Origin of the sequence: Pseudomonas sp. MF6755 (assembly GCF_016405635.1) — a bacterium.
Taxonomy (GTDB): domain Bacteria; phylum Pseudomonadota; class Gammaproteobacteria; order Pseudomonadales; family Pseudomonadaceae; genus Aquipseudomonas; species Aquipseudomonas haemolytica.
In genome coordinates this window covers 52,254-106,959 of the sequence record NZ_JAEKDA010000016.1, presented here as the reverse complement: position 1 = coordinate 106,959, position 54,706 = coordinate 52,254, and the positions used below count along the sequence as shown (strand labels likewise).

The 54,706-nt window shown below is 58.7% G+C and carries 62 protein-coding genes and 2 pseudogenes (2 of these 64 only partly in view); 16 read left to right on the top strand and 48 right to left on the bottom strand.

What is annotated here, in order from left to right; translation table 11 throughout:
* On the top strand, positions 1-279 hold the 3' portion of the coding sequence (locus JFT66_RS21580; protein ID WP_000043569.1) for a hypothetical protein. Its footprint begins 252 nt before the window's first position; the window shows 279 of its 531 coding nt (coding positions 253-531); its start codon lies off the left edge, out of view; the stop codon is at positions 277-279.
* Positions 280-380: 101 nt separating this feature from the next.
* Positions 381-560: pseudogene (locus JFT66_RS21575) on the top strand (integrase core domain-containing protein); the annotation flags it as partial.
* 228 nt (positions 561-788) lie between these two features.
* On the opposite strand, the gene JFT66_RS21570 reads toward JFT66_RS21575, so the two are convergent.
* The 4 genes from JFT66_RS21570 to JFT66_RS21555 form a co-directional block, all read right to left on the bottom strand.
* Entirely contained in the window at positions 789-1,106 is a 318-nt protein-coding gene (locus tag JFT66_RS21570) for a DMT family transporter (protein ID WP_000539741.1), read from the bottom strand.
* Positions 1,107-1,164: 58 nt separating this feature from the next.
* On the bottom strand, positions 1,165-1,428 hold the full coding sequence (locus tag JFT66_RS21565; protein WP_000717310.1) for an EexN family lipoprotein: 264 nt from the start codon (positions 1,426-1,428) through the stop codon (positions 1,165-1,167).
* A gap of 32 nt (positions 1,429-1,460) precedes the next feature.
* On the bottom strand, positions 1,461-2,366 hold the full coding sequence (locus JFT66_RS21560; RefSeq protein WP_000405670.1) for a LysR family transcriptional regulator: 906 nt from the start codon (positions 2,364-2,366) through the stop codon (positions 1,461-1,463).
* A 93-nt stretch (positions 2,367-2,459) separates the two neighbouring features.
* Positions 2,460-3,863 carry an efflux transporter outer membrane subunit gene (locus JFT66_RS21555; RefSeq protein ID WP_000078291.1) on the bottom strand — a complete coding sequence of 468 codons (1,404 nt, stop codon included), beginning with the start codon at positions 3,861-3,863 and terminating at the stop codon, positions 2,460-2,462.
* A 100-nt stretch (positions 3,864-3,963) separates the two neighbouring features.
* Here JFT66_RS21555 and JFT66_RS21550 point away from each other — a divergent pair, with 100 nt between their 5' ends.
* The 9 genes from JFT66_RS21550 to JFT66_RS21510 all read left to right on the top strand — a co-directional run bounded on the left by JFT66_RS21550 (position 3,964) and on the right by JFT66_RS21510 (position 13,646).
* A complete protein-coding gene (locus tag JFT66_RS21550; protein ID WP_023093369.1) occupies positions 3,964-4,605 on the top strand; it encodes a TetR/AcrR family transcriptional regulator in 642 nt (213 codons plus the stop codon).
* A gap of 131 nt (positions 4,606-4,736) precedes the next feature.
* On the top strand, positions 4,737-5,768 hold the full coding sequence (locus JFT66_RS21545) for an efflux RND transporter periplasmic adaptor subunit (protein ID WP_225984323.1): 1,032 nt from the start codon (positions 4,737-4,739) through the stop codon (positions 5,766-5,768).
* Positions 5,769-5,792: 24 nt separating this feature from the next.
* Positions 5,793-8,897 (top strand): efflux RND transporter permease subunit, encoded by a 3,105-nt coding sequence (locus JFT66_RS21540; protein WP_003092293.1) that lies wholly within the window; start codon positions 5,793-5,795, stop codon positions 8,895-8,897.
* The gene (locus JFT66_RS21535) at positions 8,894-9,325 is read left to right on the top strand and encodes a DMT family transporter (RefSeq protein ID WP_000055206.1); all 432 of its coding nucleotides are present in this window, start codon (positions 8,894-8,896) and stop codon (positions 9,323-9,325) included. The genes JFT66_RS21540 and JFT66_RS21535 overlap by 4 nt, the downstream gene beginning before the upstream one ends.
* Before the next feature lie 15 nt (positions 9,326-9,340).
* On the top strand, positions 9,341-9,961 hold the full coding sequence (locus tag JFT66_RS21530; protein ID WP_000837791.1) for a DUF3313 family protein: 621 nt from the start codon (positions 9,341-9,343) through the stop codon (positions 9,959-9,961).
* Positions 9,958-11,115: an MlaE family ABC transporter permease gene (locus tag JFT66_RS21525; protein ID WP_000063629.1), complete on the top strand. Its 1,158-nt coding sequence runs from the start codon at positions 9,958-9,960 to the stop codon at positions 11,113-11,115. Before JFT66_RS21530 ends, JFT66_RS21525 begins: the two co-directional genes overlap by 4 nt.
* Positions 11,116-11,120: 5 nt before the next feature.
* Positions 11,121-11,933: an ABC transporter ATP-binding protein gene (locus tag JFT66_RS21520; RefSeq protein ID WP_024944155.1), complete on the top strand. Its 813-nt coding sequence runs from the start codon at positions 11,121-11,123 to the stop codon at positions 11,931-11,933.
* Positions 11,934-12,024: 91 nt separating this feature from the next.
* Complete coding sequence (locus JFT66_RS21515; RefSeq protein WP_000433686.1) at positions 12,025-12,954, top strand: MlaD family protein; 930 nt, start codon at positions 12,025-12,027, stop codon at positions 12,952-12,954.
* A gap of 92 nt (positions 12,955-13,046) precedes the next feature.
* On the top strand, positions 13,047-13,646 hold the full coding sequence (locus JFT66_RS21510) for an ABC-type transport auxiliary lipoprotein family protein (RefSeq protein ID WP_003124411.1): 600 nt from the start codon (positions 13,047-13,049) through the stop codon (positions 13,644-13,646).
* A 66-nt stretch (positions 13,647-13,712) separates the two neighbouring features.
* Here JFT66_RS21510 and JFT66_RS21505 read toward each other — a convergent pair whose 3' ends face one another.
* From JFT66_RS21505 to JFT66_RS21465, 9 genes are all read right to left on the bottom strand, one after another.
* Positions 13,713-15,716 carry a relaxase/mobilization nuclease domain-containing protein gene (locus JFT66_RS21505; RefSeq protein WP_000132148.1) on the bottom strand — a complete coding sequence of 668 codons (2,004 nt, stop codon included), beginning with the start codon at positions 15,714-15,716 and terminating at the stop codon, positions 13,713-13,715.
* 448 nt (positions 15,717-16,164) lie between these two features.
* Positions 16,165-16,752 (bottom strand): S26 family signal peptidase, encoded by a 588-nt coding sequence (locus tag JFT66_RS21500; protein ID WP_003092304.1) that lies wholly within the window; start codon positions 16,750-16,752, stop codon positions 16,165-16,167.
* Positions 16,749-17,306, bottom strand: a complete 558-nt coding sequence (locus tag JFT66_RS21495; RefSeq protein WP_023093372.1) for a DUF2840 domain-containing protein — start codon at positions 17,304-17,306, stop codon at positions 16,749-16,751. Before JFT66_RS21495 ends, JFT66_RS21500 begins: the two co-directional genes overlap by 4 nt.
* Positions 17,303-17,566 (bottom strand): hypothetical protein, encoded by a 264-nt coding sequence (locus JFT66_RS21490; protein ID WP_000147048.1) that lies wholly within the window; start codon positions 17,564-17,566, stop codon positions 17,303-17,305. Before JFT66_RS21490 ends, JFT66_RS21495 begins: the two co-directional genes overlap by 4 nt.
* Entirely contained in the window at positions 17,563-18,201 is a 639-nt protein-coding gene (gene parA / locus JFT66_RS21485) for a ParA family partition ATPase (protein WP_003092312.1), read from the bottom strand. The genes JFT66_RS21490 and parA overlap by 4 nt, the downstream gene beginning before the upstream one ends.
* A 241-nt stretch (positions 18,202-18,442) precedes the next feature.
* Positions 18,443-19,288, bottom strand: coding sequence for a replication initiator protein A (locus tag JFT66_RS21480; protein WP_022652188.1), 846 nt, complete (start codon positions 19,286-19,288; stop codon positions 18,443-18,445).
* 26 nt (positions 19,289-19,314) lie between these two features.
* Positions 19,315-19,599 carry a helix-turn-helix transcriptional regulator gene (locus tag JFT66_RS21475; protein WP_001247107.1) on the bottom strand — a complete coding sequence of 95 codons (285 nt, stop codon included), beginning with the start codon at positions 19,597-19,599 and terminating at the stop codon, positions 19,315-19,317.
* Positions 19,600-19,710: 111 nt separating this feature from the next.
* Entirely contained in the window at positions 19,711-20,481 is a 771-nt protein-coding gene (locus tag JFT66_RS21470) for a DUF2285 domain-containing protein (protein WP_003092318.1), read from the bottom strand.
* 342 nt (positions 20,482-20,823) lie between these two features.
* The gene (locus tag JFT66_RS21465; protein ID WP_016487838.1) at positions 20,824-21,171 is read right to left on the bottom strand and encodes a DUF2958 domain-containing protein; all 348 of its coding nucleotides are present in this window, start codon (positions 21,169-21,171) and stop codon (positions 20,824-20,826) included.
* A 287-nt stretch (positions 21,172-21,458) separates the two neighbouring features.
* Here JFT66_RS21465 and JFT66_RS21460 point away from each other — a divergent pair, with 287 nt between their 5' ends.
* A complete protein-coding gene (locus JFT66_RS21460) occupies positions 21,459-21,752 on the top strand; it encodes a helix-turn-helix domain-containing protein (protein ID WP_006379425.1) in 294 nt (97 codons plus the stop codon).
* Positions 21,753-22,082: 330 nt separating this feature from the next.
* Here the strand turns inward: JFT66_RS21460 and JFT66_RS21455 are convergent, their stop codons facing one another.
* From JFT66_RS21455 to JFT66_RS21440, 4 genes are all read right to left on the bottom strand, one after another.
* Positions 22,083-22,397 carry a DUF736 domain-containing protein gene (locus JFT66_RS21455; protein WP_001273857.1) on the bottom strand — a complete coding sequence of 105 codons (315 nt, stop codon included), beginning with the start codon at positions 22,395-22,397 and terminating at the stop codon, positions 22,083-22,085.
* 775 nt (positions 22,398-23,172) lie between these two features.
* Positions 23,173-23,382, bottom strand: a complete 210-nt coding sequence (locus tag JFT66_RS21450) for a hypothetical protein (RefSeq protein ID WP_022580212.1) — start codon at positions 23,380-23,382, stop codon at positions 23,173-23,175.
* Positions 23,383-23,443: 61 nt separating this feature from the next.
* Positions 23,444-25,513, bottom strand: coding sequence for a ParB/RepB/Spo0J family partition protein (locus JFT66_RS21445; RefSeq protein WP_000994919.1), 2,070 nt, complete (start codon positions 25,511-25,513; stop codon positions 23,444-23,446).
* Positions 25,514-25,593: 80 nt separating this feature from the next.
* Positions 25,594-26,421 carry a DUF932 domain-containing protein gene (locus JFT66_RS21440; RefSeq protein ID WP_003092327.1) on the bottom strand — a complete coding sequence of 276 codons (828 nt, stop codon included), beginning with the start codon at positions 26,419-26,421 and terminating at the stop codon, positions 25,594-25,596.
* Between the two features lie 392 nt (positions 26,422-26,813).
* Between JFT66_RS21440 and JFT66_RS21435 the strand changes: the two genes are divergently transcribed.
* Positions 26,814-29,270, top strand: coding sequence for an ATP-binding protein (locus JFT66_RS21435; RefSeq protein WP_001223964.1), 2,457 nt, complete (start codon positions 26,814-26,816; stop codon positions 29,268-29,270).
* Between the two features lie 66 nt (positions 29,271-29,336).
* On the opposite strand, the gene radC is transcribed toward JFT66_RS21435, so the two are convergent.
* The 18 genes and pseudogenes from radC to JFT66_RS21345 form a co-directional block, all read right to left on the bottom strand.
* Positions 29,337-29,846, bottom strand: coding sequence for a RadC family protein (radC, locus tag JFT66_RS21430; RefSeq protein WP_003092330.1), 510 nt, complete (start codon positions 29,844-29,846; stop codon positions 29,337-29,339).
* A gap of 351 nt (positions 29,847-30,197) precedes the next feature.
* Complete coding sequence (locus JFT66_RS21425; protein WP_003092331.1) at positions 30,198-31,262, bottom strand: PDDEXK nuclease domain-containing protein; 1,065 nt, start codon at positions 31,260-31,262, stop codon at positions 30,198-30,200.
* Positions 31,259-32,458, bottom strand: a complete 1,200-nt coding sequence (locus tag JFT66_RS21420) for a tyrosine-type recombinase/integrase (RefSeq protein ID WP_001062689.1) — start codon at positions 32,456-32,458, stop codon at positions 31,259-31,261. Before JFT66_RS21420 ends, JFT66_RS21425 begins: the two co-directional genes overlap by 4 nt.
* 218 nt (positions 32,459-32,676) lie before the next feature.
* On the bottom strand, positions 32,677-32,841 hold the full coding sequence (locus JFT66_RS21415) for a hypothetical protein (RefSeq protein WP_198860110.1): 165 nt from the start codon (positions 32,839-32,841) through the stop codon (positions 32,677-32,679).
* A gap of 166 nt (positions 32,842-33,007) precedes the next feature.
* On the bottom strand, positions 33,008-34,486 hold the full coding sequence (locus tag JFT66_RS21410; protein ID WP_198860109.1) for a DNA cytosine methyltransferase: 1,479 nt from the start codon (positions 34,484-34,486) through the stop codon (positions 33,008-33,010).
* A gap of 160 nt (positions 34,487-34,646) precedes the next feature.
* Positions 34,647-35,213 carry a hypothetical protein gene (locus tag JFT66_RS21405; protein ID WP_198860108.1) on the bottom strand — a complete coding sequence of 189 codons (567 nt, stop codon included), beginning with the start codon at positions 35,211-35,213 and terminating at the stop codon, positions 34,647-34,649.
* Between the two features lie 153 nt (positions 35,214-35,366).
* A complete protein-coding gene (rdgC, locus tag JFT66_RS21400) occupies positions 35,367-36,290 on the bottom strand; it encodes a recombination-associated protein RdgC (RefSeq protein ID WP_198860107.1) in 924 nt (307 codons plus the stop codon).
* Between the two features lie 117 nt (positions 36,291-36,407).
* A complete protein-coding gene (locus JFT66_RS21395; protein WP_198860106.1) occupies positions 36,408-37,490 on the bottom strand; it encodes a hypothetical protein in 1,083 nt (360 codons plus the stop codon).
* Between the two features lie 212 nt (positions 37,491-37,702).
* Positions 37,703-37,849: pseudogene (locus JFT66_RS29870) on the bottom strand (Arc family DNA-binding protein); the annotation flags it as partial.
* Between the two features lie 49 nt (positions 37,850-37,898).
* Complete coding sequence (locus JFT66_RS21385; RefSeq protein WP_198860104.1) at positions 37,899-38,303, bottom strand: TraR/DksA family transcriptional regulator; 405 nt, start codon at positions 38,301-38,303, stop codon at positions 37,899-37,901.
* Positions 38,304-38,536: 233 nt separating this feature from the next.
* A complete protein-coding gene (locus JFT66_RS21380) occupies positions 38,537-39,058 on the bottom strand; it encodes a hypothetical protein (RefSeq protein ID WP_198860103.1) in 522 nt (173 codons plus the stop codon).
* A 68-nt stretch (positions 39,059-39,126) separates the two neighbouring features.
* On the bottom strand, positions 39,127-39,996 hold the full coding sequence (locus JFT66_RS21375; RefSeq protein ID WP_198860102.1) for a SprT family zinc-dependent metalloprotease: 870 nt from the start codon (positions 39,994-39,996) through the stop codon (positions 39,127-39,129).
* 2 nt (positions 39,997-39,998) lie between these two features.
* Positions 39,999-41,009 carry a nucleoid-associated protein YejK gene (yejK, locus tag JFT66_RS21370; RefSeq protein ID WP_198860101.1) on the bottom strand — a complete coding sequence of 337 codons (1,011 nt, stop codon included), beginning with the start codon at positions 41,007-41,009 and terminating at the stop codon, positions 39,999-40,001.
* Between the two features lie 515 nt (positions 41,010-41,524).
* Entirely contained in the window at positions 41,525-41,722 is a 198-nt protein-coding gene (locus tag JFT66_RS21365) for a hypothetical protein (RefSeq protein ID WP_198860100.1), read from the bottom strand.
* 404 nt (positions 41,723-42,126) lie between these two features.
* Positions 42,127-42,312, bottom strand: a complete 186-nt coding sequence (locus JFT66_RS21360) for a hypothetical protein (protein ID WP_198860099.1) — start codon at positions 42,310-42,312, stop codon at positions 42,127-42,129.
* Positions 42,313-42,425: 113 nt separating this feature from the next.
* A complete protein-coding gene (locus tag JFT66_RS21355) occupies positions 42,426-42,698 on the bottom strand; it encodes a hypothetical protein (RefSeq protein WP_198860098.1) in 273 nt (90 codons plus the stop codon).
* A 107-nt stretch (positions 42,699-42,805) separates the two neighbouring features.
* A complete protein-coding gene (locus JFT66_RS21350) occupies positions 42,806-43,117 on the bottom strand; it encodes a hypothetical protein (RefSeq protein ID WP_198860097.1) in 312 nt (103 codons plus the stop codon).
* Positions 43,118-43,142: 25 nt separating this feature from the next.
* On the bottom strand, positions 43,143-43,583 hold the full coding sequence (locus JFT66_RS21345; RefSeq protein ID WP_198860096.1) for a hypothetical protein: 441 nt from the start codon (positions 43,581-43,583) through the stop codon (positions 43,143-43,145).
* Positions 43,584-43,743: 160 nt separating this feature from the next.
* Here JFT66_RS21345 and JFT66_RS21340 point away from each other — a divergent pair, with 160 nt between their 5' ends.
* Entirely contained in the window at positions 43,744-44,091 is a 348-nt protein-coding gene (locus JFT66_RS21340) for a hypothetical protein (protein ID WP_198860095.1), read from the top strand.
* A 136-nt stretch (positions 44,092-44,227) separates the two neighbouring features.
* Here the strand turns inward: JFT66_RS21340 and JFT66_RS21335 are convergent, their stop codons facing one another.
* From JFT66_RS21335 to JFT66_RS21320, 4 genes are all read right to left on the bottom strand, one after another.
* Complete coding sequence (locus tag JFT66_RS21335) at positions 44,228-44,575, bottom strand: hypothetical protein (RefSeq protein ID WP_198860094.1); 348 nt, start codon at positions 44,573-44,575, stop codon at positions 44,228-44,230.
* A 17-nt stretch (positions 44,576-44,592) separates the two neighbouring features.
* Positions 44,593-45,192, bottom strand: a complete 600-nt coding sequence (locus tag JFT66_RS21330) for a hypothetical protein (protein WP_198860093.1) — start codon at positions 45,190-45,192, stop codon at positions 44,593-44,595.
* A gap of 62 nt (positions 45,193-45,254) precedes the next feature.
* Positions 45,255-46,343: a hypothetical protein gene (locus tag JFT66_RS21325; protein WP_198860092.1), complete on the bottom strand. Its 1,089-nt coding sequence runs from the start codon at positions 46,341-46,343 to the stop codon at positions 45,255-45,257.
* 61 nt (positions 46,344-46,404) lie between these two features.
* Complete coding sequence (locus JFT66_RS21320; RefSeq protein WP_233097165.1) at positions 46,405-47,184, bottom strand: hypothetical protein; 780 nt, start codon at positions 47,182-47,184, stop codon at positions 46,405-46,407.
* Between the two features lie 193 nt (positions 47,185-47,377).
* On the opposite strand from JFT66_RS21320, the gene JFT66_RS21315 reads away from it, so the two are divergent.
* The gene (locus JFT66_RS21315; RefSeq protein ID WP_198860091.1) at positions 47,378-48,316 is read left to right on the top strand and encodes a UPF0489 family protein; all 939 of its coding nucleotides are present in this window, start codon (positions 47,378-47,380) and stop codon (positions 48,314-48,316) included.
* Between the two features lie 638 nt (positions 48,317-48,954).
* Here JFT66_RS21315 and JFT66_RS21310 read toward each other — a convergent pair.
* From JFT66_RS21310 to JFT66_RS21280, 7 genes are all read right to left on the bottom strand, one after another.
* Positions 48,955-49,191 carry a hypothetical protein gene (locus JFT66_RS21310; RefSeq protein WP_198860157.1) on the bottom strand — a complete coding sequence of 79 codons (237 nt, stop codon included), beginning with the start codon at positions 49,189-49,191 and terminating at the stop codon, positions 48,955-48,957.
* A 96-nt stretch (positions 49,192-49,287) separates the two neighbouring features.
* On the bottom strand, positions 49,288-49,473 hold the full coding sequence (locus JFT66_RS21305) for a hypothetical protein (RefSeq protein WP_198860090.1): 186 nt from the start codon (positions 49,471-49,473) through the stop codon (positions 49,288-49,290).
* A 42-nt stretch (positions 49,474-49,515) separates the two neighbouring features.
* A complete protein-coding gene (locus JFT66_RS21300; RefSeq protein ID WP_198860089.1) occupies positions 49,516-49,953 on the bottom strand; it encodes a hypothetical protein in 438 nt (145 codons plus the stop codon).
* Positions 49,954-50,153: 200 nt separating this feature from the next.
* Positions 50,154-50,618, bottom strand: a complete 465-nt coding sequence (locus JFT66_RS21295; protein WP_198860088.1) for a hypothetical protein — start codon at positions 50,616-50,618, stop codon at positions 50,154-50,156.
* 14 nt (positions 50,619-50,632) lie between these two features.
* On the bottom strand, positions 50,633-50,845 hold the full coding sequence (locus JFT66_RS21290; RefSeq protein WP_198860087.1) for a hypothetical protein: 213 nt from the start codon (positions 50,843-50,845) through the stop codon (positions 50,633-50,635).
* A gap of 227 nt (positions 50,846-51,072) precedes the next feature.
* On the bottom strand, positions 51,073-52,353 hold the full coding sequence (locus JFT66_RS21285) for a Y-family DNA polymerase (RefSeq protein WP_198860086.1): 1,281 nt from the start codon (positions 52,351-52,353) through the stop codon (positions 51,073-51,075).
* Positions 52,343-52,771, bottom strand: coding sequence for a LexA family protein (locus tag JFT66_RS21280; RefSeq protein ID WP_198860085.1), 429 nt, complete (start codon positions 52,769-52,771; stop codon positions 52,343-52,345). The genes JFT66_RS21285 and JFT66_RS21280 overlap by 11 nt, the downstream gene beginning before the upstream one ends.
* 137 nt (positions 52,772-52,908) lie before the next feature.
* Here JFT66_RS21280 and ligD point away from each other — a divergent pair, with 137 nt between their 5' ends.
* Entirely contained in the window at positions 52,909-53,862 is a 954-nt protein-coding gene (gene ligD / locus JFT66_RS21275; protein WP_198860084.1) for a non-homologous end-joining DNA ligase, read from the top strand.
* On the opposite strand, the gene JFT66_RS21270 is transcribed toward ligD, so the two are convergent.
* Both JFT66_RS21270 and dnaB read right to left on the bottom strand, forming a co-directional pair.
* Positions 53,854-54,390 (bottom strand): hypothetical protein, encoded by a 537-nt coding sequence (locus JFT66_RS21270; RefSeq protein WP_198860083.1) that lies wholly within the window; start codon positions 54,388-54,390, stop codon positions 53,854-53,856. The two genes, ligD and JFT66_RS21270, sit on opposite strands and share 9 nt — an antisense overlap.
* Positions 54,391-54,436: 46 nt before the next feature.
* Positions 54,437-54,706, bottom strand: partial view of a replicative DNA helicase gene (gene dnaB, locus JFT66_RS21265; protein WP_198860082.1) — the final stretch only. The gene runs 1,128 nt beyond the window's last position; the window shows 270 of its 1,398 coding nt (coding positions 1,129-1,398); the start codon falls outside the window, past its right edge; the stop codon is at positions 54,437-54,439.

The following is a 54,706-nucleotide window of genomic DNA, read 5'->3' as shown; positions in this document are numbered from 1 at the left end:
CAGTGCAACGAATACGTGCCACCTGCGGATGGGCAACCCGGCCGCGTGGCCTGGCACGGCTGGTCCGGCGAGGAAGGCACAGATACGCGCCTGGATGTGCATCACGCCTGGCTGGTTGAGAACCTGGACGGCAGGCGCGTGCGCATCCTCACGCAGGAAACTCAGAAGGGCAAACCGGCCGAGGAGCTGCACAACGCCAAACCCAACCCGATGATCAACGGCCATCAGGACTGGCTCGACAGCTTGGTCGAGGCAGCGCGCAAAGCCAAGCAGGCGTAGTGGTCTCCGGCCGCTTGATCCCAAGCGTCTGAACGGAGAAAACCATGATGAGAACTCCCCTCAGGATTCTGCTGGTCCTGACTTCGCAGGCAACGATGGGCGACGAACTGCTCAACCGCGAATGGTTCCGCAGTCGGACCGAAGCGAAGGTGCTGATCGAACGTTGGCGACAGTTCTACAACGAGCAGCGGCCGCATAGCGCGCATGCTTACAAACCGCCGGCGACGATCCGGCGCAACTGGATCCAATCCGATAGCATCCCCTCCGAACTCACTGCCTGACTGGCTACAAAGTTCGTACTCAGGTCACCTTGGCGCAGGCACTGAAGGTGGAGCCACCCGGAATGGGTGCTCCCACCGCCTTACGCGCACTGGCTCGAACTCTCCCGAGGCGCCGGCAAGCTCGTCACATAGCGACTAGAGAGAGGAGGTGACCGTACGAGTTCCCAGCGCCCGATCCACTCTGGGAGCTGGGTCGCCTAGCGACTACGCTACCAATGGAGCTAGCGATCAACTCGATAACTTGAGCGTGATAACGCCCAGGATGATCAACGCCACGCCAAGGTATCGCATCAGGGAGGTTGGGTCGCCATAGAAATGAATTCCGACTAAGAAAGTTCCCGCCGCTCCGATACCCGTCCACACCGCATAAGCAGTCCCAATCGGTATCTGACGCTGAGCAAGCCATAGGAAGGCGCCGCTAATTGTCATGAAAGAGACGGCTACTGCGACCCCACTCCAACGCGATGTTGGCTCTTGCGCCATTTTCAGCCCGACCGGCCATCCGATTTCAAACAATCCAGCCAAAACAAGATAGATCCAACCCATTGCGATTCTCCTTCAAATTTTTCATATCCGGCATACATACTCCGGCATGACCACCAGCTTAGAACTTCGGCGGCTCTTTAGGCGTGGTGTGGGGCACATCGCCATCTTCGTAAAAGCGCTTTCGCGTAGCCTCGGCAACCCGGTTACATAGTTGGTCGCCCAGCATTGGTCGATCCAACTTGCATTGCTTGCGCAACTCTTTCAGACGCTCAGGATTGAGCGCTAATTCATCGACTGTCGGAAGGTTGGCTTTATCTGGTTTCCCAGATGGGCTGCAGGCTGCCAATGTCGAGGAAAGCAATATGAGAGCAATCTTCTTCATGGTTAATTTTCTTTGGGAGATTGTGTGATGGTTTACCGCCGACCTTTGGCATCTGGAGATTTGATCGAATGAACGCGTTCCATGAAGCGAGTCAGCATTTCTGACGGCTCGCTGGCCGGCCGTAGTAGATAGGTCGTGAGCATTGGCGAACGTCCAGTCAGCGGCCGTGCGACCACCCCCTGTTCCCTGCTGGCTGTGATATGCGCGCCTCCTGTGAGGCCTAGTGCAAGTCCCGCCGAAACCAGGACCATCATTAGATCGCTGGAAGTCACGCGTTCGGCAATCAGTGGCTCTATGTCCACGCGACGTAGCACCCGTTCAACTTGCCGAGCATGGCCCTCACACGCCACCGCGTCGCAGAGCACCAGCGGATACCGCAACAGCTCTTCTAGGGGAATCTGTTTGTGGGATAGCAAGGGGTGCCGTGCGGGCACAGCTACCATCAGAGGGTCACTCCACACCGGCACGGCGATGATGCCTTCGCCGACTTCATCCGATTGAGCGAAGCCGAGATCGTACAGTTCGCCACACAATCCCTTGATTTGCTGTGCCAAAGGCACCTCGAAGAAGCGAACTTCCACTTCCGGCTCTTCCTGCCGGCAGAGCGCCAACAACGCAGGCAGGCGCGATGGCGTGATTCCATCAGACAATGCAATACGGAGCTGGCAATGAAAGCCATTGGCTGCGGCGTTCACACTGTCGCGCGCCTGCTGCAAAGCTGCGAAGACACGCGGCACGCTCTCAAAGAAGAGCCTGCCCGCACGAGTCAAGCGGGTGCTCCGAGTGGTTCTCGCAAATAGCGCTACGCCCAACTCTTCCTCAAGTTCCTTGATGGCGCGCGACAGCGGCGATGTCTCTATGTGGAGGCGCTCTGCGGCTCGGGCAAAGTGCAGCTCCTCTGCCACCGCCAGAAAGTAGCGCAGGTGTCGAATTTCCATGTTCGCATTCCTCATCACTCAGGCCTCACCACCTTCGCCTTGCGTCACGCTATTTAGCTAGCCTTCGCAAGCTGCTCCAGCATGTTTCTGCGATCAAACAGGAGAGCCGGATAATGCTTTTGCCAGGACGCCCCATTGCATGGCTGTCTCGGCCCGCGTGCGGATCAGCGAAGCCTGCGCTGACAGCACCCCGGCCTCAGCCTCGGCCACCACCGTGGCGTCCACTTGTCCCGCCTCGAACAGACGTCGGCTGCGATCGAGCTGACGCTCCGCGACTGCGACACCCTCGGCCTGATGCTCCAGTGCTGCGTGCTGCGTATGCCAACCGAGATATGCGTTCTCTACGTCCTGCAAAGCACTCAACAAAGTGCGCTCGAACTCCGCACGGGCAGCTCGGCTGCGCGCCTCTCCGGTCTCGATGCCGGCACGGATCGCGCCACCATCGAAGATCGGCAACGACACCCCGGCCCCAAGTGAAAAAATGTTTCCAGTGATGCGGGTTCCCACACTCTCTACGCGCTGCCGTCCGCCGCTCAGGTCCAACACCAGCCTGGGGAAGCGTTCGCCTTCGGCTGCGTTCCAGCGCGCGGTTTCGGCGGCGAACTTCGCTTCGGCGGCGCGCACGTCGGGCCGCTCACTCAGCAGGTCCGCAGGTATGCGTGTCGGTGTCCAGTCCGGGACGGCGAGCGACGCAAGAGTTGGGGAAGCTGCAGGCGCTCCGGGCGTTTGTCCCACTAGTACATCGAGTGCATGCGTCGCCTCGCCGCGCGCACGCCGCAGTTGCTCTTGCTCCACGCGCAGTGCGACGACGCCGGCGCGGGTACGCTCGATGTCGAAGCCGGTAGCTTGTCCGGCCTCGAACTTCCGTTGCATCAGCAAGACGAGTCGTTCTGCGGATGCCAGCCGCGCCGCGGCTAGCGCTTCGAGCTCACTGGCTTGGCGCTGCTGCACAGCCGCCGACACTGTTTCAAACGCGACCTGCCACCGCGTGGCAACCCACGCTTGTTCGGCTGCCACCGCATCCAGGCGCGCACCTTCTGCTGCCTGCGAAAGCCGTCCCGACAGGTCTGCCTCCCACGATGCGGACAACGTGGCGCGGCCATCATTGCCGATTGCAACGTTCTCTGAATAGTCGCGTCCTCGAGTTGCCTGCGTGCCCGCGGACAACGAGGGGAGCAGGGAGGCCCGTGCTCGCCGCGTGGCGGCCGATGCCTCGTCCACGCGCGCTCGCGCAATCGTCAGTTCGGTATTGCGCTCCAGCGCCGCCCGGACCAAGGCATTGAGGTGCGGATCGCCGTAGGCCGTCCACCAATCGACGGGAAGAGTACGGCGGGACGATTTGTCCAAGATGCCTTCACCTCCCTCTTCATTTGAGAAATGGGCCGGTACATCCAGGCGAGGTGGATCGGCAGAGTGCGGGGCATGGCTGCAGGCCGCAAGAAGCAGTAGCGGAGAAATCATGGCAATGAGGCGATAGCGTTCAAGAATTTGAGACATGGCAGCTCCTTGCGCTCCGAAAAAGTCTTGACGGACTGTTGTATGGCTTCTACTATACCGTCTGGACTGTATATGACTCAAGCTTTTTTGGAGCACGACCATGCCGCCCCGCGCGAAAACAAAGTTGCCCCCCCCGTCCACTGCCCATAGCAGCGCCGATGCGCAGCCCGGCCTCCAGCAAGGAGCCCAGCGAACTCGCGACCGCATCCTGCAGGCCGCCCGCGAACTGGTGCTGGAGGAAGGTGCCAGTCGCTTGACACTGGACGCCGTCGTTGTGCGGGCCGGGTTGAGCAAAGGGGCGTTTCTCTATCACTTCAAGACCAAACGCGATTTGTTCGTGACACTGATCGACGAGATGATCCGGGCGTTCGACGCGGTACAAGCCAATCACGAGCGCAGGTTTGCCGGAGATCCGGACCCCTGGCTGTCGAGCCAGGTGGAAGCGATGCCCGACGACGAGATGCAGAAGATGGGCGCAGCGCTGCTCGCGGCAGCTGCGGAAGATCCAACACTTCTCGACCCACTGCGCGAGTGGTACCGCGTGCAGTACGAACGCGTGCGTCGATCCCCGCGTGGCACCGAGACCGCGGCACTCATCATGCTGGCATTGGATGGCGCCCTGTTCGCCGATCTTCTGGGTTTGCCAATACTCGCACCCGCAGAGCGGCGGCATTTCTTTCGGGCGCTCCAGGATCTCGCCTCGGGCCATCTCGAACTTGTCCCGGCAAAAGGACGCACATGAGTCGCGTCCGTAGCGGTGTCATGACCGCGTGCGCACCGCGCTCCTTGGCGGTTGCTTGCACACTATCCATTTCGACTCTGCTCTCAGGGTGCGGAAACTCGCAATCCACCGTATCCGAGCCTCCGCGCGCAGTGAAGCTCGCCGCCGCGCAGTCGGATCTCCCGCATAGCTCTCGCATCGAATTGACTGGCTCGGCGCGAGCAACCGAGCGCAGCATCCTAGGATTTGAAACAGGAGGACGGATCGCCAAGTTGAACGTCGACGTGGGTGAACGGTTCTCCCGCGGCCAAGTCCTGGCAGAACTTGATGCGCAACCTGACCGGCTTCGCGTGACACAAGCGCAAGCATCCCTGGCGGCCGCCGAAGCCGGCCTGATGGATCGACGTGTACAGACAGATCAACAGCGCCGGTTGCTCGAAAGCGAAGTCATCTCCCCTGCTGCGTTCGAGAGCGCGAAGGCGCAGCTAGCGGTCGCAGAGGGTCAAGCGCGCACTGCCAAGGCGGCGCTTGGCCTGGCCGAACGAGCACAACGTGGCACGATGATCGTCGCTCCTTTCGATGGTGTCGTGGCGGAAAAGCTGGCTTTGGCGTTCACCGACATTGCTGCTGGTGCGCCGGTATTTCAGGTCGACGGCGTGCGCAGTGGCACTGAGATCATCGCGAACGCGTCTACTACACAGGCACCTCACATAGATGTCGGCCAACGCGCAGAACTGAGCTGGAGCGGAGCCGAACAACCAATCCGAGCGGTGGTACGTCGTGTCGGTCTGCGCGCCGAAAATGGCTCGCTCCTACCCGTGGTGCTAGTGCCTGAAGATAACGCGCAAGCGCGCGCACTTCGGCCAGGTATTCCCGTACAGGTCGTGCTCGACGCACCTGCGGCAACCTCCAAGACCTCTCGGCCCGAGACTGTATCCATACCTTATGCCTCGCTGGTGCTCGGCACGAAGCCGGGCGAGGCTTCCGTCTTCGTCTACACCCCTGAAGATAAGAAGGTGCACCGTCGCGCGGTGCGCTTCACGCCGGTACAGGAAGGAGACAGCGCGCGCGTCCTCGCTGGACTCAAGCCCGGCGAGACGGTGGTTGCCGCCGGAGGAGGATGGCTCACCGATGGACAGCCAGTGACACCACTGGAAGCCACCACTCAATTGACCAAGCGCTAACGCGATCCACCAGGTTACTTCATCATGAAGATCACCGAGATGGCGCTGCGCGCCAGTCGACTTACCTACTTTGTAGCGCTCATCATTTTCGTCGCCGGCATCGCGACCTTCCTGAATTTTCCTTCTCAGGAGGAGCCGACTGTCACGGTCCGCGATGCGATGGTCACGGCGTTGAACCCGGGGCTGCCCGCCGAACGCGTTGAGCAACTCATTGCCCGGCCGATCGAGGAGCGCTTGCGCGAACTGGCAGAGGTCAAGCGCGTGACGAGCACCGTGCGCGCAGGCAGCGCCATGATCCAGGTCACGATCTGGGACCGCTACACCGACTTGGCACCGATCTGGCAGCGCGTCCGGGCCAAGGTCGCCGATTCGAAGGATGCCTTACCACAGAGCACGATGGGGCCTTTCGTCGACGAAGACTTCGGCCGCGTCGCGGTTGCCTCGATTGCGGTCACTGCACCAGGTTACTCCATGAGCGAGATGCGCGTCGCGCTCAAGCAGATGCGCGACCGCCTGTACACCGTGCCTGGTATTGAGCGCATCACTTTCTACGGCCTGCAGGAAGAGCGCGTCTATCTCGAATTCGATCGGCCTAGGCTCGCGCGATTGGAGCTGACACCACAGGGGGTGATCGACCAACTCGTCAAACAGAACGTCGTCGCTTCGGGTGGACAAATTGTTGTCGGCGGCATCAATGCAACCTTGGCGGTCAGTGGCGAAGTGCGTGACGCTCCCTCCCTGCGAGCAATGCCGATCGCGCTGCCACGACCGCAAAGTAGTACGGCGCCCGTGCCGACGATCGCATTGGGTGAACTGGCGCAGGTGAGTGTGCGGCCAGCCGATCCGCCGGAATCTGCTGCCATCTACAAAGGCCAGCCCGCTGTCGTCATGGCGGTTTCGATGGCCTCCGGTCAGAACGTGGAGCAGTTCGGAAAAGCGCTCAAAGCACGGGTTGCAGACCAGGAGAAGCTGCTGCCGGCGGGTTTCGATCTGTCATACGTCACTTTCCAGGCCGATGTCGTCAAGCACGAGATGGGCAAAATGAACCACGTCATGATGGAGACGATCATCGTCGTCCTCGGTGTCGTCGTGCTATTTCTCGGTTGGCGCACCGGGATCATCGTGGGCATGATCGTGCCGTTGACGATCCTCAGTGCACTCATCGTCATGCGCGCGATGAACATCGAGCTTCAGAACGTCTCGATGGGCGCCATCATCATTGCGCTCGGCTTGTTGGTGGACAACGGCATTGTGATTGCCGAAGACATCGAACGCCGCCTGGCCGGTGGCGAAGATCGTAAGCATGCCTGCCTCGAGGCGGGCCGCACGCTCGCCATTCCGCTGCTCACGTCCTCGCTCGTGATCGTGATCGTGTTCTCGCCGTTCTTTTTTGGCCAGAACGCCACGAGCGAGTATCTGCACAATCTCGTGGTCGTGCTGGCACTGACGTTGTTCGCTTCGTGGCTGCTGTGCCTGACTGTCACGCCCCTATTGTGCTACCACTTCGCCAAACCCCATCACAAGCAGGAGCAGGGCGACGCCTATGACACCCGCTTCTACCGTGGCTACCGGCGCGTACTGGAGTGGGTGCTCCACCATAAGGCGGTCTATGTAGCGTCGATGATCGCGGCGCTTGCCATTGCGCTGTATGGCTTCACCACCCTGCCGTACGATTTCATGCCCAAGTCCGACCGGCTTCAGTTCCAGATTCCGGTGCAGCTCGCCCCCGGTACCGACTCGCGCGAAACGCTCGCCCGCGTGAAGCAGATCAGTGGTTGGCTGGGCGACACGAACATCAATCCAGAAGTCTCCGATCACATCGGCTACGTCGCCGATGGTGGCCCGCGCTTCATCCTTAGCCTGAATCCACCACTGCCGGCATCGAACATCGCGTACTTCGTTGTCACATTGAAGCCGAAGAGCGACATCGACGCCGTCCTCGCCCGCACCCGCAGCTACTTTGCGCAAGCACATGGCGACGTGCGCGCCGAGCCCAAGCGTTTCTCGCTCGGTGCGACCGAGTCAGGGACTGCCATTTATCGCGTCAGCGGTCCGGATGAGGAGGTATTGTTGGGGGCCGCGTCCAAAATCGAAGCAGCGCTGCGCAAGCTGCCCGGCACCATCAACGTCAAGAACGATTGGGATACGCGCGTTGGCCGCATCGACGTACGGGTCGACCAGGACCGCGCGCGTCGGGCGGGCGTGACGACTGAAGACATCGCTGGCGGGCTGGATGTCCGCTACAGCGGCAGATCGATCTCGGTTATTCGCGACGGTGACACCTCCGTCCCGATCGTCCTGCGCAGTATCGTAAGCGAGCGTCGCAGCACGGCAGACGTAGGCGCGACGCTCATCTATCCCACCAACGGCGGTCCAGCGGTGACGCTGGCTCAGGTCGCAGACGTATCGCTCGCGAGCGAGCCCTCGGTCATCCAACGGCGCAATCTCATCCGCACGATCACCGTGCAAGGACAGAACACCTCTTACACCGCCCAGGAGATCATCAACCGCCTGGCGCCTAGCGTCGCTGCCCTGGACCTGCCCGCGGGCTACTCGGTTGAACTTGGCGGCGAGATCGAGGAAGCCGCCGAATCGAACGCCGCGCTGTCGACCTACATGCCCCTCGCATTTCTGGCGATGCTGATGCTGTTCGTATGGCAGTTCAATTCTTTCCGCAAGCTCGGTGTGATCCTCGCGACGATCCCTTTCACGCTTATCGGCGTGGTATTGGCTCTGAAGCTGACCGGCACACCTTTCAGCTTCATGGCGACCTTCGGCGTACTGGCCCTGTTCGGGATCATTGTCAACAACGCCGTGCTCTTGCTGGAACGCATCGACCAGGGGCTAGCGGAAGGCCTGCCACGCCATGAAGCCTTGGTTGGGGCCGCGATACAACGGCTTCGTCCAATCGTGATGACCAAGGTCACCTGCATTTCGGGACTGGTGCCACTCATGCTCTTCTCCGGACCATTATGGAAAGGGATGGCGATCGCGATGATCGGTGGGCTGGCACTCGGAACGCTGGTGACGTTGGGCTTGATTCCGCTGCTTTACGAAGTCCTGTTTGGAATCAAGCGAATTGGGCCGTGGAACCTGAGTGTCGCCACCGCGCATGGAGATCGCTCATGAGTCTCTTGCGAGCCGCCGCGTGCTGCGCATTCTCAGAATTCGTATGCACCCACGCTTCATGCGTATGTCTCGCTAGGCTTATGCGATTCAGCACCCATCCGCTGATCTGGAAATCCTGGTCGATTGTCATTGCCGCAGGGGTTCTAGGAGCGGGCTATCCACTGGGCCTGCGGGCCATCACGGCGGGCGGTCCGATGCGCTGGGTCGGCCTCTGTGTGGCAGTGACGTGCATGGCGGCCAGCGGCGCACTTTTGTGGTTCGCGCTCAAGCGGATTCCGATCAGCGCGGCCTCTGCAGCCTGGGCAGGAATCGGGCTACTTGGAAACTTGGGCGTCGGCGCCCTCCTACTAGGCGATGTCGCATCGGTAACGCGCTGGTCTGGCACCGCCCTCATCGCAGCAGGCATTGCCTGTCTTAGTTTCGTTTGATCAAGGAGACCCATTATGAAGAGCAAAACTGCATTGATCCGCGGCGGCATCTTTTTTTGCGTAGCAGGCGCGCTCTCTGGATGCGCGACCAACAGCATGACGCGCTCCGGATTTCTCGGCGACTACGAGAAGTTATCGCCGACACGATACGAGAACGTACTGATGTACCGCGCAGCGGGATTCGAGCCCAAGCGTTATGCCGCTGTCGTGGTGGAAGAAGCGCAGATCAAGACCGCCTCGGGTCGCATCGATGGGCTCGATGACGCGCAGCAGCGCGAAGTGCTAGACCATGTGACGAGCGAACTGAAACGCCAGGAAGGCAAAAGTCCCGCCCCCCCAGGTGGCGCGGGACAGGTTCGGGTGCGTGTAGCGGTCACCGAACTGCAGACACCGAATCGGGCAGTCAATGCAATGACGACCCTGCTGGTTGGACCCGTGACGACGGGTGGTGCCAGCCTAGAGTTCGAAGCAGTCGATTTAAGGACGGGACGCCGGGTTGCTGCCGCCAGTTGCTTCGAGCGCGGCAACGTCATTAAAGAGTTCGCCGGTTCGTACACATTGCTGGGTCATGCCAAAGCGGCGATCACGAACTGCATCGAGCGCATCGACAGCGCTTGGCGGGACACGCAGCCATGAGCAACGCTTCACAGGCTTGGCTCCGGCAGGATGCCATGGTCGGCGGTGATCACAAATGGCTGGCGGGTGGCGACTGGACGATAGAGCACTACGCCAGTCTGGCAAAATCCGTGTCCGCCGCCCGCATCAGTCATGCCGAGGGGTACGCCACTCCCTTACTCGACTGGACGCAAGTCCAGAGACTGGACACCGCCGGCGCGGCTCTGCTGGTGGAAATTCTCGGGCCAGACTCGATACTCGACCGGCCGGAGGCAGCTCCAAATCTGTCCTCGGATCGCCTCGCCCTAATGAGAGCGCTGGCCGCCGCTGCTACCGATCAGCAGAAGACGGAGAAAGCAGCGGTGAGCGGGAATCCTCTGCTCCGCGGTCTGGGACGCATAGGCCTGACCTTGGAACAGGGCTGTCGTGCGTGTCTTGGTCTGGCCGGGTTCGTGGGCCAGATCATCGAAACATGGAGCCGTACCGTTCGTCACCCGCGTCGCTGGCGCGCGACCTCGGTGATCGCTCAAATCCAGCGATCAGCGGTGGACGCCATTCCCATCGTGGCGCTACTGAGCTTCATGGTAGGAATGGTGGTGGCGTTCCTGGGAGCAACGGTGCTGGCCAACTTCGGTGCGAGCATCTTCTCGGTGCATCTGGTCGCCTTCTCGTTCATGCGCGAGTTCGGAGTGCTGCTCCCGGCCATATTGATTGCAGGCCGTACCGCAAGCGCGTACACCGCCCAAATCGGTTCGATGAAGGCAAATGAAGAGATCGATGCGCTTCGCTCCAACGCGCTCGACCCCATCGAGTTACTGGTGCTGCCACGCGTGCTGGCGCTTCTTGTGTCCTTGCCACTGCTCACCTTAGTAGGCATCTTGGCTGGCATTGCGGGCGGCGCCACCGTATGCGCACTGAGCTTGGAAATTCCTCCCGCACAGTTCCTTGCCATCGTGCAGGAAAAAATCGAGGTGCGCCATTTTCTTGTCGGAATGAGCAAGTCCCCGCTCTTCGCGGTGATGATCGCCGCTATCGGCTGCCATGAAGGGTTCAAGGTCGCCGGTAGCGCTGAGTCGGTAGGCGACCACACGACGTCTAGTGTCGTGCAATCAATCTTCATGGTGATCCTGATAGACGCCATCGCTGCACTGTTCTTCATGGAGATGGGCTGGTGAGCGCGGTGAAGCAAGACACCGACAACGGTGTGCGACACGCTATTGAAGTGCGCGGCCTGGACAACAGGTTTGGAACCCAGCAGGTCCATCAGGACCTAGACCTGGACGTGCGGCGCGGGGAAATCCTTGGCGTGGTGGGAGGGTCAGGCACCGGGAAATCCGTGCTCTTGCGTAGCGTCGTCGGGCTGCAGAAGCCGCATTCGGGCGTGGTCCGTATCGGGGGGCGCGACCTACTGCGAGCCCAATGGCTTGCGCGCGCGCGTATGGAGCGAAGGTTCGGCATTCTGTTCCAGAAGGGCGCGTTGTATTCATCGCTGACCGTCTTGGAGAACGTCGCTCTTCCTTTGATCGAGCATGTCGGTCTGGCGCGGCCTCTTGCCGAGCGTTTGGCAAGAAGCAAGCTGGGCTTGGTGGGGTTGCCTGCCGGAGCGGGAGACAAGTATCCGGCCTCGTTGTCCGGAGGCATGGTGAAACGAGCAGCACTGGCGAGAGCCTTGGCGCTTGATGCGAACATCCTGTTTCTTGACGAACCCACCGCAGGACTGGATCCAATCGGGGCTGCATCTTTCGACCAATTGATTCTGACCCTGCGCAATGCACTGGGCCTCACGGTGTTTCTGGTAACCCACGACCTCGATACGCTGTACACCATATGCGACCGTGTCGCGGTCCTGGCGAACCAGAAGGTACTCATCAACGACGGCATCGAGGCAGTCGAGCGCTTCAAGCACCCGTGGATACAGGAATACTTTCACGGCCCCCGTGGCCGTGCGGCCGCACAGGCCACTGGTGCTTCCAGCCAAGAGACGCAGCCATGAAACCCCTCCGCATCTGCATCATTCTTCCGTCGCGCACGCATTGGGCTGGGCGCACGCAATATTTAAACTCTGAGAACGAGGTGGTCTGATCATGGAACCACGTGCCCATCATGTATTCATTGGTCTGTTCGTCGTGCTGCTCGGTGCGATTGGTATTGGCTTCGCGCTTTGGCTCAGCGACACACGTTCCGACCACGATTACCAGTATTACCGGATTATGTTCGATGAGCCAGTGACCGGGCTTACGCCCGGCAGCCAGGTTCAGTACAGCGGAATCACGATTGGCGAAGTCGTTGCACTTTCTCTTTCACCGCGAGACCCAAGGCGGGCGATAGCGCGCGTACGCATCAATGCCACCATCCCGGTCCGGCAGGATACCCGCGCTGAATTGGTCATCACGGGAATTACCGGCAACGCGGTGATCGAGTTGAGCGACGGTGGGCCAAACGTGCCATTGCTGGATCGGAGAGAGGACGAGGAACCGTTGATCCTCGCACCACGTTCGGCGATGGCATCCCTGGTCTCCGGTGAGGGGAACAGCATGACGACACTCAACGGCATCTTGCTGCGCACGCAGGAGTTACTGTCGAAGGAGAATTTGGCTCTTGTGCACCGCAGTCTGGTGAATCTTGAACAGACCACGGGCGCGGTCGCTGACCAGAGGGCCGAGATCGCGACGTTAATCAGCAATCTGACCGAAGCAAGCAGAGAATCGACAGCTGCCGTGCGCCAAGCAAATAGCACTCTTCGCGATGCCAACCTGCTACTAAATAACGATGGTAAGCAAATCATGGTGAACACGCGTGATGCAACGGCATCCCTCGAACGCGCCGCTTTCAGGGTTGAGACGCTACTGCAAAACAATCAGGAATCGCTGAACCAGGGCTTGGCCGCCACAGGTCCTGCCATGCACGAACTCCAGCAGGCGCTGGCCAATCTAAACACCGTGCTGCGCCGACTGGATCGCAATCCGGCGCAATACCTGCTCGGTGGAGAGAACATTGAGGAAACCAAGCCGTGAACACTTCCGCCAGGATGATTCCCGTCGCTGCCGTGACTATGACGCTAGTACTCGGCTTGTCCGCGTGCAGTGTGCTTCCCAAAGCAGCTCCAATGGTCACCTACAAATTGCCCGACTATCACATCGCCCAGGCGGAGAGTACGCCGCGCGCCGTTCCGGGACCCGGGGCGCTGCGCGTCTACGCCCCTGAGAGTAGTCGCGTCCTGGATTCGGAGCGGCTGTTCATTGCGCAGCCCGATGGTCGCTTGTCGGCTTGGCAAGGAGTGCGTTGGGCCGACCCCGCACCGGTGCTGCTGCGTGACCGAATCGTCGAAGCCTTCATGCGCGATGGGCGGTCGACTTCCGTGATTACCGATAGCACCCCAATGAGCGCCGATATGGAGTTGCGCAGTACGCTGCGGGCGTTCCAGCTCGAATACCGCGGCACTGAAGCGATCGCCGCGGTTCGGCTCGATGTGCAACTGGTCGATCCGGCCAAACGGACTGCTATTGCCAGTAGACGCTTCGAAGCAATCCAAGCCACAGGCAGCAAGCGAGAGGCCGATGTGGTGAGCGCGTTCGGTGTCGCCACGGATATATTGGCCGGGCAGATCGTTGAATGGGCAGTTCAGGTCGGGGCAGCGCGTTTGCGAGTTGCACCGGAATTGGCAAGCAACCATGCACCCACAGCGTCGTCGATAAGCACAGACTAGTCGTCTTAACGGAGCACAGAAGCTAGGGCCAAAACGCTGCTCGACACCTTAACTCGGTACGACAGCCTACGGCCCCGATCCAATCCCAGGACCTCTTTGCCGTCCAACCTCCCATGACACACCGCCGCCGCGTACAGTCGCGGCGATCTGCTGCCCCAGTCGTGGCTCGATTATCGGCCGCCAAGGCACCAGACTGAATCCCATGCCGTCATCGAGCAGCGCATAGCGACCGCTGGCGAGCATGACCGAGCGCCGGTAGATGCCGGCTACGCGCTGCCCGTCTGTGACGTGCCGATGCTCCAATCCGCTATCGGCGGCAATGTGCTGGGCGGCCTGCGCCAGCTCCCGATTGCGCAGCGTTTCCAGCAGATTCCGGGAGAGAATCAGCCGCTGCCCGCGCCGCTGGGCCAGCCCCTGTTCTTCGAGGAAGTCGGCGCGCTGCTGCAAGGCTTGCCTAGCATCGCCGCCAAAGCCCAGGTCGCCCAGTCCCTTGCCGCCGCCGATCAACTGCTGATCCAGCCAGGTCGCGCCGATGACGCGGGCCTGCCGTTCAATCGGCAGATGCGATTTCAGTTCGACCGCCACGCCGCCCAGCCGCTGCGCGTCGTACTGGCGGCCACGCTCGGCCAAGTCGTCCGGCACCTTCCATAACCCCTCGGCCACGCGCTCCACGATGCCGGCCCGCCGTAGGGCTTCCAGCCGGCGGATATGGGCCGCCACAGCCTCTTGCGGGTCGCGGCCGGGCTTGGCTCGGCCTTGCTCGATCGCCAGGTGGTGATCGGTGCGGTACAGGCCATTGCTCGCCAGCGTGGCGATGTTCTTGTCGGCCGCCCGCACCTCGGCGGAACCGCGTACCTCCACCACCGCGCCGATGGGATAGTTCGCCAGCTCGTCGCGGGCGTCCAACGCGACGTAGTGGGCTTTGCCGTCCAACCCGTCGATGACCAGATAGCCGCGGTCGTGCAGCTCGTCGGCCAGACCCTTAGCAGCCACGCGACCGACGATAGTGCGGCCGTCGTCGCCCGGCTCGAACACCGCCAGCTCGCGAGGCTTGCCGCTCATGGCCCGCTGCATCGTTCGGATGATGTCGCCACGCTCGCCCAGGGCACGCAAGGTCTTCTCCGCGTCCGCATGGACGGCCCAGGTGCCGGGCTGCACCTCGTCGGCCAGGCCCAGGCGCTGCAAGTGTTGCAGGCGGCCGATCAGCAGCAGGCGCTGGCGTTGCAGCCGGGGTTCGTTGAAGCGTTCGATCTGCACCCGGCCATCCTCGCCGGCCTCGCGCTGCAACGTGCGGTCGAGGCTCGTCCACCGCTCTTGCTCCACCTCGCGCTGCAAGGTCTGCTGGATCTCCAGTTCGGTGCGCGGCCCCAGCCATTCCGTCGCCAGCTCGGCGGCGCGATGGCGGAAGCCGTGGGCGATGTAGTCGCCCGCGATGATGAGGTCTTTGCCGGTATCGTCGCGTCCGCGCACGATCAGGTGCGTGTGCGGGTTGTCGGTGTTCCAGTGATCGACCGCCACCCAATCCAGCCGCGTCCCCAGGTCGGCCTCCATCCGGTTCATCAGGTGCCGGGTGTAGGTGCGCAGGTCGTCCAGCTCCGCACTGTCTTCAGGTGAGACGATGAAGCGGAAATGATGTCGGTCGTCCTGGCAGCGTTCCTTGAAGGCATCGAGGTCGGCTTCGTCGGTCTGCGGCCCGTAGGCACGGCCCGGCTCGCCGTTCCGGCCGGCACCGTCGCGCTCGATGTAGCGCAGGTGCTTGGCGAGCGACTGCGGACTGGCGTTGCGCTGGTTGACCAGCAGCGTCTTGATGGTCACGCGCCGTGACATAGGGGTCAGCTTTGCGCCTGCGAAGCGCGCCGCCGTATGGCCGCGTCCAAGCCGTGAGCCGGGCCGCTGGCCGGCGTGCTGGCCGCTCCCGCCAGCGGTAGGACGGCGCACCGCCGACTTGCCGCCGCTGGCCTTGCCAGCCTGCTTGAGCACCTTGGAAACGAAGCTCTGGCCCTGGCCTTTGCCTCGGTTCTTCGGCGCGCCAGGGCGCACCCAGAAATCATGGTCGCCGCGGTCGGTCATGGCTGTGCTCCCTGCAAGCTCCGGCGTGTCCGAGCGTGCGAAGCACGCGGACATGCCTGCATCGGCGCGTGCCTCGCGCCCCACGCGGCACGGCGGCGAAGCCGCGCCGTGCCGCGCCACCCCCACGTGCAGACTGGCTTTGCGGGCGGCAGAGTGCCGAACCCTTTTGTCTTGCCTTCCGCCTTTGCCCCTCGCTCCCGCTCCGGGCATCGGCGGCCCGGCGGCGCTGCTGCACGAGCAGCCAGCCCGCCGGCGAACACGCCAATGGCCGCAGGCCAGGCGCGTTCGAGGCAAGACGCCTGCACGTTGGGCGGCTGCGCCGAAGGCAGCGCGAAGTGCGGTGCGAATGCACCCGCACTGCACGCGCGACGACACGGCGACGAACAGTAGAACGACATGCCCGATGGCACGATGAGAGGCGCGGCAAAGTGCAGCGAATCGGCGGCCATCATGGACGTGTCTCCAGCCAGATCGGATGCGCAACGCCGATCACGGCGAACGCGCTGACCGGCCCGAAATAGCGGCTGTCGAACGACGCCGGGTTGGTCGCGCTCAACAGGAACAGTTCGCCCGGTTGGAGACGGCGGCAAAGCTGCAAGGATGGCAGCGGCCGGCCCAGCCGGTCGGCAGGCAGGGCGGCGGCCACCGGCACGCCGTCGATGCGAACCTGGCCGGCGACGATGCAAACGTGTTGTGGCGCGACTGCGCCCACACGTTTGAGCAGCGGAACGCGGGTCGGCAGGTAGCCGCGCTGCGCAGCCAGCATGGCGGCCCTGTCGGGCAGCGGCATCAGCACGATGCTGTCCACGGACAGCGGACGTGGCCGCGAGGCGGTGCGCGGGTCGAACGGTTCGATGCGATACCAACCGACCGCCACGCTGTCGGACGGGTTGTAGGCCATTCGCGGCAGGGGCTGCACGAACGCCGCCCAGGCCAGCGCAGCGAGGCCGACGGTGGCGAAGCCTGCCAGCACGAGGCGAGCGCGCAGGCGCGAGCGAGGATGCGGCACGGGGCCGGTCGTGGAAATCGTGGTCATGGCAATGCCCTCCCGGCCAGCCAGGCGGCGTGCCGTTCTGCGGTGTATGTGGGTAGCGCCGAGCGCGCTGCGAGCCGGTTCGCGAGCGTGCGCCAGTACGCGGGCGATGTGTCTGCGGCTGCGATGCCCAGCGCCTCGATGCCGTCGATGCGTTCCAGCACGGCGCGCACGTTGGCATCGCCTTCGGCGTGCAGCAGCAGACGCGCGCCCGGCTGCACGCCGGGGATGCGCTGCACGGCGTCCAGCGGCGTGGCGGTCTGCATCACCATGAGCTGCCAGCGGATCGTGCCGTAGTCGTTGGCCTGCCAACGGATGCGGCACAGAACCGCGTTCGGCAGGAACACGGCGCAGCGCCGCCAGCGGTCGAGCTGGAGCGTGCGCGCCGGTTCGCCGAAGCGCAGGTAGAGCTTGAAGCGCGGTTCGATGTAGGCCAGCGCCACGCGCGTCAGCGGCACGTTGCCGGCCTGGCCGGCGAGTGTCGAAGGCGCCGGCGGCGGCGCAGCCGTGGGCGCACTTGCTTTGGGGGTGTGGGCGGTCGAAGCGGATGCGTTCACGGCGTGCCCTCCGGGGGAAACTCCCGCTCCAGCAGGTCGCGCAGCAGTTCGGCTACGGTCACGCCTCGCGTGAAGGCCGACACCTTGATGCGCGCCCGCATGGCGGGCGTGATGTCGAGCGTCAGTCGAGCGGTGTAGAGGTCGCCTTTCTGCACGGCATCTGCGTCGCCCTGGCGAATCCACGCTTCGGCGTGCGGATTCGCTGGGGGACGCGCACCGATGCCGACGCGCTTGCTGCGTGGTGGTGGCTTCCCAGTCATGTCGGCCACCGCAGCAGTTCGTCGGTGAGCGCGGCGATCTCGCGGGCAGCGGCGCTGTCGGGCGCGGTTTCGCGGGCGAGCCGGCCAGCGGCTACGCTGTCGGCAAAGACGATGCGCTGGTGGATCTCCGAGCGCAGCGCGGGCAGCGGCTGTTCGGCCAGCGATTGCCGTGCCTCCCTGCCGATGATGGTGGTGCTGACGCGCCGGTTGATGACGAAGGCCGCGCGCAGCGCTGGCCGGAACACCTGTGCTTCGCGGATCAGTGCGACCATCTCGGCAGAAGCCCATACGTCGTAGGGGCTGGGCTGCACGGGGATCAGCACGCGCTCGGCCGCCAGCAGCGCGGAACGCGCGAGGGCGGCGATGCGCGGCGGGCCGTCGATGATGATGTGATCGGCCCGCCTGGCGAGTTCTGGCGCTTCCTGATGCAGCGTTTCGCGGGCAAGGCCCACGGCGCTGAACAGACGGGGCAGGCCCTGCTGGCTACGCCGCTGCGTCCAGTCGAGCGATGACCCCTGCGGGTCGGCATCCAGCAGGATGACATGCAGGCCGCGCATCGCCAGTTCGCCGGCGATGTGCGTGGCGAGCGTGGTCTTGCCGACGCCGCCTTTCTGGTTGAGAAACGCGAAGATCATGGCGCGGCCCTCCGAGCTGGAAAGCCGGCCTGGCCGTGCCGTTTCGTGGTTGTCCACCGAAACGGCGCGCTTCTACTAAAAGTTATGTATTTCTTGTTAGGTAAGTTAGAGGGAACGCAAACCCGCGCCGTTGTTGGCTTTCCGGCGTTTTCGTACTCCTGATAGCACGAGGGTCGTACTCCTGATAGCACGATACCCGGTACTCCTGATAGCACGAGGCCGTCCACAGGTTCTCCCGCAGTTATCCCCGTGCCGCGTGCGGCACGGGCCGGAAGGTCAGCAGCTCGGTGTTGTCGTCCGGCATCCGCTCGATGCCGAGGACGTAGCCGGGCAACGACTGCCGCGCCACCAGGGCGCGCACGTCGTAGGCGAAGTCCGAGAAGCGGGCCGCGCTGCCGGATTTGCGGTACAGGTGTCGGAAGTCGAATTGCCAGCCGTGCTCCTGCCGCCCGCCATGCTTGCGCACCAGGCGGTACAGCCAGCGTTCGATACCGCCCTTCAAGCGGAAATAGGCCGGGTCGATGGTCAGCACCAGGGCGGCGTCGAGCACGCCGGCATAGAACCAGTCCGGCAAGATCAGCTCGATGCCCAGCGGGGTGCCGCTGGCGTCGGCGAGTTCCTTCCACTCGTTGATCCACGAGAAGCGATGCAAGCGCCTTCCCGTGGTTTCGCGGATGGACGTGGCCACCGTGGTCGATTGCAGCCGGTCGAGGGCGGCCTTCAGGCGCTGGTAGTCGTTGAGGGACGTGCCGCGCCCGATGAAGCGCAAAATCTCGTAAGGCGTGGCGCGTATCCAGCGCGACGGGCGCAGGCCCGCGTCGCGCGCCTCCACGATCTGCGAGGCGGCCCATATCAGCACGTCGGCATCCCATATCGTTGCGATGCCGTGCTCCTGCGTGCCTTCCACGCGAATGGTGACGTTCCCGCTGCGGAAGTCGATCGGCGCCGTGCGCCGCGACTTGGCAAGCGAGAAGAACGGAAAGGCCATCAAGTCCTGGGAATCGCGTGGCGCCATGTCGCCCGGCAGCGCGCGGAACAGATCGAGCTGTTCGCGCTGCGGCAAGGCTTGCCCTGGCGGGCTGGACATGGCGAAGGCCACCCACGCGCCGACGATCAGCGGCCATCACGGTAGTCGCCCGCGTGGCGCTCGGCGTATTCGGGATCGGACGTGGCCTCGTAGCTGCGCTGGTCGGCCCAGGCATCGAGGTCGGACACCGCGTACATGACGCGGCGGCCGAACTTGCGGAACTTGGGGCCGCCGCCGATCACCCGCTGCTTCTCCAGCGTGCGCGGCGACAGCCGCAGGTAGTCGGCGGCTTCGTCGTTTGTCAGGTAGCGTTGAGGCTGCGAGGTCGCAGTGACGGCAGCGGCGGCAGGCCGCGAGGGAGCAGGTCGCATGGGATGTACCTCCATCAAGCCCGGCCACACCACGCGGCCGGATAGAGGCACTCTCAAGAAAGCAAGGCTTCTTGCTAAGGGACGATTCGCACGGGTCGAGAAACGTCCCCCCTAATGCGACGGGAACATTGGAAGCTGCGCTAGTCGGCGGTAGCCGCCGTGCATCAGCTCATCGCCGCGGCGTACCAGCCGCCGTACGCGGGCACGCAATGCACTGTCTTTGTGCCAGTCGGCCGCGACGGCATCCGCGCCGAACAGACCTTCGCCCACCTCGCGCAAGGAGGCTCCCGCGAGGGTCGCGTCGAGCGCTTGCAAGGTATGCAGTTCCAGCAGCGCGGCGGGCGTGGGGCGGGAGCGGGCTGTTGCCACAGGCGTGGCCACGGTTGCGGCAGATAGCGCATCCAGCTTCGCAGCGAGCGTGCGGTAGCGCGCACAGGGCGTGGCGCAGGCGCGTGTGGCGTAGAGATAGGCCGAACCATCTTCCAGGTCGGGTGCGAGTGCCAGCCGAACGCAGCAGCCTGGCCAATGCGATACGAGCACCAGGCGCTTGCCGTCGTGGGTCAGTTGCTTGCGCCCAGGAATGCGCCAGAACTCGAAGGTATGCGCATCGGGTGGTGGGTCGGCGTCGGGGTATAGCTGCACCACGGCATCGTGATCGGGGAACCAAGCAGGATGTGCGTCGCGCGCATCCAGGCCGGGATCTTCCAGCAGGCGCAGGCCCCAGGCCTGCGCCGCATCAGGCTTGCGACGCCGGCGTAGCCAGTCGCGCCGGTAGCTTGGATTCCTGCGCAAATACTCCCAAGCCAGCGCTGGGCCATCGAGGTGCAGCGTGTAGAGATACGCGGCCGTGGGATACCAGTGTTGGCTGCTGCGGTCAGTCATGGCGAAACCTCCCTGTTTCTGGGAACGTCGCCACAATTCCGCTGTGCGGGAGCTATCGAATCGCCATCAAGTGGTCATCAAACTCGGGTTACGCTTTAACTGCTGGTGTCAAGACAGATTCGCTCCAGTGCATTGCCGAAATCGTCTAAATGCGACGACTGCACCGCCCGGAAATGGGGTGCAGCATTGAACACCGTGCCGAATCTCGCGCCTGGCATCATGACTGTTTTGGTCAGGAGCGCACCACCCTGGTGCAAGCATGCGGATCAAGACTTGCCAGGTCTTGGCTAAGACCGAAATAGTCACAATGCGATACTTTTTGCCTGGTCGCGCTGGAATGCGTCAATCGGTGATCGAACCGTTTTCCTGAGCCAGTCGAACGTATTCCGACAGCGGCCGCGTCGGCTGGAAATACCGATCTCGTATCACGGGCTGCTTGAGCGGCCCGACGATGGACGCCAGATCGGACAGCTTCACCGTCGCCAGGGCAGGCATCCCGATCCCGAGGTCGATCAGGCCGTAGGCCGTATCGCCATCGGTCGGATCGAGCGCGGCCAATAGCCAGGTCGCATGTGCGTCCGGTGTGAACAGGCGCACCACGGGCAGCGGGTCACATTCCTGGCCTGCGGCGCGGGTGAGGCCGTGGGCCAGTAGGTGCACCCGGTCTTCCTCGGTGACAAGCGTGGTCAAGGCCGCGCCCCTTCCACGAACACACGCAATCGCCGAGGCGCATCTGTGCCTGCGGACGGATGCACGTATGCGCAAGCGCACGAAGCCGCAAAAGCGGAGAGGCACGAAGGCGTATTGGTGGAAGTCAGGAAAGACACGGATGCGGTTCCCTGGGTCTGAGGAAATCCGCAGATGCGGATCTCCGTAAAAGCACGGAAAAGGAAAACATCACCACCAAATGAACACTATAGATTGTAGTCCTATAGGGCGCAATGGGCTGTCATCTTGGTTTTTTGGGGAAACCATAGGTGGCAGCGAAGAACTCATTGGCAGCGGCGATTCGGACGGTAAGGAAGGCGCGTGGTTTGAGCCAGGAAGCGTTCTCCAACGTGTCCAGTCGCACCTACATGAGCACGCTGGAGCGCGACCTGAAAAGCCCAACCATCCAGAAGCTGGCCGATCTGTGCGAGGTCATGGAAGTGCATCCGCTCACGCTGCTCACATTGGCTTATGCCGGTGACAGCACCCGCGAAGCTGATGAATTGCTGGCACAGGTGCGCCAGGAACTCAGGGCGATATTGGAAGAGCCCGACACGCCTTAGCGCGTTGGCGTGTGGTACTGAATTGCAGCAAGCGGAGCGCGCAGCGCCGCAGGCGCGAAGGCGTGAGGGATTGAAGCCGGATGGCCGTGACGGCTTGCCGGCACGGGGCGAAGCCCCGGCACGGGGCGAAGCCCGAAAGCCCGGCGGCGCTTACAGCGCCGACACGCCACACACCGCTCGTTGACACGGATTGCGAGCCACAAGGCACGCATGCAGGCCCGCCGTGACGGGCGTATCCAGCACGCGGCAGCAGCAGAAATCCTGCGCGTGCGGTGCTGCGATCAGCAGCATCGCGCCCCGCCGCAGTGGGCGGGACGCGGTAAGCGGCTGTCAGGCCGCCTTCGGCTTGTTGCGCGACCAGATCAGGTCGTGCGTGCCGTCCTCGTTCTCGATCAGGCGGGCATAGACCGTCGCCGGGAACGAAGGGTCGTCGATGGATACGGACAGGTATTCCCGCCCGGCCTCGCTGGTCTTCTTCCACGCTGCGCCGACTTCGTGGCCAGCCGCTTGCAGGTGGAAGTCGGGGGCGTTCTCGGTGTCGCCCTTGTCGTTGGGAACCAGCTTGACCTTGACGTTGAGCGTCAGGGTGCGAAGCGTGCCGGTGAAGCCGTCTTTCTCTGCGGTGAAGGTGCCGATGTTAGCCATGATGTTTCTCCTTTCGGGTTGAACAAGGTCGCGCCAGTGCGTCCTTGTTGTGATCCGGCCGGCGGGGGATGGGCTGGTCGCACCGCACAGCGGTCGCAACAACGTGGAGAACCTGGAAGCGAAAAGAATTTGTCCCGCGAGGAATGCGCGCAGCGCAGGGGAAATTGTTTTCGCTGCAAGGTTGCGGCCATCAAGCACAAGGCGCAGCCGCGCCACCGCCAGGATTCACAACAAGACAAGGACGCACAGGCCGCCCGCTCCCGAATGGAGACGTGGCCAACTCGGCATCCCCGCGTGACGGCTGCACCGGCTTGCGCCCTGACGCGGGCCAGGTCAATGCCCCGACGACAAGGCCAGAGCGCCCCTGCCGCAGCTCACGGCCACATACTGAGGCGTGGTGTGGAAGCTCCATAGAAGCGAGGCTGGGCGGCGTGTCGGTGAACCGTCTTTCGTGACGTACAGACAACGAACCGCCAGCGTCGGGGACGGCACGCTTTCGTGCAACCTGCCGCAGCAAGCCGGGGCGTAGCCACACCAGCCCCGCCCATTGCGGCGGGGCTCGGTCGAATCGTTGGCGGCGCGATGCGCCGCCACACTTGCTGGCTTCGTGGATTTCGCGCACGAGCGCCCTTGTGCGTGGCCCCATCGCCGCCTGTCCGAAGGCGGCGATGGGGCGTTTTGGCTTTGAGCAGTGAAACCGGGCGCGGCCACCGCCGCGCCCGGAGTTTTCGACCACCGGCCCCAAGGCGGCACGGCTTGGGGCCGGTGCGGCTCGTTATTCCTTGGTTTCGATGATCCACCACACGGCGCGCGGCAAGGCGCGGCCCGTGAGGGGATGCAGATCGGTCAGGTCGGCGCGGGCCGTCCAGCCACGCGGCGGACGGTAGCCGCGCACGTCGCCGTCGCCGTGCCAGCGGCGGGCGCGCACCGTGCCGGAGGCATAGGTCGCAGCTATGCGGGGGCGGTTTGCGGGTTGGTGGGTCATGGCAGGCATCCTCAACATGAAGCGCCCCGGCCGGAACCGGGGCGCTATCTACGGTGCGAAGTCACGCGGCCAAAGCCTCGGCCTGCGGCTGGTCATCCGCCACGGCGGCCACTTCTTCCTGTGCTTCGGCTTCGCCATCCGCCGGCGCGTCCTGCCCGGTCTGCTGCGGGCCTTCGGAGCGGAAGATGGCGGGCATCCAGCCGGTGCCAGCGGCCAGCCGTTCGGCTTCGCTGGCAATGTCGCCCTTCTTCAACTTCGCCAGTCGGGTGACGTGCGAGGGCGCGAACCCGCCAACGGCTTCCAGAATCGCGGCCTTCGGCACATGCCGGAAGTAACCCTCATTGGTGGGCTGCCACCACGCGGCCATATCCAGCCCCACGGCCTGCGCCAGTTCCGCGCCGGGCTGGTGCGGCGTGGCGCGAGGCGTCACCACGTCCACCGTGGAAGCTAAGCACACGGCCAACAGCCGCACCAGTTCATCCTGTGATTTCGCCAGCAGCGCGGCGAACAGTTCGGCGCTGTCCTCCGGCAAGGTTTCGCCTGCCACCTGTTGCAGTTCGCGCAGCGCCACGGCGGCGGGTGATTCCGGCCAGTCCGGGGCCATGCCTTCCAGCCGGTCTTGCACCGTGAGGCGCACACCCAGCGGCAGGTCGTGCCCGTAGTGCCTTTCCTGCAAGACGGTCTGCACCATGCCATGCACCACGGCGGCCAGCGCTGCTTGCGGATGCCGTGCAACTTCGATTTGCAGCGCAGCGGTACGGTGCGCGCTCAACCGCTGCGCCAGTCGGTCAGACATGGCGGCGGTCTTGGGCTGCTCGTCGTCCTCGCCTGCGTCCTCGTTCGCGGCTTCGCCTTCGCTGCCGAAACCCTGCCGCAGCCGCTCCAGCGTGCGCAGTGCCTTGGCCTCCGCTTCGCGCAGCAGCCCGCGATGAATCGCGGCCTGCCCGTCGCGGTCGATGGTGACAATGGCACCGGCTGCGGCCTTCACGTTGGCCGCATAGTCCAGCAAGCCATCTTCCAGCGCCTGCAACTGCTCGCCCAGGCGTTCGCCTTCTTCCTGCAAGGCATCGGCCTTTTCCTCGTCCTCGTCGTCCAGCGCGGCATCCACCGCCTCGGCCAGTTCGTGCAGCTTGGTTTGCAGCTTCTCGATGCGCTGCGCGTCGCGCTTGTTCGGACTGCGGCGTTCCCTTGGCGCACGCTGGAAGGCTTGCAGATCGGCATGGGTCATGCCCGGCGTGGCATCCACCCACGCCCAGCCCTCGGCCTGCACCTTGGCGGCGATACCTGCCAGCTTGTCCTGCGCCAGCCGTTCCAGCAGTGCGGCATCGGTCAGATACACGCCTTTGTCGCCCTCCGCGAACAGGTCGCGGCGGATGCCACCGCCTTCCTGCTCGTAGCCGTCCAGCCCGACAAAGCGCACCAGCGGATGCCGGTAGGCGTCGATTTCGCGTTCGGTCAGGCGGTCGCGCAGGTTGTGCGGGCCGCGCTGCCATGTGGGCGCATCGTAGAACGCGGCTTCCTGCGCAGCATGGTCGTCGGTGATGGCGAGGGCCATCAACTGGTCAAGGCTCACGGCCTCGGCCCGGTAGTCGGCCAGCAGGCGCGGCGACACGTTGGCGAGTTTCAGACGGCGCTGCACCACCAGCGGCGTGACGCTGAAATCCGCTGCAATGTCCTCGATGCTGCGGCCTTCGGCCACGAGCGCGGCGAACGCCTCGAACTGGTCGGCGGGGTGCATGGCTTCGCGCTGCACGTTCTCGGTGAGGCTGGCCGTGCGGGCGGTGCCATCGGCCACCAGCAGGCAAGGCACCTCCCATTCCTTGCTAATGCGGTGCTTTTTCGCCAGCAGCTTCAACGCTGCGAGGCGACGGTCACCGGCCACGACCTCGTAATGCTCGCCATCGGCGGCGGCAATCACGATGAGGTTTTGCAGCAGGCCGACACGCTGGATGCTGGCGGCGAGTTCGGGAATGGACATGCGCGGGGTCTTGCGCACGTTGCGGCCAGTGGGACGCGACACCAGCCGCGACAGCGGAACCAGAATCAGGTTCTTGGTCGGATCAGCGGCTTCCAGCGGGATAGCGGCGGCGGTGTTGATGGCGCGGGCTTCGGTTTGGGTAACGGCGTTCATGGTGATAACTCCTATCGGTTCAGGGATGCAGCAGCGAAGAAAGCGACAAGGGCTGCTGCCTGCCCCTGCCGCGTGGGGATTCAGGCTTTCAACTGGCGCATGCCATCGGCCAGCAGCCAGAGGGCGCGATTTAGTCGGATGTTTTGGTCGATGCCCTGCACCGGGCGGGTTTGCTGTCGGCGCCCGTTGGCGCTGCGGCCACGCAGCCCGCCTTGGGTCAGGTTTTCTTGGGTGCGGTTGAACACGCTCCACAGGTCGGGGCGGCGGTCGTCGAAGCGGCGCGGCATCAGGATTTGCGATTCCGTGATGGGCGCGGGCTTGTCGGGGTCGTCGTACTTGAGGGCGAGCGCGGCGCGGGCGAACACTTCGGATTCGCCATCGTCCAAGGTGATGCCGCGCATGGCATCGCGCGATTCCTTCACCCGATCGAAACCGCTCAAGACTTCGTAAGCCCCCTCAATGACCAGACCGGCCACGTCGCCTTTATGGGGCACTCGCACATCGGCCACGGTGTTGCCGCAGACAAGGCCATTGCTGCACACGAACCGGAACATTCCGGCCAGCATCTGATAGCTGCTGGTGCCGTCGTGCGAGTTCAGCAGCACGATTTCGTTGGCCTCCGCGCCGTTGATCTGGCTGGCATGGCGCAAGCGAATCATGTGTTTGGTGTGCTCGCGCTTGCCTTCGTCGCGCACGCGGGTTTGCGTCACCATGAAAGGCTGGAAGCCTTCTTTGCGAAGCTCGGTCAGCACGGCGGCGGTGGGGATATAGGCGTACCGCTGCGAACGGCTCTCGTGCGGGGCATCCGCGAAGATGGACGGGGCCACGCGGTGAATCTGGTCGTCGGACAGCGGGTAATCGCTGCGCAGCGAGGGGGAGCGGAAAGCGAAACGGGATGCGAGTTGCATGGTCTTTCTCCTGACAAAAGAGGTTTGCTGTTCACACCGCACACCGGATTTCTAGATTCGGAGCCCAGCCTTTCGGCTGTTTGGTGCGGTCGGCACGAGGAACCCGGTTGGCCCTGTTGCCACCGTCTTTCCTGAGTTCATCGCCCGCGCCCAAAGGAGCGCGCGGACGGGGGCCGTCAAGGAGCCAAGCGCAGGGTTGGTGCGGCCCGCAGGCGCAGCCGAGGACACGGCCCTGCGCGCCTTGACGGCACACGGTCGCGGGCTACGGTCGCGGGTAAGGTGATGAAGTCAGGGGAGACGGCTGGACAAGGCAACGGCCATCCCTTTGTGCTGACCGCACGCAAGCGAAGCGCGCAGGCCCGAAGCTGGAAGCCGGGCCGTAGGCGTCAGCGATGCGGAAGGCTGGCGAAGCCAGTCCCGCCAGGGATGAGCGACTAGCGAACCTGGAGCAGCGCGATCCGCGAAGCGGAGACGCAAGAGGACTCTTCGTTTACCATTTGTTTCGCAAGCAAATGATGGGAAAGCAAGAACACGGAGATATAGAGATGATTGTCTGCATCAACCGCCTCAAACAGTTCGGAATCTTCAGCGACTTCAATGGAACGAAGATCCAAAAGTTCGGCCGGTACAACCTGGTCTATGGTTGGAATGGAACAGGCAAGTCAACGTTATCGAATCTATTCTCTTGCTTTGAGCTTCGCTCGATGGTTCCCCGCTTCAGCACGGGCCAATTTTCAGTAGTTCTGGAGGATGGCTCAACGATCACGGAATCCACACTCCACTCATCCCAATTGAATATTCATGTTTTCAATCAACGCTTCGTGCATGAGAACATTGATTGGGACAAATCCGTAAAGAGCATCCTTCTTATTGCGAAAGAGAAGATTGATGACTTGCAGAAGCTGGAGAAGCTGAAGAGCGAGCTTCAGTCGAAAAAGAAGGCTCACGACGACAAGCAAAGCGATATCAAGAAGCAGCGTGAGGCATTAGAGAAGTTCCTGACCAATGCTGCCAAGAAAATGAAGCTTGGACTTCAGGCGATTGATACGAGCGACAGTTATTACTTGAATTACGACCGCCGCAAGCTCTTCAACTTCATACAGAATAACGGCGAGACAATTATCAAGGCGGAGTCGGTTCTTCCAGATGAGAGGGTTATCGACCTTACGAATGCCGCCAAGCCAGATCAGCTTCCAAGCATTGCTTTCGCCTCAACGGCCATTGAGCCGGACTACTTTAAGAAAGCGGCGGGCCGCATCAGAGATTTGATTGGGACTACGGCGGTCAATCAAGCAATCCAGCGGCTGACCGATAACCCGGAAATCCGCGAATGGGTTCAAGCAGGCTTGGAAATCCATAAAAACCACGACTCGCAATCCTGCGAGTTCTGCGGCTCTCCGTTCGCCCAGCTTCGTGCCGAGGCGCTTGCTGCCCACTTCAGCAAGGAGTTCACGGAGTTTCAGAGCCGACTTCAGAACGCGGCGACATGGATTGAATCTCAAGGCGCTCCAGCTAATCAGTTTCCCGCATCGACCGAGTTTTATAAAGAACTATCGGCCGAGGCAGAGAAGCTTCAAAAGGACTACGCAACTGCTGCTGAAAAGATCGACCAGCAAATCGACGCCTGGCGGGAAGCCCTGAAGGCCAAGATCACAGACCCTGGGAAGACAGACATTCAGATCTCGGATGTGGTTGAAGACGATGTCACCAATTTCAATGACATCCTGAAATCGATTGTTGCTCTCGTTGGAAAGCACAACAATAAGACTTCAAATTTCAAATCTGAGACCTCAAAAAGCAAGGTGGCACTGGAGCTTCACTTTGCTGCGGCTGAGGTGCAAGAGTTTGACTATGCTGGAAGTGAGAAGAAGTGCAATGACCTTGAGTCAGAAGCAAAGAACGACCATAAGGAAATTGAAAAAATTAGTCTAGAGGTCGGAGCCATAGAAGCGGCGCTCTCGAATGAAACGGTCGGGGCAAAGGAGTTCAATGACATCCTGCATCGCTTCATTGGCCGCTCTGAGCTTTGCCTGAACTTCAATCAGAAGAAGAAAGGCTATGAGATCATCAGAAACGGGGTTGGTGAGCACGATGGGAATTTGAGCGAAGGTGAGAAAACTGCGATTGCATTTGTCTATTTCATCACGAAGCTCAAAGAAAATGGAAATAACATCAAGGATACGATCGTCGTCGTTGACGATCCGGTCTCAAGCTTTGATTCTAATCACTTGTTTCACGCCTACTCGTTTTTGAGAACGCAATGCACTGAAGCCAAGCAACTTTTTGTGCTGACTCACAACTTCACTTACTTTAAGCTAGTGAGAGACTGGTTCACTGGCACCAATAGGAATCGAGTCAAAAAAGGCAACGCCGAGAATTGCTTCTTTTATCGCCTGGATGCGCCACCTGGCTCCCCTCGTCACTCCCTACTTGTGGATGCCGACGACTCACTCAAGAACTACGGTTCCGAGTACCACTATATCTTCAAGAAGCTCTACGAATATAGGGCGCACACAACACTCAATCGAGATGAGGCGTTCTTGACCGCCAACCTCGCCCGAAAGCTTGTTGAATCGTTTTTCACCTTCAAATATCCAAGGCGTCGAAGCGACATTAGTCAATTGATGGAGGCTGGCCTAAAAGATTGCACCATCACGACACCAGAGCTTAAAGAAAAAATCTACCGCTTTATCAATAAGTATTCACATAGCGACGTTATTGAGATAACAGAGGAATCCGCAGAAAACTTGGCAGGCGAAAGCCACAGCGTCATCGGGAACATCTTCCAGTGGCTGGAAGAGGTGGACAAGAAACATTACGACGAGATGATTCAGGTTGCGACGGCCTGAGCATCAGGCCGCGAGGGCCATAGCTATGCCACCAGGCGCAGCAAAAAGGGGCCGAAGCCCCTTGGGCTAGATCAGCCCATGCTCGGCGAACGATGCCGTTTCGTTGCCCGCAACGATGATGTGATCGAGCACGCGCACGTCCACCAGACCCAACGCTTCCTTGAGCCGCTGGGTCAGCGCCCGGTCAGCCGCGCTCGGCTCGGGGTTTCCGCTCGGATGGTTGTGCGAAACGACGACCGCCGCCGCATTGAGCCGCAGCGCCTCCTTGACCACTTCGCGCGGATACACCGACGCACCGTCAATAGTGCCGTGGAACATCTCCCTGTATTCGATCAGACGATGGCGCGTATCCATGAACAGCACTACGAACACCTCATGCTCGAAGCTGGCCAACTTTGTACGCAAGTATTCCTTGACCGCCGCCGGCGAAGTGAACTCTGCTCCGCGCCGCATTTTCCGGTCAATGACCTGGCGCGCAGCTTCCAGAATGTCGTCGGCCGATGCCGGTAGATAGCGCCCGTGCGCGTCGCGCACCAGCAGACAGGAATCGAACGAGGGAAAGGACAGTTGCGACATGATCGTGCTCCGGTTGCTCGGGCGGAATTGCCCGGAACCGGCGGCAGCACGGCGCAGCGCAAGCAGTCAGGGGTCGCAGACGGCCGCCAGGACGCAAGCGCGCATGGCGCGCGCCGCCCTTGACGGCGAGAACGCCGTGATACGGTGAAGGGAACAGCAAGACCGCCCACACCCGCCCACTGCACAGAGTCGATTTTTGGCAAGCGGAGCGCGCAGGCCCGGATCAACGAGCCGGGACGGAGGCGTCAGTGATGGAAGCCCGACAGGGGCGAGACTCGCGCAGCGAAGCTCGATGCGCAGCACGACAGCGCGACGGCGGCACGCCGGGACGCCCGACTGCTTGGGACAGGACTACTCGTTGTCCGTCTTGCGCTGCTCGATTTGCAACTGCGCCCGTTGCGTTGCCTGTTGCAGCCGCTCCACCAGCACGCCCCTCGGCGGCAAGGCGGTCAGATACTCGGCAACGTGGATGCCGGACTTGTCCAGCTCCAGCAATTCGATCTGCTCGCGCTTCTTGCCGGTGCAAAGGATGATCCCGAGCGGCGAGGCTTCCTCCGGCTCCCGTTCGTGCTTGTCTAGCCACCGAAGGTAAAGCTCCATCTGCCCTTTGTAGGCCGCCTTGAAGTCACCTACCTTCAACTCCACCGCAACCAGCCGCCGCAGCTTGCGGTTGTAGAACAGAAGGTCAAGGTGGAAATCCTCGTCGTCGATCGGAATGCGCTTCTGCCGGGCGACGAATGAGAAGCCCGCGCCCAGCTCCAGCAGGAAGGACTCCATTTCACGGATGATCGCCGCTTCCAAGTCGCCTTCCTGCCAAGTGTCCCGCAGGCCCAGGAAGTCGAGGATGTACGGGTCGCGCATGACCAGGGCCGGCGACATGCGCTGCGCATCGCGCAGGGTCGCCAACTCCTGCGCTATGGTTTCTTCCGGCTTTTGGGAAAGCGCCGTGCGCTCGTACAGCATCGAGTCGATACGCTCGCGCAGCGTCCGCACGCTCCAGCGTTGGGTGCTGGCCATCTGTGCGTAGTAGTCCCGCTGGAGCGGGTCTTTCAGCGGCATCAGGGCGATGAAGTGCGTCCAGCTCAATTCTCGTATCAGTGATACGAGAATTCGCTCGTCGGGGAAGGTGGCGGCGAACTGCACCATGCGGCGCAAGTTCTGCTCTGCAAAGCTGCTGCCGTACTCCTCCACCAACTGCGCAGCCAAGGTGGGCAGAACTTCCTTGCCGTAGGCGCCCCGGCGCCTGTCCAAGACCTGCGTGTGGATGCGTTGGCCGATGCGCCAGTAGAGCATCGTAAGCTCGCTATTCACCGTCGAGGCGGCGCGCAAGCGCGCCGCCTCGATCAGTGCCCGAATGTCGCCCAGCAGCGCCGCGGGCGCTGCGAGCGATGCTGCTGATGGCCGGCGCCCGTTCATGCCACCGCCTCCGCAAGCTGCCGCGCGCCCGTGATGGCTTGGCGGCGGCTGGCCACCAGCTCGGCCGCCTCGCGCACCGGCTTGTCCTCGGTGTGGACGTAGTGCATGAACATCGCCACGGTCTTGTGGCCCGTCAGCTTCATTCCCACTTTGGTCGGCACACCGGAATTGGCAATGTCGGTGGTCGAGCGATGACGGATGCCGTGCGTGCCTACGTGCGGCACGCTGGCGGCCTTGAGCGTCCGGCACCAGCCGCCATAGTGCTCGCCAAAGGTCAGGTGCTTGGCCGGGTCGTTCGGCGACGGCAGGACGTAAGGGCAGCCTTCCAGACGCGGCGCCGTCGAAAGCAGCCGATAGGCTTCCTCGCTCATGGGCTTGGAAATGCCGCCAACCTTGCTGTCGGGCCACACCACGCGCCGGTTCTCGAAGTCCAGCCAGCTCCATTCGAGCGGGCAGATTTCGGAGCGCCGCGCCGCAAACTCGAATTGCAGCCGGATCGCCAACGGGATGACGTAGTTCTCCAGCCCCTCCGCCTCCAGTTTCTCCAACTGGCGGAAGATCCGCACCATTTCCTCGTCCACGATGAGCCGGGTTTCCTTGCCCGGCGGGTACATCGGGACGTGGCGGCACGGATTCGTGCCGTCCGGGCGGAAGCCCCAGACTTCGGCCAAGTTGAACATCTTGCGCAGCACGCCGAAGGTCTTGTTGGCCTCGGTCGGCTTGTAGGCCAGCTTTTCCATGAGCCCCGCAATGTCGGGCCGCTTCACGTCATGCACCTTCTTGCGGCCCAGCAGCGGGATGATGTTGCGGTCGATGACGCCCTGGTAGCCGTCCTGCGTGCTGACCTTGTTGCGCTTCTTGGAGTAGTCCTCCATGAACTTTTTGCACAACTCGGCCATCGTGGGCGCCTTGCGCGCCTCGGCCTTGGCACCGCCGGGATCACCACCCCGGCGAACCTCGGCCAGCCAGTCCTGCGCTTTGACCCGCGCCTGTTCGACGGTTAGCTCCCCGTAGAGTCCCAGCGAGGGCTTGCGGGGCTGGCCAGAGTTCGTGCGGTACTGGAGCATGAACACCCGGCGTCCCGTCGAGGTAATCTTGCAAAGGAAGCCGGGCACGACGGTATCCCGTAGTTCGATGTCCTTCGCCTGGGGTTGCGCCGACTCTACGGCGGTCTTGGTGAGCTTGATCTTTGCCATGATGACTCCTTGGAACGACCCGGATTCCAGGAGCCAGATAGGAGCGGCGCGAGGGAGAACCGGGTCAAGTTTCAGAAAGCACCGGCATATGATGGAAGCGCGTAAGCTATTGATAAACCTGCTGTATCGGGCTACGTCGCAGTCCAGCGAACTACCGGGCTGGAGTCATCGTGAAACAAAAAACCCGCCTTCGAGCGGGTTCAGTGGTAACCGTTTTTTTAGTGCTTTGCGGTTGGAGTCAACGGCGGTTTTTCCGATGCGTCCTCTTCTACCCGGCGGAACTCTTCCTTGATCGCCCTGCCCGCCCCCATCAAAGGAGCGAAATAGAGCCGAGGAGCCGCACGGGCAGCATTCATGAATTCAGAAAAAAATGTCGTTTTCATTGCAGGAACTCCTGTGTCACCTGAAACCGAAAATCAAATTAATATATAGCAAACTCGGCAGGAAGCGGCAAGTGAATCTAGCGCCCCTAAAGTCGGGACGTAAAAAACCCGATGCGCAGTACGCACCGGGTGGGGTGTAACGTTACCGTCGAGACGGAAGGTCAGACTAATTGAACAATGACATGGTGCCAATTTGTACAACGAATGGAGCCGAATGTTTGTCGTCCTCAAGTTTATCTAAAGCCTGTTGGGGCTTCGGGAATTTAAGGATATTGTTACGAACTGGCAAAAGACATCCTCCAATTTCCTCTCCAACTGATTCAAACTGACCATATCCGACTGACTGACCAGCCATTTCTTGAGCAGTAGTTTCAGATACACCATTAAGAATTTCCTGTGGAATCCCTTTAATTCGCGCATGCTCGCCCTTCGTAAACAGCCTGCTAAGTTCAGGTCGAACAGGGTGAATGAGGAACGGTTCAGTTGAGCGTCCTTTGAAATAGTGACGCCCGATTACACCGCAGCCATCCTCTTTCCCGGTTAAAAGTTGTCGCCGAAACCCTTTCCCTGCTGCCTTATCGCGGATCTCCTTTTCGGCGAGATACTCATACCGTTTCCAACGATCGTCATCGAGAGGAATCGGATCGAGAATGTTGCTAATGCATGATTCCCGCACGTTGTTTACTTTCAAATTATCAAAGGAGAATGTCTCACCTAGACCTTTGGTAATTGCGACCAACACCATCCGCTCACGACGCTCAAGAGCGCCGAAGTCCCATGCATTCAATACAGTTTCATGTAGCTCATAACCCAAATGAATCAAGACTTTGCGTATGGCAGACATAGAGGCTGTATTCGCGTAATCACTGACATTCTCAATGAGGGCAATTGCAGGATTTAAAGCTCGAACCCAGTTAAGATAGTCAATGTATAAAGCTCCTGCTTCATCATGATCTTCAGCACATTTCAGTTTATTTTTAGACTTCCCGCTCCTTGATGCGCCAACGCAAGGGATCCCCCCAACTAAAATACATACTTCAGGTGTATTATCTCCCAAGTAGACATCCCGAACATCTGAACTAATTGCAATCGAATCCTCTGTCCAAAGCTGAGGATTATTCCGCAGCGATGCATCGAGATATTCGCTTTCAAGTTCAACACCAACCTGGATGAATGAACCAACTCCTGCACGGAGCATTCCAGAGTGAATTGCCCGGTCCAAGACCCCCCCGCCATGGAAGAGACTTGCCACCGGCAGTTTCTCGCCACGATCGAGCTTGTCCTTGATTCGCTTGAGCCGCTCACGGATCTTGGTTTGTATCTGAAGCGCTGTGATTACGATCCGACCACGCCGTAAGGCAATCCTGACCTTATCGTCGTCTTCGAACACCTCTCGGATTTGTCCGCTGCGGAGATCGATCACTGGGTGTATCACCCCATTCCGCTCCCGCTTTGAAACGGTAAGGTGCTTTCCAGTAAAATCAAATGGGACTTCGATCAGCTCCAGCCGCTTGGCAGTGACATCAGCTTTAATCGCGTACTTCTTCCCGATCTGGACACCGCCATGGTGCAATTTCTGACCCTCCATCCAGACACGTGGCAGGCCTTTCGATTCACCGATTTTCGCGTTGATAATTGTCGTCATGGTATTGCTCCTGTTTGACGACACATCCCCCTGACGGGGTCTGTGCCCAGTCGGGGGAATTGAATTTGGTGTAGTCCTCGTGCCTGGGAATGCGGAACACAGGGCGATACTTTTTGCAGGCATAAAAAAGCCCCCGAAATTCGAGGGCTTTATGTGAACGTTATGCCTGACTGTGGCGGGCACCTGCGGAGATAAGCACTTGCGAAAGAAGTTCTGGCCCGGCCGTTCGGAAATCGCCCACGTACCAACGGGCGAGTTCAAATTGCAGCTGGGTTAGTCGGATATAGTCGACCGTCCCCGGAGACGCCGGCATGCGCAAACACTTGCCATCGGTCAATGCCACCACACTTTCATCGCCAACCTCGGCGAGTAAGTTGTCTGCCGCATGCGCGGTCTGAGCATCGCTCCATCCGAGTAACCTGGCGAATGATATGAGAATCTCATTCCTGCTGATTTCAAAGCTACAAGGCATAGCAGCCCCTTCCTCAAACAGTTCAGAAATGTCACCGGTGACCATGCACAAGCATCGGCCCTGATCGGTGCTGATCACTTCTATGCGCATTCTGGGAATGCTCTGCTGGCCACAGCAAGATTCTGCGAGTTGTGAATGGAGTTCAGAAGTCGAACAGGACAGAAGATCCGCAACATCAACGATCGCAATCGCTTGCAGCTGGAAGCTTTCGTCATAAGCCCAATATGTTTTCGATTTTGGAAAGTATGCGTACATCGGAGCACCTCTCTCGGAACACCACCCTAAGGGTGGCTTAGGGTGGGGGGTTAGGATGGCCACAAAGGCCGTTGTCACCGAAAGAGATGTTTCACAGGGCCTTAGACGCCCCTGTCAGAAGGCCTTACTGGACTGTTCAGGTGACCATGACCATCAAACGCCTTGCGGTGGAATTTCCTCCCCGCCCAACGCATCAATGAGCAATGGCAAAAACTCTTTGAAGGTGAGCATCATCAGGGTGAAACTTGCGTCAAGTTGGCCGAGCGCGTCATCCCCCCCGTCCTGTGTTGCCTGGTCTTCCAAAAGGCTTTCGAAACGCAAACGCTTAATGATCATTTTGTCATCGAGCATGAACGACAGCTTGTCTTGCCATGCCAGCGCAAGCTGCGTTGCTACTTTGCCGATACCCAGGTGGGTGGCAATCTCTTCGGACGTCAGATCCTGGCGCTTGCAGCGCACAGTGCCGCCGTCTTCATGAGTGTCCCGCAGCTCGCATTCGTCCAGGACGAAAAAGCCCTCTGCGGCCTTCTTCGTATTCAGCCACTCGGTCATGGTCGAGACCGGTGAGATCTTCACGGTCAGGGGCCGTACAGGCAGCGAGCCCATGACTTCACGCAGGGTTGAGAGCACGTCCTCGGCCCGCTTTGGACTTGCGCTATTGACCAGTATCAGCCCGAGCTTCGGAGCGATCGCTGCGAAAGTGGATGTTCGGCGAATGAATGCCCGCGGGAGGAACGCCTGAATCACCTCGTCCTTGATCTGGTCACGCTCCTTCTTATAAACCTTGCGGCTTTGCTCGATCTCGATCTCTTCGATTTTTTCCTTCACTGCATCACGCACTACCGAACCCGGAAGAATGCGCTCCTCCTTTCGGGTGGCGATCAGAAGAAACTCACCGCTCTGATGGACCAAGGGGGCATCGTCACCTTTACCGAAAGGAGCCACAAAGCCGTATGTCGCTACCTCTTGCGAGGCGCAGGCCCGGGCAGGTTTGCTCTTGAGCGCCTCCTCCAACACTGACGCTTCAAAAGGAATTTCCTGGGTCAGTCGGTACACCAACAGATTTTTGAACCACATTTGGTTTTTCTCCAGTGAGGAACACCATACCGACCTCATGGGGAGGTCAGTAGATAGTTGAATTGGGGGATTACTGCTGAGTGTGATCAAAGAGGCGCAACGCAGTGCGCCTTCTCGCTATCCCACTTTGCTCGTTGGCGGCGGGTGCACGTTGGCTCCGCCGATCTCGGAATAAGCGTCAGGTTTTCGCACAGGGGCCCACCATCCCCCCCACTGAGAACAGGGCACAGCTTTGGCCAGCCCTAATTGTCCTTCGCTGACACTGAAACCACTGGTGGCCGTATCACGGCGTACCTGGACAAGGTCAGCCTCAACCCCCGGCTGTCCGCCCCAGTTCCAGTAACTACCTGGGCGCTCTGGAATGGATTGGGTCCATGCGTGCCCTGTCACGGCTTCGAGGATGCTTTGAGGCTCTATGGTGATTCTGGCGTGGGGATGCTCGCAATCCGCCTCATTTACCGCCTTGAGCGCTTTTGCGTGGCCTATGCAAACCTGAGTGGGGCTACCGGAATGGTCAAGGTTCTCGTGACACATGAACTTCCGGCTGCCGCACGCGCTGTAATCGGCGTCTTCGGTGGTCACCGATGACTGATTGGCATGAGTCCCATGTCGGTAAACGCATCCCGAACAAAGCCCTCGGGGGCAAACTCCAGCCGACAGCATGACGCCTGACATCGCTCCGGCCAGGGTAGGCAGGTTGATATCCTCTGCGACATGAGGGTGCAGTCCACCCTCGGTGATGAGCAGGTCGATTGCGCCAAGCCTGCAATTTTCGATTACGGCATTGGCGCACCCAATCATTTGAGTAAACAGTCTGATGACATCATCGACACCCGCGGAGTTGGCGTACCGTGAAAGCAGTGTTTCGCGCTCTTGTGTTGAGGCTTCCACCACTTTCGACAGAAACTCGGCCTCGACTGCGGAAAGTTCATAGTCGTGCGCGGGCGCCGGCGCCACAGTATGAAAGAGGTTGGCCGGCAGGGGCCATTTGCCCATGGCTTCGTCGACCTCTAAATCGAGGTCGAATCCATCCAGCGGGTCTCCCATGCCCAGACGAACCATTGGCACGTTAGCGTGCCCGGTACGCAGTGACTGCTGACGCAACCAAAAGTAACGAAGTGCAGCTGCAATATAAGCTGAGCCGGCGTCCGCTTGAGAACTGATGTAAATGGCGTCTACGGGTTGTTCTTGCGGGCCCATACCAGCCTCCTGATCACTTAGCCGTGGGCAATTTTCAGCTGTGCGCCTGGCGCACGTGCTTCGAGCTCTTCGCAACGCGAAGTAACTTGCTGAAGCGCCCGAGTGAGAACATCGATGGAAGGCTGGTTTTTCAAAGCTTCCAACTGAGCCTCGAGTTCCTTGCAGCGTTTACTCAGCTGCTCCATTTGCTCTACGTTCAAGATGCCCGTTTCATCCTCGATTAACGTGCGCTCCAGGCGTTCAATAATTTCACTGTTCATCGAACGGTGGTTGGTTCTTGCGACTTCGTTGATGCGATCGCGCATACCATCAGGCAAGCGCACGACAAATTTATCGGCAGTACGGGAAGTAGTAGTCATGGGTAAACCTCAGATAGATGGGGCCAATGGCCCTGGTCGATTCGGATAATCAGGCAACCCGCTGGTGCCGGGCCTTGATCTCTTGGCAGTGCTTCGCCTCCACGGTCAATAGCGACCGTGGGTTAGAGAGCAATCGTGCAAGGCCGATTTCTTCGCCGGTCTCAGCGCACCAGCCGTACTCGCCGGTGTCGATAGCGTCGAGCGCCAACTTGATTTCGCGTATGTTTTGATTCTCGCGGTCGATACTGGTCAGCAGGCCCTGCCGTTCTTGCTCGATGAGAGCAACATCCACCTCATCGGCCGCTTTTTCGAGGCCCGACATGTCACTGCGCAACGCTTCGATCCGCGCAACAGCATCACGACGTTGGGACAGCAACAGTTCACGGAAAAAAGCGATCTGTTGTGGCTCCATGTACTGGTCTTTAGGTTGATCGAGCAATTGTTGCGGCGTCATCAGTGCGGGCCCTCGTAAAGTCTTTATCTACACCGACGCGCTTGGCTTCAGTGCATCGCTTGATTTGAACACGGAACGATAATACTGGCAGTATCATGTCAAAGCAACACCATATTATGTATACGTGTTACTGCCAATATTCGCAGCGAGATCGGCGCCTTGAAACGACAGCGACCCTTGAACAGGGACGAAAAAAAACCCCATCACAATGTGATGGGGTCTAGGGTGACGCTTTAGATAATTGCCGGAAGGTCGTGCTTTACGCTTCGGATGTCGAGGAATATCGACGACACACCTTTGTAGTGCTGCGGGTAGTTTTCGGAGAAACAGGTCAATGCTGCACCTGGGCTTCCACCACCTGTTCGAAACAAGCGGAGCTGGCCGGAGTCGACCGATCGATACACGATCACGAATGCCGCGTCCTCTGGAAAAGTATTGAGCGCATAGTCTGCGGATACCCCTGCAAGGCCCATCATCTCTACAACCCATTGCATCGATTCCACTTTACCGTGAAGTTCTGCCTCTGCCTCCTCTTTGCTGCCGAGTGCAATTGAAGTAGAGAGAAAGTCTCCTTCTTTTTGAGCCTGAGCCAACTTTTCGAAATCACTCAGGAACAAATGCGCGAGGTCGCCAAACTTCACCACCAGCTTTGCTTTCTCAAGATCCAGTTCCCGGTAAAAATCGGGAGCCTGCCAATCGTCGGCTACGCCGATCACTTGGCTGTCGTGAGATGTAGATTGAGTCAATGCATTCATCGGATGGCTCTCCTGAGCGTTATTAAGTACCAAGGGATGTCGGACATTGTTCTGTAAAGAGTGAAACCTCAGGCCTTCGCAATCCTGACTTTTCGCACAATCACGCCTCGCTGTTCGAATGCCTTGGCCACCCTCTGTTGACGCTCAACTTGGCAGTCTCCGAAGATAATGGCATGGGTAACGCCACCTGGGAGGGTGCTCGGGTTTGTGTGCCGAGTTACCGCCGATTCGGAAACTCTCAAGGTCTTCCCCAACGTCCCAAGTTTTGCATCCACCTTCATTAACGGATCAGCCACCAGCGCCATTACCTGATGTTCAATGATCATGCCGGCGATCTGACGGATGTGGGCGTCACTAAGTGGCGAATCCGCAGTACTGACGAAAAGCTTGGGGATGACGTTGATGTTTTTGTCGATCAAAGCCTCCTCGCGCAAAAAAGTGACCGCCTTACGGCAAGAGTTGCACTTGTAAATTGCTCCACGAAGAATTCTGTTGTGCCTTCGCTTGGACATTCGATGCTCCTTGCAGCCGCATCGATATACGAATGGAATATTTTCGACGCTCGACGTGTCCATCGAATGGCAGCGATCAGGTGCCAAATTGAAGGCTTCGATCATCACGCTTTTCCATTCGACACCATGAGGTTTAATCCCTTTCCCCCACTTACTTCGTGCAATGTAATGAGCGACTTCGTGGGGGCAGATCTGATCTAGGTATTCCTTCAGGTTTTCACGCGCCAGCACACGATTGAACCGAAAGTACCGAGTTTCCTTGCCGGTAGATCTACATCTTCGGTAACAGAAGTACCCCCCCACCACACCGGTAAGGTCAAACTTAATTGGGATCTCTGGAAAGGTTTCCCCAAAATGAGCGGAGGCCAGGTGTAAGCACTCGGTCACCCGCTTCTTGATTGCCTTGAACTCGTCAACTGGCAACATGATCAGACTTCGGTCGCTCGCGTAAGCTGCTCCAGCAACTGGGTGGGAAGATTCCGGATCAGCAGAGTTTTATTTTCTGCATCAAATTCAAGCTTATTCCCGAGCAAGTGCTGCTCAAAGCTAATAGACAACCCCTCGAAACGGCCGCTGAATCGTTGGAATCTGTTCAGAACCTTTTTGTCAGCTGGAAACTCTTCGCTCAGGCCGTAGTCCTTCAAGCGTAAATGCTCGATGAACGCTGTTGGTCTGTCCTCATCAATTAGAGAGGACAATTCAGACAAACCAATGGACTGGCCAATTTTGGTTTGGCTGCTGGCGTACTGAACCAGCGTCTGAGTTTTTTCTCGAGCGGACTCCTCGGGGAGATCTTCTTTTTCGACGAAGTCGCTGAAGGCCTTCAACAGGGTCCGCGTTTCGCCCGGCGAGTCGACGCCTTCTTGACAGCCAATGAACTCCTGGAAGTAATCACTGGCTTTTCGTCCAAGCTTGGGCTTGATGAAAGACACGTATTGCTTTGATGCCGGGTTCCCTTGCCATTCAGAAATGTTCACCCGGGCCGCCAGGTGGACGTGGCCAAAATCCAAATGCGGAGCTGAGACCACGTTCATGTTTTCGTCCAGGCTCACCCCTGTGCTTTGATGCAGCAGCGCGATCGCGAGATAGTCGGTCAGGCCTTGTTGGTAGTGAACCATTAGCACGTGCCCACCCACCGACAAGTTCGACTCGTCCATCAGCCTGGTGAGGTGCTCTACAGCGTGCCGGCTGAATTCCATGAAGTCTGACTTACCTTCGAGGTAGGTCTTCAGCCAACCGCGGAATGGGTAGGCACCAGACTCTCCATGGAAAAGCCCCCACCCTTTGGATTGTTTCCAGTTGTAGGCATCGTTGAAGTCGTGCAGCAGGTTCTCGAGGACGTCCGTTTGCGGTAGCTCGGTGTCCCGAAGATGCAGGACTGCCGGATTACCGTCGGGCTTTTTATCAATGGAATGAATGACGCAGGACTTGATGGGCATAGCGATTCTCTCGAAAGCACAATGAGTAATCCCGATAATATACTTACGCGTTAGGAATCCATAATATCAAATGCAAAAAAAGACCCCGGCCGGATGGCTGAGGTCTGTGATGAAGCTGGTAGTTCTGACTTGAGCGCCGTTAACCTATCGTGGCACCCATGTAATGGCGGCCAGGATGATCCGGTCGTAACGCTTATTCAACTGATTGAGTCGTTCACTTGTCGCGTTGTCATCAGAGCATGCTCTGACCACCATCCGCTCATGGCGTGACAGAGCACGTCGCAAACGTTGACCCTTTTCGCCTCGCCAAACAGCGAGCGGCATCGCGCCAGCGCTGGCGGGTATCGTGGTGAAGCTTCCCATTATGCAATCTCCTGAAGTTGCGTTTTCGTGTCTTCAGGAAATGCTCCGCAGGCAGGTGTAAATTGGCGCTTCTCAAGCCTGTCGTCTGGGGCTGACTCTATTCAAGATCTGGCTCGTCGAATGAAAAAATCGGGAGAAGTTCTTTTTCCTAGTTAGACGGTTCGGCGGATTCGAGCGAGCTTCACCGGCACAGTGCCCAAGCGATAGCTGTCACCAAACAATGTCGCACTCATGAAACCACCGCGTTTGATGTCAGATTTGCCGACGGTGCGAAGTTCGCCGTTGTGGAGAACCGTGTCGCCAGGGCGGATCATGTCGATGTGAGATTCAACCGTTTCATAGTTCGTCATGGGGCTTTCCTAGTGCTGGTGGACCGTCGTAACGGGCTTGGGGATCAGTAGAAATCAACCTTGCAGCAAGGGCCGCTGTCACCTCTAACAACAAGATGGCATTTGAACAGTCTGCTGTTGCAGGACATGAGCAGACGGCCATTGGCGTCGATGAAAACGCGAAGTTTTCTTTGCCAGGGCTTAACTTTCTCATCTCGCCTCACAGCGAGCGGCATCTCCCCAGCACTAGCGGGTATCGTGGTAATTCTTCCCATCATGCAATCTCCTGAGTTTGCGTTAGCGTAACCACAGGTGATGGTGAGCAGGGACGTATAAGCCAAGCCAGCTCGCCGGAAAACTTCGTGAACCCCAAAAAAAACCCGATCAGCGAATGCTGGATCGGGGTGGTATGGTTGTTACTGTGATCAGGCGGGAGTGCCAGGTTTTTGCATTTCAAGCCATTTAGCCAAGCCATCTCGTGTTTCTTTCCAGACGAACATCCCTTCATCTGTTGCGTCGAAAGGATCTACGTCTTCTGGAATGTCGTTGTTGGCGCAGAACCAGCTTGCAAAGGCTTTCTCGTCATACTGAGCGGACTGAGTAGCGTTCATTCTGAAACTCCAATTAGGGTTGGCTGTACTTCTGGGTATGGATCAAAAAGGCCAGATAAAATAAAGCTGGCAGCGTGGGGATAGGTCGAGGGCAAAAGCTCCTTAGCCGCGACTCAAACACGCAGAGCATTTAACTTTTCAATCACCTGGATAAGTTGTGCCGCTGCGGAATGCATGGACTTGAGAGCAGCGTCCAAAGGGTTACCCTCTCCTTCTGCTACTTCACGAAGCTCATGAGCGATGAAGTCAGCCAGTAGGTCTCCCCGGGTGCCAACTTGCAGCTGCTCTGCGAGCTGCATCTCTCCCCGCTCATAGGCCAGGTCGGCGGTTGCCAGGATCTCGTCGAGCGTATGGGTTTTGGTCGTTGCGATTTGATTGGTGCTCATTGGGATTAATCTCCTGAAGGTTTTGAACTTGCTGATGGAGATGAGCAACAGGCGATGCGAATCGAAGACAAAAAAAACCCCGGCATAACCGGGGCTGGGTGACGGGTTTACAAGCTTGGCCAGTGACTGGGATAGCAGTCATGGGGAGCATCATGGTCATCTGGGAACCATTGTTCGATGACACCAAAGCCAGTCAGAAGAATTCTGAGCAACACAATGTCGTCTTCTGGCAATTCACGCCATTTGCCGCGATGGTTATTTGCGTGACTGAACTCGTCCCAGAGTCTTTCGAGGTCGATATCAAATGCCATATAACCCGCCCCGGTAAGAACAGCGCGCATTCTGCGCACATCTTCTGGGTAGGTCAGTTTTACCGAGTGGTATTGCAGGAATTGCATTCGTTGACTGGAATTATCCATGGAAATTCTCTTAAAGGTGGTTGGTTTAGGCCGGCTCATAGCGACCATGGTCGTACTCCTCCATCACCTCCTTTTCCGTTAGTGAGCGAACACGCACAACGCCATCGATCATTCTGCTGCGGTCTTTGAAGTACACCACTTTGAGCGGCAATTCAGGAATCGACCGGTCGAGTGCCAAAACCCACGCCTCCACCAGTTGACCCTCAGGGGTGTACTGGCGACCAGTGTTGAACTCGATTGAGTTCAATTGGGCATCCGGGCCGGGTTTGCTGATGATGTCGCCAAACTCGGCGACCAATGAGGCGTAATGATCGTTTGTGGTGGCATCACCACGCAGCTCATACACATGATTTTCACTTAGTGCTTCCACCAGAAAGACGGGTTTTTCGCTGAAGCGACTCTGCCCTACATAGATCTGGGCCGTGTTGCGCAGCAAGGCGATGACTGTCGGTTTTGTGTTGTTCATTGTGTGGCTCCGATGCGGGTTGACTGTATGCATCGGTGATGCTCAACAGGACTCCATAACCAGGTGAGCATGATGCGGATTTATTGGGGCCCATTTTGGGTAGCGTTGGAACGCTATTGCGTCATGCTGTGGGCAACCCCTCCAATCGAGTCTTACCTGCATGATCAAAAAGCTCATTTGCCTCATTGTCGTATGGGCACAGCTCAACACTGCCTCAGGCACCGGCGGTCCGACCTTGATTCTGCGGGACACAGCAGAGGGCATGATCGTCGAAGCGATCCGTTATTACGCAGGCCATAAGCAGTCGGACTTAACGGCCGTGATCCAGAGTGCAACGCCGCTCGGTGTGCGCTTATTCAAGCTTCGTTTTCAGGAGTGTGGTGAGGTGACTTTCATCCATCTGGGGAATGGTAAAGTTTTTGGAGTTGCCGGCGGCCGTGGTTACACCCAAGAGTGTCAGGTTACGAACTGGGACGTTGCGTGGAGTGTGCTGCCCGCCTCCTGGTAGGCTTAGAGCCTCGTTATGGCCCTGGTCGAGGTGCATGTGGCCGGCGGCATCGACGTAATGCGCATCGGCAAATAAAAAATCCCCGTCAGCGTCAGCTGAACGGGGATGTCGTGAATCTCCACGCATAACGTGAAGTTCAGTGAGGCTTACCGCCAAGTATCAGCCTCAAGTGAGGCCGAGCCGGCGTTTGAAAGGCCGCTTTCGCTGCGGCTGTCATTGCATATGCCTCAATGCGCTTGTCAGCCGCAGCGAGTCGTTCTGTAACAGCCTCGACAGCATGTTTGTGTGCCTCGAGATCTTCAATGGATGCCCGGCCACACTTTAGTGCAGAAACTTCTTCCAGCAAATTTTGAGTCACCCGCTTCCAATCCCGAACCTCATCGGCCGAACAGCAAGCGTGGTAGTCGCTGAGTTTGCGGTACAGATGCTCAAAGCGCCGGCGAAACTCACCAACTTTGACTGCATTTTTATTGGTCTGAGACATGGTCAAATTCCTTTTGGTTAGTCGTCGAAAGATTCAGCTCGTTGTTTTTCTGCTCGATTTTTTGCCATCTGCTCCGCGGCTTTCGCCGCCTCGACAAGGCTTGGATGCACGTAGTCGGATACACCCGACAGGTCCATTTCGCCAAAGCTCCATCCAGCCAGAAACCCGCCGCTTTCGGGGAGGGTAAAGACCAATCCCCAAACCTGCGTGCAGTCTTCGGGCGGCTCACTTGCGTAGTGCGGTTCTACATTTTCAAACCCTGTTAACTCGTTTGACCATTGCCACGAGTAAGGAGGAGAACCTGGCTGTAACAGGACAAACTCACTTATGTTTCCAGTCATAGGTATCTCCTTGAAGCCGCGACGATTCAGTTCAATAGCGAGCGCCGCCAAAACTTCAGGCACGCGATGTTTGTTTGCGGTGTAGGCATCGAGCCTTTCACCAAATGGTTTCGAACCTCCGACAATCACGCCGCCGAACAACGATCGAAACATTTCGGTCTGAGTATTTGTTACGTTGTCGCAGAGGCACAAACGAGCGGCTGAAAGAACATCATCAATGTCCTGTGTATGCATTTGCAGGATGTTCGAAGCTGTTTGCAGACTTTGGATGTCCATAGTTATGACCTTGAAAGGAGTTACTGGCCTCAAGGAATGAAGAACATGAACTGGTAACCAGCTCAGCGCAGCGCTGAATTCGTAGGCGTGCCGTTGCAGATCTGGACGAACCCAGCCATCAAAGCCCCTGCTTTCGCAGGAACATCAATCGCGTGCACTGACTGGCCTTGGTTGTCGTGTTCCAGTCTCACACCTACGGATTTTGCAGCCAGAAGCACAGGCAACTGAGCAGTCCCGAGTTGGAATTCGATTTTTATCGTTTGACCGGCAACACGCAGTGGCAGACCCATCACGCTTTTCAGATCTCGACCATCAATCAACATGTTGGTGTTACTCACGCCAGCTGTTCCGTTGTCGACTATTACTGCCAAGATTAATGTTCGCTGCGAGGTGCATGACATCTGGATCTTTACGGAGCTGCTAATGGTGCTTTGCACACCTTTCAGAACAAGACCTTCGCCCTGGCCACTTTCAATACTCCAGACAGCAACCTCTTTCCCTGCATTCACCAATCCGAGACTGACCTGATCCGCTGCTGACAAGGCCTGCATTTCACTGGCCGGCGTGATTGCCATCAAACTGAACAGCTGAGTGCTCACTCCCATATCCCGGAAGAAATTGACCGTTGCTGCCGAAAAGATCTGCGCATCAGCCATTGCCTCTTGCGAATCAACCTGATCGGTAGCTGCGAACTGGTGCACCCCAACCGATGAGTCGGACTGGAGTAACCTGAATCGTCCGCCGGCAAACAACAGCACGCAGGCGCTCTCACAAATGCCAGCACCACCTTGCAACGACTCTCCAGCCGTCACGCTTACCTGTGTGGAAAACCCTAGCTCCCGAATGCGACGTCCGAGCGCAAGGCCATCGCGCATACTGCCGCCAAATGAGTTGAGATGGAGAATCACGCCCTTGCGCCCTTGGAGGTGCGCAAAGTTGTTCAGCCGCGCCATTACTTGTGAGTCAATGCGCCCATCCAGGTAAAGATCCACCACACCTGAAAGGTCTGGATTTGAACTCATGGTGACCGTGGCTGATTCGGTGCGAGGAGTATTTCGCTCCCCGGCAGTTACGCTTCCGGTAATTACCATGGCGATGACGCAGCAGGAGGCGCTACGGATCAGAGCCCGTACCGATTTCGATATTTTCATGTGATCGCCCTTCAGCGGTTTGTTTGTGTTCAGGAATGCGGAACACAAGTCCGTAAGGCCTTCAGGCCAGCAACGAGACGTACGCCTCCTGCTGCAAAATATTCCTGACTGCTCGGGTGCGCTTTGTGTCACCCAACCCAGTCGACAGGTCGGGGGCTAATGAATTGGCTTCAACACTGATTTTTTTTGTTCGGGCACGAAGCCAGTTCGCGTCCGCGGTGTAATTGGCCTCGGGGTTATTCAATTTCAGTGCGGCAATCTTCTTCACCAACTCCTCCGTAAGAATCACGCGGCCGAGGATGTGGAAGTCCGAATGAAAAAGGGTCGAGCAATCATCGGCCGACATCGCCTTCAAATTGCTTGGGATACCGGCACAGAAGCGATCGGTGCCAAATATCTGTTTTGCCAGCGCCAGCATTTCCGCAGCTCTCAGATGGCCACGTTGCAAAGGTACAATCACCCTTACGCCCTGTTCGATCCAGTGTCTTACCCGCCCGGCGTGTTCAGTCCAGAGCTTTAAAGTTTCCACCTGATCACCAATTACGTCCGGAGCGACGATGCTCAGTCCCTGTGGTCTGCTCGTCATCAGAATCACTGACTCATATTTTTGAAATACCCGCTCCCAAATGACTCTCTCCCCTCTCTGAAAGGCCGCAAATGCGCCAGAGTCGATGAAGAGTGATCCACCGGCATCAAGATGTCTCGGCAGCGCGAGAAACACCTTGGAAAGGCTTAACAGGGGTGCCACGACCCCAATGGGCACGCCCACATCAACGGCTGCGCGTAAGTCGCTGCTTGCCGACATCCCGGAATGGAAGGCAAGGTGCCAATAGTGAGACATACGAAAGCCCTAATAGATACTGGTAGTATCTTTTATCGTATGCGTACGTGTTATGCAATTCTAGTTACTTCCTCATCTGAACACCGGACGCTGTCCTCTATGTGACGCCGGGGGTAGCATGGGAAATTCTTCGGGCTTAGCGCGCTCACTTCGCCCGGCTCAAAATTCACTTTTTTCAGTGACAGGATCGGGTATGCGACAGGTTCATAATCCAGAGGTTAAAAGTGAAGATATCTGCGGCAAGACTGTGTTCACCTTTGACAGCCATCACGAGGCCCTTTTGCCGTGGGCCGAATGTGCGCTTGCAGTCGGTGATGCGCCGCGGCTACGTCTGTTGACCCTTGATTACCACAGTGACACACGCCCTGCCTTCATCACCTTCAGCACTGTAGACGTTGCTAATTCCATGGACGATGAGGGATGGGAGGAGCGAGCAACTGCTGAGGTTGCCAAAATTGATTTTCGTGAAGTTGAAACGATTCGAGATGCGGTGGTGAATCTTCGTTTTGACGAGCACATAAGTGCGTCCGTGCAATCGCGCATCATTGATATCGCCTTCGCAATAGTCGGCGGACTTATCACTAACGAATACCAAAGCAACGAACAGAAAGCCGCTGAAGCCGCATGGCGTAAGAGAACGCAGAACACTCCTTGGGTACCCAAACCAATTGCCCCGCCGCCATACACGTATTCCATCCCTGCCGAGCGCATCATCGAGTTGCCGCGTCAAAAGGTAAGTTCGAGCGCTCAACCTCGATCCAAGGACTATGCGGACCAGGCACTGGAATCCGACTTTCTTCGACGACACCTTGAGTTGATCGATGAAATCACCAAATCCGCCGGCGTCCCAGGCTTATTCGAAGCGCCGTTTATCCTCGACATCGACCTCGATTACTTCAACACACGGCGATCGGTTCAACCTACCAACCCCGACATTTTTCATGATCTCATTCGCCGAGCCGAGATCATCACCATTGCGCGTGAGCCGAAATGCGTGACTGATCTTCAAAAACCCGGTGAGCAGTTGACCAGCGATTGGTTGGAGGCTGAACTCAAACGGCAAATAAGGGAGGCACTCAGCACGCCCCCCATAGAGGATAGCGTGACAACCCCAACCCCGGCGGGCGCGTGATGACAGAGCTGCGAGCCCAGTTACAGGCACTCAACTCAGAGCAAGGAGCAAAGGTACTTCTGTACTGTGATCTACGAGGAATGCAGCGGGATCTAGTTGTCCGGGGCGCTTGGGGGATGGCAATTTTGGGCCTGGCCATGCTCGTGATGAAATCATTGTCCCGATCGGATGCATTGCTCGCCCCATACCTCAATTGGATGGGCATCGGCATCTGCTGCGTCGCGCTACTTTACGGCTGCCTATCGCTTTTCATGGTCTGGAGTATCAAAGCGACAAAGCAGTCACTGTACAAAATCGGGGTCAGCCACAAAGTTGTTAGGCATCTTGACGCCCTCCCCTCCAAAGCGCTTGCCCGGCGTCGTATCGGAGAATGATGACCGCCAGGACCTCGCCGCCACGGTGTTCTTGGATCACTGCTCGCCACTTTACTTCCCCGCCCTTCCTAATGGCCTAGCCCCACGGCGGGGCTTGTGGTTTAACCTGGCGACTTTTCGTGCTATTCGGCTTTGTTGGTCTGAGCCTCAACCGAGGGCAAAAATGCGTGGGATCCGGGGAATAGAGTTTCGACGGCTTCCATAATGTATTGGGCCAGCGACTCAGGTGTTACACGAACGCTTGTCCCGACAAAACACGACCGTTTAAGAGGGTTTGAACTGGCTGAGATCATAGGGCTTGTGTGCATTGGCCTGCCAAAGCTCGTCCATCATAAAAAAGGCTGGGCCTGCCAATTTACCCTTGAAGTAAGAGCCGCGTGGAAGACGATCGGTCGGGAGCAACCGTCGACGCCACTCATCAAAAGCAGCGGTTTTCTTGATCTGGCGAAACCGTGCGCGTTCAGCGAAGGTAAGCTCCTGAATAGCGGTAATTGTTTGCATGACAAATCCTGATGACCGGCAAGGACAAAAGTGCCCGGTTCTTACTGCAAAACCCGCGACATAGGCGGGCTCATGGTGCAGCGACATCTCTCTGCTTCAAAACAGCCAGTCAAGGGTAATATCGCTCGGATTGCGCGGTTGATCTGCTGTGGCAGGGCGGTCAAGCTCTTCACGACAAGTATCGCACAACGTGTAGGAAACACCGGCCGTCGTGTAGCCTTTGGCCGTTGGCTGCTCCTTACAGCAGCGGTCGCAGCAAAGAAAAAGTGGTTTCATCGTCATCGTCGTTTTCCTTTTTAAGCGGACGCGAAAATGGGCGTCTCTCTAAGTTCTCGGCACTGCTTTTGAAGGCCTGAACAGCAACTGTTCCGTGTTATTTCCAAGGCACAGTTTCACTGAGACCACGTTGTTTCCGCGTGACAGGATATGCTCTGCCTGCTCCGGTGACGCGGTGGCCAACTCTCGCCGGTCTTCTTCGCTGGTGAGGACAGACACGGCGATACCCAGCTTTCGCCCGGTGCTGACTAACGACTTCACTAGGTCTTTTTCATGGGGGCTTAGCGTTGAGTAAATGCTGCCGTCGAGGCGCAAAAATGGCTCCAACGTCGAGCGCGCTTCGCCGCCGGTAATGAGCGAAACAAATGTCGGTACTTCAGAATCGAGGAACTTGGACATTGCCGCAGCTACGTCCGAGGACTTTGCTTGGCCGCCCTGGGTCCAGGTGTTGGGTTCTTCTTTGGCGGTATCTGGTTTGGTGGTCATATCCGGTCATTCCTCGATGCTGTGGACGCTAGAGGGGCATCCTTCTACTGGTTCAGCCCAACGTTTGATGGCTGGGCTTGTGGTGTATCTGCGCGGCAGATCCGCTGCGTTTTGACGCCAGCGACCTGGAGAATTCGTAGTAACGCGGTTAAGCTGATCAGGTATCAAGCAAGCGCTTAAACACGGACTTTTCCGCTTACTCAGTAGGGGTAGCGATTACGGACTTTTACCCTTTCCTTCGTGGCCTCGATAATTGCCGGGGTGGCACGGTACAGCAGTGCACCAAAGATCATCGCAATGACTAACGCAGTTCCCCACCATTGTGAATCCCGGCCAAACAAAGTCAGAGCAATTACGATGCTTACACTCATGCCCACCGTTTCGCCTGGAGCGACACGCAGAGCGCAAATCGCCTGATCCATAGGCGTGATGTCGTCTCTTGCTCGATGCCGGGAGACGAAACTGTCCGGCACCTTCTGATGGATCAGTGTAAGCACTTCGTCTGAGCGCTTGGCGTAGGCCGAAGACATGGTGCGTCCATGCTGATCGGCTCCCAGTGCGCCGGTCTGATGGCGTTCACGAAAGGCATCAAGCGCGACTCGCACAGTCATTGCTTGCGCCTCAGTCAACTCCGTACCTTCGATTACAATTTTTGGTTCTGCCATATTCTTTTCCCGGATCATTTCTTGTAGAGGCGAACCCACTCGATAACCTCATCGAGCTGACGGTTATCCAGTTGAGCGCAGTTCGCGTAGATCGCGGCGGCGACTTGGCCCTGGTGGCGCTCGGTCGTTGAGCCGATGCCCTGCTTACCGTGCATGCCTTGCTGGCCGTCATCGGTCAACACCCGCTCATTGGAGCCTGTTACAAACTGATTTGCCTGAATTGCCATTGTTTGCTTTCCTGCTGGATCCGAGTGCCGAAAGTGGCCATTTTCTAAAGGCTTAGCCCAATTGGCGGGCTGGTGCGATCAACATGGTGTCTATGCGCGTATTTTAGGTGCGTTTAAAGCACCTGTCAAAATCATTATTCAACCGAGCTGCTAAACATCGGCCTTCGGTTTTTCAAAGGGCACGAGGCTTCAACTGACGGCTATATTCCCCTGCATGCATTCAAAACTCACTTGCATTGCACTCGCCACAACTGATCCCAGTCAGTCATATAGCTTGGACTCAGTAAGGCACGACGCATGCCCCAATCCGGGGACGACGGCATTGCCGCTGTTCTCAGGCACTCATGTCCCCATCGCCGGTTTATCCGATCCATCACGTCCATCAAGGCATCTGAGCGTTCCGGCTGACTGGGTGTGAATAAATCCTGTGTGTACTCACCGCGTTTTCGCAAGTCCATCAACATCACCTCGGCCTTGCTGTAAGCGAAGCCCGGGCGATAAATGGCATCAAGAGCGCGAATCGCGTACTTCGTCAGTTGCCGAATGTCATCCGTTGGGTAATCCGGGATGCACGTCGCTGCATTGGCGTACTTCGCACCTTCACCGTGGAAAGAAGTCTGAATGCCAATTCTCAGAGCACCGCATAGCGAGCGCTGCTTTCGAAGTTTTTCAGCTGCTCGATGTAAGTAGGTGGCCAGTGCTTGACGTAACCCATCAATGGAATGGACACGCTTGCCGAACATTTTGCTGGAGCAGATCGATTGTTTCGCCGGTACCGCCTCCTCAAGATCCATGCAGGGTTCACCCTGAAGCTCCCTGATGGTCCGCTCCAGAACGATGCTGTACTTTCGCCCCATTGCTCGCGCATCCGCTTGAGATAGTTCCCAAGCTGTCGTTATCCCGTCGCTGGCAAGCTTGTCTCTCATTCGACTGCCAATGCCCCACACCTCTTCGACGGGCATCCGACGCAGTAGCCACTCCACCGCCTCTGGACGGCGCAAATCCACCACCCCGCCCGTTTTTTCCCGCCAAACCTTGGAAGCATGCTGGGCCGCTTTTGCCAAAGTCTTGGTATGCCCAATCCCGACCCCGACTGGCAACGCGGTCCACTGAAGCACTCTCGCCTGAATCGCTCGGCCTACCTCGACCAGAGGTTCCTGCAATCCATCTAGGCGACAGAACAGCTCGTCGCTGTATTGCTCCGTAGCGTACGTCAGCGAGGAAACAGCCATTGCCATGCGGTGGCTCAATTCACCGTACAACGTGTAGTTGCTGCTGAATACCGCCACCCCGTGCTGTTCTAAAAACGAACGGATTTTAAAATATGGCTCGCCCATCTTGACGCCGAGGGCCTTGGCCTCGTTCGTCCGGGCAACAATTGCACCATCGGCGTTGGACAAGACCACGACCGGCCGATCACGTAGTTCGGGGCGAAAGATGCGCTCACATGAACAGTAGAAGGTGTTTGCATCGCAAAGTCCGAAGACGGGACGAAGGTCAAAGCGCATGGGGGGTCAAGCACCAGGTGACCACCCCGAATACCTCGATGGTGCCGTACTCACTCGGGGCGATCGGCGAGTAATCGGGATTGGCCGACTCCAATAACCAGCCGGCGGCGGATCGAGCAAGGCGTTTTACCAATGGTTGATTATCCACGTAAGCCAACACGATGTGGCCTGAGCAGGGCGCGATCGCTCGATCAACAACCAGCCGGCTGCCGTCGTAGATTCCCACGTCGCGCATGCTGTCGCCTTCAACTTGAACGATCCAAACATGTGGTGCACGGATATTGAGCAAGACATCAAGAGAAATGGGCGCTTCGTAATAGTCGGCCGCCGGACTCGGGAACCCGCCTGCCACTGATCCAGCCAGTACTTGCAGCGGCTGATCGGTGGGGGTTAGGGGGTAAGCAGACACTACTTTCATGAGGCACCTTAATACTGTTTTTATATACAGTAATGGAGCGCCGACCAACCGCCTAGAGGGAATTGACCAAAGGTGCGTGGATCTTTCGGTGCGCAATGGCATCAACAGCACAAGGAGTTCCCTTGGGGTGCAGCGTCATGGCGTCGAGAAAACCGGCATTTCCGCAACGCATCCAACCTCAACTGGTCAGTTTGGTCGCCCGGCCGCCGGCGGGAGAATGGCTATACGAGTGCAAATACGACGGGTACCGTCTGTTAGCCCGCCTCGACGGCCAAGTATCGCTATTCACCCGGAATGGTTTTGACTGGACGCATCGCATGCCCAGGCTCGCTCAGGATTTGGTTCGCTTACCCGTTCGCGGTGTGTGGCTCGATGGTGAAGTGGTTGTGCTTGATGACGATGGCAAACCAGCGTTCCAACCGCTGCAAGGGGCGTTCAGTAGCGGTCAAACCGACCATTTGGTCTTCTACGTTTTTGATATGCCCTTTTTCGACGGTATCGACCTCCGCAAAAAACCAGTTGAGCAGCGCCGTGATTTATTGCGGGTGCTGATTAACCAGTGCGAATTGGACTGCGTGCGCTTCTCTGAAACTCTAGATGCGGATCCGGCATCACTGCTGGACAGTGCGTGCAGGCTTGGTTTGGAGGGACTGATCGGTAAACGCCGCGGTAGCCGGTACAGCGGCGAGCGTGGTCCTGACTGGATCAAGCTCAAATGCCACAACCGACAGGAGTTCATTATTCTGGGCTACACCCGGGCTGCCGCAGGCATCAAATCTCTTTTGATTGGGCTGCATGACGACGATGGCCAACTCGTTTACGCCGGTCGAGTGAGATCCGGATTGTCGGGTCGACAATTAGAACAACTGCGAGTTCGACTAGCCTCCTTGACGCGCATGCACTCGCCATTGGCAGCGCCGCCGGCGCTGAGGGGGGAAACTGTGGTGTGGGTGAATCCGCAGTTGGTCGTGGAGGTGAAATTTCTGGAGATCACGCCCAGTGGTAAGGTGCGCCACGCCGTTTATGTGGCTATGCGCGAAGATAAACCAGCGTCGGGGATTAGTCTGGAGAGCAACTCGGATCTACTGTGATCCCACAATTGCACATTCAAGTTCGGCTTCCAGCGATGAGCTATTTCCAGCTCCACTAACCTCGTCGACGATCCCCATTCCTGCAATAGGATAGAAGACTTTTACCGTATTACCGATATTGATTAGACCCGCCGTTGTGCTGCTCAAATCTTCACGCATATGCCGCACGCGAATTTCTACGCCTCTCAAAAAAACCGCCTGATCAACGTGCCACCTGTCACCAGCATCAACAATTCTGCCAACATATGTCTTTCCTGGTTCAGCATTTACCGAGAACTCTGACGCTCTGTTGTTGCTTTCCATCATGCCTATTGCATGATCGGTAACACGATCATTGAACCCATCGTCATACCAATCAGAAAGTCGCGACTCATTCAGCAGCGCGGTCTTCTCGTCTCCATCCATCCCCGACTTGTGGGCGAGGTAATGCGCCTCTTGGAGATGATCCTCATTGCCTGTTATGTCGAACTTTGCGAGCTCTGCCATCGCGGTCAACTGAATGTCAAAAACGGTTTGCTTCTCGTTCATGTGGAATCTCACTAGTTGTTCATCAATACCTGAGGAGCTCAGTTTGCTACTCATCGTCGTCGAAGTTGTAGCTACCAGGTGCGAGGTTCTCGAAACGGGTGTACTTACCGATAAACGCCAGACGAATAAAGCCGATCGGGCCGTTCCGTTGTTTGCCGATAATGATCTCAGCGATGCCCTTGTGTTCGGTTTCTGGGTGATAAACTTCGTCTCGGTACACGAACATGATGACGTCGGCGTCCTGCTCGATCGCTCCAGACTCCCGGAGGTCGGAGTTAACAGGTCGCTTGTTTGGACGGTTTTCCAATGAGCGGTT

Coding starts and splice junctions, on each gene's coding strand:
- JFT66_RS21570 (WP_000539741.1), bottom strand. CDS start 1,106: ATGGGTTGGATCTATCTTGTTTTGGCTGGATTGTTTGAAATCGGATGG.
- JFT66_RS21565 (WP_000717310.1), bottom strand. CDS start 1,428: ATGAAGAAGATTGCTCTCATATTGCTTTCCTCGACATTGGCAGCCTGC.
- JFT66_RS21560 (WP_000405670.1), bottom strand. CDS start 2,366: ATGGAAATTCGACACCTGCGCTACTTTCTGGCGGTGGCAGAGGAGCTG.
- JFT66_RS21555 (WP_000078291.1), bottom strand. CDS start 3,863: ATGTCTCAAATTCTTGAACGCTATCGCCTCATTGCCATGATTTCTCCG.
- JFT66_RS21550 (WP_023093369.1), top strand. CDS start 3,964: ATGCCGCCCCGCGCGAAAACAAAGTTGCCCCCCCCGTCCACTGCCCAT.
- JFT66_RS21540 (WP_003092293.1), top strand. CDS start 5,793: ATGAAGATCACCGAGATGGCGCTGCGCGCCAGTCGACTTACCTACTTT.
- JFT66_RS21535 (WP_000055206.1), top strand. CDS start 8,894: ATGAGTCTCTTGCGAGCCGCCGCGTGCTGCGCATTCTCAGAATTCGTA.
- JFT66_RS21530 (WP_000837791.1), top strand. CDS start 9,341: ATGAAGAGCAAAACTGCATTGATCCGCGGCGGCATCTTTTTTTGCGTA.
- JFT66_RS21525 (WP_000063629.1), top strand. CDS start 9,958: ATGAGCAACGCTTCACAGGCTTGGCTCCGGCAGGATGCCATGGTCGGC.
- JFT66_RS21515 (WP_000433686.1), top strand. CDS start 12,025: ATGGAACCACGTGCCCATCATGTATTCATTGGTCTGTTCGTCGTGCTG.
- JFT66_RS21510 (WP_003124411.1), top strand. CDS start 13,047: ATGGTCACCTACAAATTGCCCGACTATCACATCGCCCAGGCGGAGAGT.
- JFT66_RS21505 (WP_000132148.1), bottom strand. CDS start 15,716: ATGACCGACCGCGGCGACCATGATTTCTGGGTGCGCCCTGGCGCGCCG.
- JFT66_RS21500 (WP_003092304.1), bottom strand. CDS start 16,752: ATGACCACGATTTCCACGACCGGCCCCGTGCCGCATCCTCGCTCGCGC.
- JFT66_RS21490 (WP_000147048.1), bottom strand. CDS start 17,566: ATGACTGGGAAGCCACCACCACGCAGCAAGCGCGTCGGCATCGGTGCG.
- parA (WP_003092312.1), bottom strand. CDS start 18,201: ATGATCTTCGCGTTTCTCAACCAGAAAGGCGGCGTCGGCAAGACCACG.
- JFT66_RS21480 (WP_022652188.1), bottom strand. CDS start 19,288: ATGTCCAGCCCGCCAGGGCAAGCCTTGCCGCAGCGCGAACAGCTCGAT.
- JFT66_RS21475 (WP_001247107.1), bottom strand. CDS start 19,599: ATGCGACCTGCTCCCTCGCGGCCTGCCGCCGCTGCCGTCACTGCGACC.
- JFT66_RS21470 (WP_003092318.1), bottom strand. CDS start 20,481: ATGACTGACCGCAGCAGCCAACACTGGTATCCCACGGCCGCGTATCTC.
- JFT66_RS21455 (WP_001273857.1), bottom strand. CDS start 22,397: ATGGCTAACATCGGCACCTTCACCGCAGAGAAAGACGGCTTCACCGGC.
- JFT66_RS21450 (WP_022580212.1), bottom strand. CDS start 23,382: ATGACCCACCAACCCGCAAACCGCCCCCGCATAGCTGCGACCTATGCC.
- JFT66_RS21445 (WP_000994919.1), bottom strand. CDS start 25,513: ATGAACGCCGTTACCCAAACCGAAGCCCGCGCCATCAACACCGCCGCC.
- JFT66_RS21440 (WP_003092327.1), bottom strand. CDS start 26,421: ATGCAACTCGCATCCCGTTTCGCTTTCCGCTCCCCCTCGCTGCGCAGC.
- JFT66_RS21435 (WP_001223964.1), top strand. CDS start 26,814: ATGCGGAAGGCTGGCGAAGCCAGTCCCGCCAGGGATGAGCGACTAGCG.
- radC (WP_003092330.1), bottom strand. CDS start 29,846: ATGTCGCAACTGTCCTTTCCCTCGTTCGATTCCTGTCTGCTGGTGCGC.
- JFT66_RS21425 (WP_003092331.1), bottom strand. CDS start 31,262: ATGAACGGGCGCCGGCCATCAGCAGCATCGCTCGCAGCGCCCGCGGCG.
- JFT66_RS21420 (WP_001062689.1), bottom strand. CDS start 32,458: ATGGCAAAGATCAAGCTCACCAAGACCGCCGTAGAGTCGGCGCAACCC.
- JFT66_RS21415 (WP_198860110.1), bottom strand. CDS start 32,841: ATGAAAACGACATTTTTTTCTGAATTCATGAATGCTGCCCGTGCGGCT.
- JFT66_RS21410 (WP_198860109.1), bottom strand. CDS start 34,486: ATGACGACAATTATCAACGCGAAAATCGGTGAATCGAAAGGCCTGCCA.
- JFT66_RS21405 (WP_198860108.1), bottom strand. CDS start 35,213: ATGTACGCATACTTTCCAAAATCGAAAACATATTGGGCTTATGACGAA.
- rdgC (WP_198860107.1), bottom strand. CDS start 36,290: ATGTGGTTCAAAAATCTGTTGGTGTACCGACTGACCCAGGAAATTCCT.
- JFT66_RS21395 (WP_198860106.1), bottom strand. CDS start 37,490: ATGGGCCCGCAAGAACAACCCGTAGACGCCATTTACATCAGTTCTCAA.
- JFT66_RS21385 (WP_198860104.1), bottom strand. CDS start 38,303: ATGACGCCGCAACAATTGCTCGATCAACCTAAAGACCAGTACATGGAG.
- JFT66_RS21380 (WP_198860103.1), bottom strand. CDS start 39,058: ATGAATGCATTGACTCAATCTACATCTCACGACAGCCAAGTGATCGGC.
- JFT66_RS21375 (WP_198860102.1), bottom strand. CDS start 39,996: ATGTTGCCAGTTGACGAGTTCAAGGCAATCAAGAAGCGGGTGACCGAG.
- yejK (WP_198860101.1), bottom strand. CDS start 41,009: ATGCCCATCAAGTCCTGCGTCATTCATTCCATTGATAAAAAGCCCGAC.
- JFT66_RS21365 (WP_198860100.1), bottom strand. CDS start 41,722: ATGACGAACTATGAAACGGTTGAATCTCACATCGACATGATCCGCCCT.
- JFT66_RS21360 (WP_198860099.1), bottom strand. CDS start 42,312: ATGAACGCTACTCAGTCCGCTCAGTATGACGAGAAAGCCTTTGCAAGC.
- JFT66_RS21355 (WP_198860098.1), bottom strand. CDS start 42,698: ATGAGCACCAATCAAATCGCAACGACCAAAACCCATACGCTCGACGAG.
- JFT66_RS21350 (WP_198860097.1), bottom strand. CDS start 43,117: ATGGATAATTCCAGTCAACGAATGCAATTCCTGCAATACCACTCGGTA.
- JFT66_RS21345 (WP_198860096.1), bottom strand. CDS start 43,583: ATGAACAACACAAAACCGACAGTCATCGCCTTGCTGCGCAACACGGCC.
- JFT66_RS21340 (WP_198860095.1), top strand. CDS start 43,744: ATGATCAAAAAGCTCATTTGCCTCATTGTCGTATGGGCACAGCTCAAC.
- JFT66_RS21335 (WP_198860094.1), bottom strand. CDS start 44,575: ATGTCTCAGACCAATAAAAATGCAGTCAAAGTTGGTGAGTTTCGCCGG.
- JFT66_RS21330 (WP_198860093.1), bottom strand. CDS start 45,192: ATGGACATCCAAAGTCTGCAAACAGCTTCGAACATCCTGCAAATGCAT.
- JFT66_RS21325 (WP_198860092.1), bottom strand. CDS start 46,343: ATGAAAATATCGAAATCGGTACGGGCTCTGATCCGTAGCGCCTCCTGC.
- JFT66_RS21320 (WP_233097165.1), bottom strand. CDS start 47,184: ATGTCTCACTATTGGCACCTTGCCTTCCATTCCGGGATGTCGGCAAGC.
- JFT66_RS21315 (WP_198860091.1), top strand. CDS start 47,378: ATGCGACAGGTTCATAATCCAGAGGTTAAAAGTGAAGATATCTGCGGC.
- JFT66_RS21310 (WP_198860157.1), bottom strand. CDS start 49,191: ATGCAAACAATTACCGCTATTCAGGAGCTTACCTTCGCTGAACGCGCA.
- JFT66_RS21305 (WP_198860090.1), bottom strand. CDS start 49,473: ATGACGATGAAACCACTTTTTCTTTGCTGCGACCGCTGCTGTAAGGAG.
- JFT66_RS21300 (WP_198860089.1), bottom strand. CDS start 49,953: ATGACCACCAAACCAGATACCGCCAAAGAAGAACCCAACACCTGGACC.
- JFT66_RS21295 (WP_198860088.1), bottom strand. CDS start 50,618: ATGGCAGAACCAAAAATTGTAATCGAAGGTACGGAGTTGACTGAGGCG.
- JFT66_RS21290 (WP_198860087.1), bottom strand. CDS start 50,845: ATGGCAATTCAGGCAAATCAGTTTGTAACAGGCTCCAATGAGCGGGTG.
- JFT66_RS21285 (WP_198860086.1), bottom strand. CDS start 52,353: ATGCGCTTTGACCTTCGTCCCGTCTTCGGACTTTGCGATGCAAACACC.
- JFT66_RS21280 (WP_198860085.1), bottom strand. CDS start 52,771: ATGAAAGTAGTGTCTGCTTACCCCCTAACCCCCACCGATCAGCCGCTG.
- ligD (WP_198860084.1), top strand. CDS start 52,909: ATGGCGTCGAGAAAACCGGCATTTCCGCAACGCATCCAACCTCAACTG.
- JFT66_RS21270 (WP_198860083.1), bottom strand. CDS start 54,390: ATGAACGAGAAGCAAACCGTTTTTGACATTCAGTTGACCGCGATGGCA.